Source organism: Hymenobacter sp. 5317J-9 (assembly GCF_022921075.1).
Lineage (GTDB): Bacteria > Bacteroidota > Bacteroidia > Cytophagales > Hymenobacteraceae > Hymenobacter.
The window spans coordinates 115,343-172,174 of record NZ_CP095050.1; the positions used below are offsets into that span (position 1 = coordinate 115,343).

The window sequence follows — 56,832 nt, forward strand, 5'->3', positions numbered from 1 at the left end:
TGTTTGGGGCGTGCGGTTGCTGGGGCCTTCGCCCAGGCCCAGCGGCCCGGGCAGCACCACGCCGCCAATGCCCGCCGCCGCGCCCAGCATCAGGCCACGGCGCAGGGCATGCTTGCCGCTGCCCACCAAGGTGTAGTATAGGCCATTGCTGAGGATATCGCCGGCCATGGTGAGGTCGAAAAGGGTATCGCGGTCGGGCTGGGGCGCGTCGGCTTTGCGCAGCAGCTTGCGCAAGCCGCGCATGCCCAGCACGTCCATGCGCGGGGCGTCTTCGGGGCGCAGGCGGCGCACGGTTTCGTGCAGGGCGGTGAGGGCGAGGGCGCCGGCAAAGCCAGCGGCGAGGGAGGGCAGGAGTTTCATAAGCAGCGGGAAGGGGAGTTGCGTTTCAAACGCGGCGGGCGTAGCGGGGTTTCTAAATTTTTCTGGGGCGGCGGTTGCACGGCTTCCGGCGCGCTGCCTATCTTTGCACTCCCTTCCAAAACCGTTGGTCGGGCACAAGCCGATTTAGCTCAGTTGGTAGAGCAGCTCATTCGTAATGAGCAGGTCGTTGGTTCGAGTCCAATAATCGGCTCCCTTTGCAAGCCCGAGAAACCGCTTTTCTTCTATAGAAAGCAGTTTCTCGGGCTTTTTGCTTCCCGTGCTATGCGTTTTCCAACTGCCACGTTGAAAGTGGTGTACTGGCTGCGGCCGGTCACATTGTTGCACCAAATCGGGGCCTGCCTTGGGGGCGCAGGTAGCGTGGCCGCAAGCGGAGCAGCCACAAACAGCGCACAAGAACCCTCTTTGCAGCAGCGGCAGGCGGCGTGCGGCAGCACAAATAAGAGCTGCCCCTATTGCTCCTGCGTCACTTTATTGAACGAGGCCACCACGCCGGCCACTTCGCCCAGAAACTCGGGGTTGGCTTCGATGTGGTTGCCCACCACCACCACGTCGGCCCCGGCGGCCAAGGCGGCGTACACTTTCTCGCCGGTGTTCAGGCCGCCACCCACGATGATGGGCGCGCTCACGGTTTCGCGCACGGCCGCAATCATGGCGGCCGATACCGGGTTTTGGGCGCCGCTTCCCCCGTCGAGGTACATCAATTTCAGGCCTAGCTGCTCGCCGGCCAGGGCCGTGCAGGCGGCTATGCCGGGCTTGTCGTGCGGCAGCGGCGTGGTGCCGCTCATGTACGAGGCAGTGGTTTGCCGGCCCGAGTCGACTAGCATGTAGCCGGTGGGCAGCAGCTGCAAGCCGCTGGCGCGCAGGCGCGGCGCGGCCACCACGTGCTGGCCAATGAGAAAATCGGGGTTGCGGCCCGAAATCAGCGAGAGCAGCAGCACGCCATCGGCCGGGCCGTCGAGGTGCAGACTGTGGCTGGGAAAGAGCAGCACGGGCACGGTGGAGTGCTCCTTAATCAACGCAATGAGGGCAGCCTGGTGCTCACTCAGCACCAGACTGCCCCCCACGAAAAAGTAATCGACCGGATGCACCGCGCTCAAGCGCAGCAGGTGCAACAGGCTGCTTTCGTCTAAGTTATCGGGGTCGAGCAGCACGGCCAGCGCCTTGCGGCCGTGCTGCTGACGGGTCCGCAACGCATCATAAAGACTGGGAGTGGGTGGACGCATCCGGGGAATCTAGGGAGACAGACGAGGCGGCGGGGGCGAACCCCGTTTCGGCGGGCGCGTAGCCCGCGGAAGTCGCAAGGTCGGAACTAGCGTCCGAATTTTTGGCGGACGGCAAAAACTCGCTCACCTTTTTCGACACCAAAGCCAGGGCCACGGCGGCCACTTGGCCCACCAATACCTTACCGGTGTCGGACTTCAGGAACGATTGCAGCACGTCGGCCACGAAACGTGTGCGGCCGTTGTTGGGCGCGGGAGCCAAGGCCTCGTCATCATCAAAGGCGTGCGAAGCGGGCAGGCGGCGGCTGTCGTCGTAGGGCAGGTCCTGGAAAGGGTCGTCCTCAAATTCTTCGGTGTCGCGGAACGAGTCCTGCTGGCCACTGGCGTTGGCATCGGTGGCCGACGGCTTGCCGCCAAAGCCCAGGTCGTCGGCCTCGTGGCTCTGCTCAGACTCGTCCTGCTCCACAAAAGCCCGCGCCGAGTCAGCGGCCGACTTGCGGTAGAACTTGCTTTGGTAGCGCTTGCCGTTGCCGGCGGTGTAGTAGCCGGGGCCTGTTTCGTCGGCGTAGTCGGGCTGGTCGCTGTCGCGGTCAAACTCGTGGGTATCGAAGCCGTAGCCGTGGCCTTCGGCGCCGTTGAACTCGTATTTGCCCTCCGCTTCTACGTAAGGATTGTGCTTCTTTTTCTTCTTGCCGCCAAAGGCCTTCGTGATGAGCCAGATGCCACCGGCCAGGCCTACGCCCACGGCGGCCACTTTGCCCACCTTCACCGACTGCTCCTTGATGTGCTCCACGTCGCCGCGCAGGGCGCGCTCGTACTCCAGCTTTTTGCGTTCGAGAAATTCTTTTTCCTCTTCAAACAGGGGATTTTGCAGGTCACTCATAGCAGGCTAGGCTTGGCGTTTGTCAGATTTGTAAATGGTGTCTTTCATCGCCTTGTTGGCAATGCCCTGGAAGGCCGCTTTGTCGACGCCCACCAGCACGAGCACCAGCAGCACCAGATAGAAGCCGGCCACCACCCCGAAGCCCCAGAACGGGCTGTCGAGGGCGTCGTTGAGGGCCAGCCCGGCAAATACGCTCAGAAAAATGAGAAAAAAGATGCCCAGCACGGCCAGCGTGGCGCCGTGAATGGTGCCCACCAGGGCCGTGGAAACCTTCTGCTGAATCTCGAGGCGAACCAGGTCGATGCGCGTGTCGAGGTAGCCGGTCAGGTTGCCAATCAGGCTGTCGTTGCGAGGGGTTTTGGAGGTGTCGTCGTCGGAGACCATACGGCGCGAAAATGGAGTGGCAAGAAAGGGAAAAGGGCAAAAAAGCTCAGCCATTCTATATAAACAGACCGGCAGATTGCGTCGGTTCTACGGAAAATTTCGGCGCGTGGCTGACTTTTGTACCGTCGTTTGTGTTTGCTGCCGTAGCGTGAGTCAGAATCATTATCAAGTTCTTGGAGTAGCCCCCACCGCCGCGGCCGCCGACATCAAGCGGGCCTACCGGCAGCTGGTGGTGCGCTACCACCCCGACAAGCACGGCGGCGACGTTCGGTACGAAGACCAGTTCAAGGCCGTTGCCGTGGCCTACGGCGTGCTGGGCGACCCCGGCCGCCGCGCCACCTACGACTTCCAGCTGGCGCAGGCCGCCCGCCGCGCCGACGAAGAGCGGCGCCGGCAGCAGTACCGCCCCGCCTCGCAGCACGTGTACGGCGTGCCCATGCCGCCGCCGGCGCCGCTGCGTACCCGCCCGCCCGCCGGCAGCCGCGAGCGGCACTATCAGCGCATTCCGCGCCAGCAGCCGCGCTTCAATGCCCGCGACTGGGGCCTCACGCTGCTGTTCATTCTGGGCCTGGTGCTGTTTTCGCTGGCCGTGAAAGTGACGATGGACCGCATTTCGGCCAACCGCAACTACGACGACGGCCTGCGGGCCTACGCCAACGGCAACTTCGCCGCGGCCCACGCCTTTTTTGAAGAAACCCTGCACTTCCGGCCCGACTACGCCCCCGCCCTACGCCGCCGCGGCGAGCTGGAGTTGCTGCTCAACCACAACCCCCAGGCCGCCCGCGCCGATTTCCAGGCGGCCTTGCTACAACACCCGCCGCGCCGCGTGGCCGCCGACGTGCTCTACCGCCTGGGCCGCTGCGAAACCGCCCTGGGCCGCCCCGCCGCCGCCGAGCTCAGCTTCAACCGCGCCCTCGCGCTCGACTCGACCTTGAGCGCGGCCTACCTGGCCCGGGGCAAGGCCCGCCTGCTTGACCTCAACCAGCCCGAAAAGGCCGTGGCCGACCTCACCCAGGGACTGGCGCAGCGCCAGCGCACGGGGGCCGGGCCGCCGTGGCAGTTTGTGCAGGTGCGCGGCGTGGCGCTTGCGGCCCTGGGCCGCTACGCCGCCGCCCGCGCCGACTATTTCCATGTGCTGCAGGCACGGCCCACCGATGGACGCACGCATTTTTTGCTGGGCCGCCTGGCCGCCCACACCGGCGACTCCACCGCCGCCTGCGAGTTTTACCGCCGCGCCGTGCGCCTGGGCTACGAATACGCCCGCACCGCCGAGGCCGAGTGTCGCTAAGCAACTGACTGCACCGGCACTACATCAAACGCAAAAACCGCCCCTGGCACAGAGCCAGGGGCGGTTTTTGCGTTTGTTTAAAGCTCAGAAAGACGACGGAAGCTGTTGCAGGCAGCAGCACGTAAGGCCCGGGGGAGTGCTGCCGCCACCCCGCACCTGGCTATACGCCGAAGTGCTGGCCTTATTGCCCGAATTGCGCTTGCGCACCGTAGTACGCGCCACTCATCGTGAGAGCAAGATACTACACCTCACCGCTTTTGCGTGGCCCGGCGGCCGAAATTTTGAGACGCCGGGGCCGCAGCGCGAACGAACCGGCGGGTGCCTCATGCAAAAAAACCGCCGCGGGCCTCGGCCCACGACGGTTTTTCAAGTCTGCTGGTTCCGAAGAACTAGTTGGGCATCAGCACGGTGTTCACCACGTGAATCACGCCGTTGCTTTGCAGCACGTCGGCGATGGTCACGGTCGACACGCCGCCTTTTTCGTCCTTCAGCTCAATGGTTTTGCCTTTCATCATGGCGGTCAGGGTGCCGCCCTGCACGGTTTTGAGGGTCGCCTTGCCTTTGCCGGCTTTAATGGCCTTCATCAGGTCGGCGGCGGTCATGCGGCCGGCCACCACGTGGTAGGTCAGGATTTTGGTGAGGGTCGCCTTGTTCTCAGGCTTCACCAGGGTTTCCACGGTGCCGGCGGGCAGCTTGTTGAAAGCTTCGTTGGTGGGCGCAAACACGGTGAAAGGACCGGCGCTTTGCAGGGTTTCTACCAAGCCGGCGGCTTTCACGGCGGCCACCAGGGTGGTGTGGTCTTTCGAGTTAACGGCGTTTTCCACGATGTTCTTCGTGGGGTACATGGGCGCACCGCCCACCATCACCGTTTTGGTGGCCTGGGCCGAAACCGTAGTGGTAGCACCAATACTAAACAGGGCAACGAAAGCGAGCGAAAACAAAGTCTTTTTCATCGGAATAAAGAAATGATGAGTTATTGAAGATTATGACCCACCTACGCCGCCGGTTGGGCCAGCGGATTGCCCCGACTGTATTTTTTCTTGAAACCCGCCCTTGCGCCGGCTCGCCGATGAAGCCATCGGCGGAATGGTTGCTGGCGGCCGGGCGGCCGTACCGTGCTGACGACAACCGGCCTGACGGCGCTGCCGTCAAACCGGCACGTTCTTCAACAAAACATTTGTCCAGCTTGCTACTTCCTGCTGCATGAGAATCGTTACCCTGCTGCTGTTGCTGCTTGTTTCCCTGCGCAGCCTTGCCCAAAACCCCAGTACCGTGGCCGGCACCGTGCGCGACCGCGCTACCCAGGAGGCCCTGCCCGGCGTGAGCATCACCCTGGAAGGCACCGAATTTGGCACCACCACCGACGCCGAGGGCCGCTACCGCCTCACGGGCGTGCCGGCCGGTGCCTACAACCTGCGCGCCACCTTCGTGGGCTACGACCCGCTGGTGCGCTCCAACATCGCCCTGAGCTCGGGCAACGTGAACACCCTCAACCTGGAGCTCAACACCGTGCCCCAGGCCCTGGGCGAGGTGACCGTGACGGCCAACCGCGCCATTCGGGTGGCCACGGCCGAAACGCCGCTGAGCGTGCAGCGCCTCACCACGGAGGAAATCAAGAGCAACCCGGGCGGCAACTTCGACATTTCGCGCGTGGTGCAGAGCCTGCCCGGCGTGGGCGGCGGGGGCAGCGGCGGCACGGCGGGCTTCCGCAACGACATCATCATCCGGGGCGGCGCGCCCAACGAAAACGTGTACTACCTCGACGGCATCGAAGTGCCGGTCATCAACCACTTTCCCACGCAGGGCAGCGCCGGCGGCCCGGCCGGCATTCTCAACGTGAGCTTCATTGAGGACGTGACCTTGAGCAGCTCGGCCTTTCAGGCGCGCTACGACAATGCGCTGAGCTCGGTGCTGCAGTTTCGGCAGCGCGACGGCAACTCCGAACGCATTCAGGGCAACCTGCGCACCTCGGGCACCGAGGTGGCGGCCACGCTGGAAGGCCCGCTCACGAAGAACACCACGTTTCTGGCTTCGGCCCGGCGCTCGTATCTGCAGCTGTTATTCAAGCTGATTGACCTGCCTATCCGGCCCGATTTCTACGACTTTCAGTTTAAAACCACCACCAAGATTTCGGAGAAAACCACGCTGACGAGCCTGGGGCTGGGCGCCATCGACCACTTCGAGATTGTGCCGCCCAAGAAAAGCACGCCTTCCAAAGAGTACGTGCTGCGCTCCAACCCCACCATCGACCAGTGGAATTACACCGTGGGCCTGAACCTGCGCCACCTCGTGCCCAACGGCTTCGTGAACGTGGCCCTGAGCCGCACCCAGCTCTGGAACGACGCCAACGCCTTCGAATACGGCTACGAGGGCGACGAAAGCCGCCGCAAGCTGGGCGCCCGCAGCGGCGAAATCGAAAACAAGCTGCGCGCCGACGTGAACAAGCGCGTGGGTCGCTGGCAATACAGCTACGGCGGCGTGGTGCAGGTGCAGAACTACTCCAACAACCTCACCCAACGCCTGCGCTCCGAAGTGCGCGACGCCAGCGGCCAACTCATCAGCCCGGCCGTGACGGTGCGCTTCAACACCGACCTGGACTTTGTGCGCTACGGAGCTTTTGTGCAGGCCACGCGCACCTACGGTGCCGAAAGCCGCCTCACGGTGTCGGCCGGCATTCGCACCGACGGCACCACCGCCCTCACCGAAGGCTACCGGCTCGACCGCACCCTCTCGCCCCGGGCTTCGCTGAGCTACGCCCTGCTGCCCACGCTCAATCTGAACGCCTCGCTGGGCCGCTATTTCAAGATTCCGCCCAGCACCATCCTCGGCTACCGCGCGCCCAACGGCGCCCGCGTGAACTCCGACAGCCGCTACATCCGCTCCGACCACGCCGTGGCCGGGCTGGAATGGCTGCCCGGCAAGGCCACGCGCTTCACACTGGAGGGCTTTTACAAGAAATACGACCACTACCCCGTGTCCGTCCGCAACGGCATCAGCCTGGCCAATCTGGGCGGCGACTTCAACGCCATCGGCAACGAAGCCGTGACGAGCACCGGCCAAGGCCGCGCCTACGGCATCGAAGCGTTTTTCCAGCAAAAGCTCAGCGGCAAGCTGTTCGCCATCGTGTCGGCCACGGGCTTCCGCTCCGAGTTTTCGGGGGTTGATGGCCTGTACAAGCCCACGGCCTGGGACACCCGTTTCCTGGGCTCGGCGCTGCTGGGCTACCAGCTGGGCCGCGGTTGGGAGCTGGGCGCCAAGTACCGCGTGGGCGGCGGCGCCCCCTACACGCCCTACGACGAAGCCGCCAGCCGCGCCAGCTACCAGGCCGTGGGCACCGGCATTCTCGACTACAGCCAGCTCAACACCCGCCGCTTGGGCGGCTTTCAGCAGCTCGACCTGCGCCTCGACAAAAAAGTAAGCCTGCGCCGCCTGAGCTTCGATTTCTACATCGATGTGCAGAATGCCCTGCTGGCCAAGCCCGTCTCCGTGCCCACCTACACCTTCGACCGCCTGCCCGACAACTCCGGCTACGTCACCACCGACGGCCAGCCCTTGCGCCCCGACGGCAGCAACGCCGTACCCATCCTGCTGCCCGACAGCGACGCGCTGGTGGTGCCCACCATTGGCTTCATTGTGGAGTTTTAATGCGGCTTAAAAAAAGCCTGAGAACGACGAGGATGTTTTCTGTTTGCAGAAGAAACGCACAGTTCGCTTCTCATACCGGCGGCTATGTGCAAAGCGGCGCGTCAAGCCCACTACCTTTCATTTTCGCTTCCGGCGATTAAGCTGCGGGCTTTTATTCTCACACTTTGCCACTTGCCATGTCTGCCCAGCACATCATCCGCCACTTACACTTATTGCCCCATCCCGAAGGCGGCTATTACCGGGAAACCTATCGGGCGATGTCTACCCTCGCCACGCCTGAGGAGCAAACCCGCAACATAAGCACCGCCATCTACTACCTGCTCGAAAACCAGGACAAGTCTCATTTTCACCGCATCAAATCGGATGAGCTGTGGTTCTTTCATCAGGGCCAGCCGCTCGAAATCATTGTGCTGACGGACGGCCAGCCCGCCCGCATCGTGCTCGGCAGCGATTTTGCTGCTGGTGCGGTGCCCCAAGCCGTCATTCCCGCCAATACGTGGTTTGCGGCCCACCTGCCGCAGGGCGTAGGCTATGCCTTGGTGAGCTGCACCGTGGCCCCCGACTTCGATTTTCTAGACTTCGAGCTGGCCGACCGCACGGCGCTAACCCGCGAGTTTCCTCATCTGGCCGATGTGGTGACGCAGTTCACTTAAACACAAAAAAAGCCCGTTCCTGAATCAGGAACGGGCTCTCTTGTGGCAACAGTTGGAATCGAACCAACGACACCAGCATTTTCAGTGCTGTGCTCTACCAACTGAGCTATGTTGCCGTTTCCCCGCTGCTCCGAAAAGCGCTTTGGGGACCGCAAAGGTACGAAACCAAAACAATGACGCAAGGGAATGAGTAAAAAAAGTGTGGGGGCCTGAACAAGCATTCAAAAAGTATTCGGCATGCCGAGTATATTGCGGCCGCAAACGTTCCCGCCTCCTTACCTTTACCGCATGTTGCAATCTATTCTCTTCCTATTGCTGCTGGTGGCCGCGTTCGGCCTGTTTGCCTGGCAGGTGCGAAAAATCTGGGCCAACATCCACGTCGGGCGCGAGCGCGACATGAGCGGGCACCCCGCCGAGCGGTTCCGCAAAATGATGCTGGTGGCCTTCGGGCAGCAGAAAATGTTCAAACGCCTCACCCCCGCCCTGCTGCACCTAGTGGTGTACGTGGGCTTCCTGGTGATTAACATTGAGGTGATTGAAATCGTCATCGACGGCCTGTTCGGCAACATTTTCGGCTTCCACCGCTCCCTCAAGTTCCTCGGCCCGGTCTACGACGTGCTGATGGCTACCAACGAAATCCTGGCCGCGCTGGTGATTATTGCCGTGGCCGCTTTCTGGTGGCGCCGCAACCGCAGCCAGCCGGTGAAGCGCTTCACCGGCGTGGAGCTGCGCGCCTGGCCCAAACTCGACGCCAACGTCATTCTCTACATCGAAGTCATCCTGATGGTGGCCCTGTTCTTTATGAACACCGCCGACCTCAAAATGCACCAGATGTTGGGCGAGGAAATGCCGGGCACCTTCCCCATCAGCAACCTGCTGGTGGGCTTGCTCCCCACCGATGCCAGCACGCTGCACGTGCTGGAGCGCATTGGCTGGTGGGCGCACATTACGGGCATCTTCCTGTTTCTCAACTACCTGCCCAGCTCCAAGCACTTTCACATCATCATCTCGTTCCCGAACGTGTGGTACTCGCGGCTGGTGCCGCAGGGCCAGTTTTCGAACGTGGAAAGCATCACCCACGAGGTGAAGGCCATGATGGACCCCAGCTACGTGGTGCCGCCCGCCCCCACCGCGCCCGATGGCTCGGCCCTGGTGCCCACGAGCTTCGGCGCCAAGGATGTGGAAGACCTGCCCTGGACCAACCTGATGAACGCCTACTCCTGCACGGAGTGCGGCCGCTGCACCTCGGTGTGCCCCGCCAACCTGACGGGCAAGCTGCTGTCGCCGCGCAAAATCATCATGGACACGCGCGACCGGATGGAGGAGAAATACGAGTCGCCGCTCATTTTCCGCCCCAACCAGTACGGCCCCGAAGCCAAGCACGAGCCCGTGACCGACCTGATGGAGGCCACCCTGCTGCGCGGCAAAGTGACGCCCGAGGAGCTGTGGGCCTGCACCACCTGCAATGCCTGCGTGGAAAGCTGCCCCGTGAACATCAACCCGCTGGAAAGCATTATCGAGATGCGCCGCTTCCTGGTGCTGGAAGAGTCAGCCGCGCCAAACTCGCTCAACGTGATGTTCTCCAACATCGAAAACAACGGTGCGCCGTGGGCTTTCTCGCCGTCGGACCGGTTCAACTGGGCCGATGACTTGTTTGCGGCAGAGAAATAAGAACGTCATGCAGAGCGCAGCGAAGCATCTTGCCCGCGCAACGCAATCCAACCGATTGAATTAGTTACAGCACGCGAGATGCTTCGCTGCGCTCTGCATGACGTTCGCACGGACGTTCCAACTATCCCGTTATGACTCCCGAAGCTCCTTCCAAAAAGCAAATCACCGTTCCCGTCATGGCCGATTTGGCGGCCCGCAACGAGTCGCCCGAAATCCTGTTTTGGGTGGGCTGCGCCGGCGCGTTCGATGACCGGTACAAGCGCGTGACCCGCGCCTTCGTGCGCATCCTCGACCACGTGGGCGTGAAATACGCCGTGCTGGGCCTGGAAGAAAGCTGCACCGGCGACCCCGCCAAGCGCGCCGGCAACGAGTTCCTGTTTCAGATGCAGGCCATGCAGAACATCACGACGATGAACGGATACGGCATCAAAAAAATCGTGACGGCCTGCCCCCACTGCTTCAACACCATTAAGAACGAATACCCGGCGCTGGGCGGCGACTACGAGGTCATTCACCACAGCACCTATCTGCAGCAGCTCATCAACGAGGGCAAGGTGGGTGTGACAGGCGGCGAAAGCTTCAAGGGCCGCCGCATCACCTTCCACGACAGCTGCTACCTGGGCCGCGCCAACAATATTTACGAAGCCCCGCGCGAGGTGCTGGCCGCCCTCGACGCCGACCTGGTGGAGATGAAGCGCAGCCGCGCCAACGGCCTGTGCTGCGGCGCCGGCGGCGCCCAGATGTGGAAAGAGCCCGAGCCCGGCAAAAAAGACATCAACATCGAACGCACGGAGGAAGCCTTGGCCACCCTGAGCGGCGCCGCCGCGGCCCTGCAGAACCTGGGCGGCGTGGAAACCGAAACCGATGCCCCCAGCCAGCACAGCCTGCAGGGCAGCATCATCGCCGTGGGCTGCCCGTTCTGCATGACGATGATGAGCGACGGCGTGAAGAATAAAGAGCAGGAAAACGCCGTGCAGGTGTTCGACCTAGCCGAGCTCGTGGCTTCCGCCGAAGGCATCAACGCCTAACCTCAGCGGTGGCTTTAACTGGCTGAAGTGGCCGGACTATAGGCCGCAGGCTGCTAAATTTGGCCAACTTTGCGCCGCCGCTCCTTCACCGGGGCGGCGGCGCAATTTTTATGCGGCATTTTTGTCGGGCCGAAGGGCTGGTGCCGCCTACCGCGGGCTGGCCTTCGGCCCGACTTGCCGATTCCTTCCCTCACCCCACGGCCCAACCACCTCATGTACGTTTCGTTCGACCAGCTTGCGCCCACGGCGCGGATATGGATTTACCAGGCCAGCCGGCCGCTGGCGGGGCCGGAAACGGTGGCCCTGTTGCCCAACCTGGCTCGTTTCTCGGAAGAATGGACCAGCCACGGCCGCAGCCTGCTGGCTTCGGCCGAAGTGCTGCACCAGCATTTTCTGGTCATCGGGCTCGACGAAGAAGTGGCCGGCGCCAGCGGGTGCTCCATCGATGCGTCGGTGCGCTTCGTGGCGCAGCTTGAGCAGCAGCTGGGCGTGCAGCTGCTGGACAAATCCCGGCTGGCATTTATGCAGGATGGCGAAATTTATTTAGTAAAGCACAACGAGATAAAGGCTGCGGTGGCGGGCGGCACGATAGGACCCGACACGTTTTATTTCGACAACACGGTGGCCACAAAGGGCGAGTTGGACGCTAGCTGGCCCCGTCCGGCGGGCCAAACCTGGCTGGCGCGCTACTTCGCTTAGGAAGAAAAAAATCAGCGTCTTGCGCGAATCCTACCTAAACGTAGTATTATTGCTAACCCAAAAATGCCTAGTCGGGAAAATTTTCCGGCTCCTTCTCCCTCACCACCCCTCCACCACACCACCTATGAGGAAACTAGTATTAATCTGCGCTGCGGCTGGTTCTACGGCATTGCTTAACAGCTGTGCCAGCAGCGGCGCCATGAGTAAGGGCGACAAGCAGTTTGCCCGCGGACAGTACGAGCTGGCGATTCCGCTGTACCAGGCCGATGTGGCCAAAGGCAAAAATGCGGCCATCTCGAATTTCCGCATCGGCGAAGCCTACCGCCTGTCGAACCGGGTGGAGTTGGCCGAGCCCTTCTACAAAGCAGCCCTCGACGGTGGGGTGAAAAACGCCGACGCCGGCTTCCGCTATGCCGAAGCCCTGCGCGCCAACGGCAAATACGATGAGGCCGCGGCCCAGTTCAGCAGCTACGCCAGCAGCGGCGGCAACCGCACGCTGGCCGCCCGCGCCGAAACCGAAGCCAAGAACGTGACCGCCAGCAAAGCCGTGGCCGGTGTAAAAAACAAGTACGATGTGATGCCGGTGGACGCGCTGAACTCGGCAGGTTCCGACTTTGGCGGCACGATGATGGGCCCGGGTGGTGACTTCGTGTTCACCTCGGGCCGCGACGGCAAGAAGTACCTCGGCAACGGCGAGAACTTCCAGGACCTCTACGCCATCAAGTTTGACAACGCTGCAGCCATGAGCGGCGGTACCGTGCGCAAGCTGGAAGGCCCCTTCAACTCCGAGAACAAGCACGAGGCCAGCGCCACCTTCACGCCCGACGGCAAGACGATGGTGTTTGCCCGCTCGAACGACGGCAGCAAAAAAGGCTACCTGAGCGTCGACCTCTGGATTTCCTACAACAAAGCCGGCACCTGGAGCGAGCCCGTGCTCGCCAACATCAACGACCGCACGGCCGACGACTTCTCGCCGGCGTTCGCGCCCGACGGCACCACGCTGTACTTTGCTTCGAGCCGCAAGGGCGGCCAGGGCGGCAACGACCTCTACAAAGCCACCCTCGGCCCGAACGGCCGCTTCTCGCCGGCCGAAAACCTGGGCGAAAGCATCAACACCGCCGGCAACGACAACTTCCCCGGCGTGGCCCCCGACGGCACGCTGTACTTCGCGTCGGACGGACGCCCCGGCCTGGGCAAGCTCGACTTGTTCATGGTGAAAGGCGGCCAGGCCGTGAACCTCGGCGCCGACGTGAACAGCACCGGCGACGACTTCGCCCCGGTGCCGATGGCCAATGACATGGGCCTGTTCAGCTCGAACCGCGCCGGTGGCAAGGGTTCGGACGATGAGTACATGTTCAAGAAGAAGCCGCTCAAGCTGGTGACCTTCTACGCCGACGGCACCGTGCTGGAGCGCGACGACAAAGCCAACACCACCCTGCCCGTGGCCGGCGCTACCGTGACCGTGACCGGCCCCAACGGCCAGCCCCAGACCCTGACCAGCGACGCCGCCGGCAAATTCAGCCTGAAGCTGGACTCGGTGAGCAACTACACCTTCCGCGCCGAGCGCGCCGGTGACTTCACCGCCCGCACTTCGCTGAGCACCGTGGGCCGCAAGCCCAGCCAGGATGCCCTGCCCAACCTCACAAACGACGTTCAGCTGCCCGTCACCCTGACGCTGAACAAAATCATTCTGGCCAAAGCCATCGAGGTTAAGGACATTTTCTACGATTACAACAAGTACAACATCCGTCCGGATGCCGCCATCCGCCTCGACACCCTGGTGCAGACGCTGGTGGACAACCCCAAAATCAGCATCGAGCTGAGCTCGCACACCGACTCGCGCGGCAAAGACGCTTACAACATGAAGCTGTCGCAGCAGCGTGCTGATGCGGCTGTGGCCTACATCGTGAGCAAGGGTATTGCCAAGTCGCGCATTACGGCCAAAGGCTACGGCGAAACCCGCCCGGTAGTGCCGAATGCCAAGACCGAAGCCGAGTACCAGCGCAATCGCCGCACCGAATTCAAGGTGACGCGAATAGCGAAGTAAGCTCCGCTTTTTCCTACTGAAAACCCACAAAAAAGCCCCCGCAGCCTTGGTTGCGGGGGCTTTTTTGTGGGTTTTCAGTAGGAAAAAGCGAGTATTAAGAGATGAGACAAGCTAACAATTCTCATTTCTCAATACTCGCTTCTCCTTACTGAATCAACATGGCACACCTTTTGAAAATAGCGAAAGTACCCGCCGATTTCACAGCGGACTCTTTTCTGCAAACGCCATGAAAAAGCTCCTACTCCTCGCCATTGCCAGCTTCTTTTCGGCGGTGGCTCCTGCCCTGGCCTATCCGCCCGCGCCGGCCAACGTCAACTTTGCCTCGGAGCGCGGCGTGCCGTTCGACCTGGTGCTGGACGGCCGCCTGGTGACGCGCGGCGGCGCCCGGCAGGTGCACGTCGACCGCCTGGCCCCCGGCCAGCACTGGGCCGACTTCACGCTGCCCGCCGGCTACGGCCGCGTGGTGCGCTTCCGCAGCCGCGTGTGGCTGCAGCCCGGCCTCGAAACCTCGTTTGTGCTGATAGCCCGGCCCGGCCGCCCCCTCGACCTGCGGCAGGTGGGCGCGGTGGCGCTGTACGGCCCCGGCTACGGCGGCCACGGCTACCGCAACGACGGCTACTACGGCCCCGGCTACAGCGGCGCCAATGGGGCCTACAACAGCCCCACGCCCTACGACCCCAACGGCTACGGCAATGGCAATAACTACCCCAGCGGCGGCAGCAGCTATCCGAACGGCTACGACCCCAATGGCGGCTACAACAATGGCCCGAACGGCCCGAGCAACGGCGGCGGAGGCTACTACCCCGGCAGCGCCAGCAGCAGCTACCGTGTGCTGCCCTCGCAGGACGTCGACGCCATCATGCAGTCGGTGAAGCAGCGGCCGTTTGAGGCCAGCAAGCTGAGCACGGCCAAGGAAGCGCTGGCCCAAAGCAGCATTCAGGCCGACGATTTGAAGCGCCTGCTGCGCAGCTTCGAGTTTGAAGCCTCGCGGGTGGAGTTTGCCAAGTACGCTTATTCGCACGTGGCTGACCAGCAAAACTTCTACCGTGTATATGACGCCTTCGACTTCGATGCCAGCGTGCAGGAAGTGCAGCAGGCCATTGGCACGGTGCCGCAGCGCTAGGTGCCTCTTCCGAATCAGCAGTAAAAAAAAAGGCCGCTGTGGTAACCACAGCGGCCTTTTTGCGTGAGTTGCGGGCGGTTTAGCGCAGGCGGTCCATGCTGCGCACGAGCTGCTCGTCGCGGCGGATGAAGCGGTTGGCCAGCAGGTTGAGCAGCAGCGCCAGCGTGGGCAGGTAGAACCCGGCCAGGAACTGCCCTTCGAGCTTGAGGTTGAGGAGCTGCTCGCCTTTGTTGGAGAAATAGAACATGGCACCCAGCGTGGCCACGATGAGCAGCAGGTTGAGCGAACCCAGCAGCAGCTGCTTGGCGCGGCTCTTAAACTGAAAAATCTCGTAGCCGGCCAGGGCGGCCGAAGCGGCGGCCAGCGCGCCAATCAGCCACACGGGGCCGGTGGCGGGCAGCTGCAGGCCCTGGGCCTGGAAGCCAAAGGCCGTGAGCGTGAGCTCCTGATGGGTGAGGCCGTCGACTTTGTGCCACAGCGGCAACGCCAACACGCTGAGCATGGCCAGGGCCAGCAACAGTAAAAACACGCTTTGGATTCTTTGTATCATCTTTGTTGTAGTAAAGAAAAAGGTCCGGGCGAGTGCCGGGGCCGCAAATTTAGTCCCATCCGGCGCTTGCGCCGCTATTGTTACCTGTAATGCCAACTGCTTATGTCGTGGACGCGGTGCGTACCCCGATTGGAAAATTTGCCGGCGCTCTGAGCAGCGTCCGCCCCGATGATTTGGCCGCCCACGTGCTCCGGGAGCTCATGCGCCGCAATCCTTCCGTTGATAAGAATGCCGTGGAGGACGTCATCATCGGCGCCGCCAACCAGGCCGGCGAAGACAACCGCAACGTGGCCCGCATGGCCGCGCTGCTGGCCGGCCTGCCCATCACGGTGCCCGGCAACACCGTGAACCGCCTCTGCGCCTCGGGCCTGCAAAGCATCATGGACGCGGCCCGCGCCATCAAGTGCGGCGAGGGCGACGTGTACCTGGCGGGCGGGGCCGAGAGCATGACCCGCGCCCCGTTTGTGATGGCCAAGTCGGAATCGGCCTTCGGGCGCGAGCTCACGGCCCACGACACCACCCTGGGCTGGCGCTTCATCAACCCCAAGCTGAGCAAGCTGCACTACCCCTTCGCCATGGGCCAGACGGCCGAGAACGTGGCCCAGCAGTTCGGCATCACCCGCGAAGAGCAGGACGCCTTTGCCTTCGAGAGCCAGCGCAAGTATGCGCGGGCCCTGGAAAAAGGCCGCTTCCGCAAGGAGATTGTGCCGGTGTTTATTCCGCAGCCCAAGGGCGACACGGCGCTATTTGACGTGGACGAGCAGCCGCGCTTTTCCTCGCTGGAAAAGCTGGCCACCCTCAAGCCCGCCTTCCAGCCCGAGGGCGGCACCGTGACGGCCGGCAACTCGGCCGGCATCAACGACGGCGCGGCGGCGGTGCTGCTGGTGAGCGAAGACGCCCTGCAGCGCTACAGCCTCAAGCCCCTGGCGCGGGTGGTGGCCTCGGCCGTGGCGGGCGTCGACCCGGCGGTGATGGGCCTGGGCCCCATTCCGGCCACCCAGAAGGTGCTGGAGCGCGCCGGCCTCACGCTGGCCGACATCGACCTGATTGAGCTCAACGAGGCCTTCGCGGCCCAGAGCATTGCCTGCATCCGCGAACTGGGCCTGGACCCCGCCAAGGTGAACGTGAACGGCGGCAGCATTGCCATGGGCCACCCGCTGGGCAGCTCCGGCGCCCGCATCACGGCCACGCTGCTGCACGAGATGCACCGCCGCGGCGAAGGCATGCGCTACGGCCTGGCCACCATGTGCGTGGGCGTGGGCCAGGGGGCGGCCGTGATTTACGAGAAGATGTAAACCAGCTGTTGAGCTTGACGCAGAATGGGGAATGAGAAGGATTGTCTGACCGGACAATCCTTCTCATTCCCCATTCTGCATTCCTCTTTGTTACTTAACTCCATGCGCTACTTCCTGCACCTTGCTTACGACGGCACCCACTACCGCGGCTGGCAGATTCAGCCCGGCCAGCCCACCGTGCAGGCCGAGCTCGACCGCTGCCTGACCCAGATACTGCGCCGCCCCACCTACTGCCTGGGCAGTGGCCGCACCGATACCGGCGTGCACGCCAGCCACCAGGTAGCCCATTTCGACGCCGAGCTGCCGGACACCATGCCGCTTGACGTGCTGCTGTACCGCCTGCGCCGCGCCCTGCCACCCGACATCGGCGCGCTGCGCCTGCACCCCGTGCCCGCCGACGCGCACGCCCGTTTCTCGGCTGAGGAGCGCAACTACGAGTACTTCGTGGTGACGCGCCCCGACCCGTTCCGGCGCGACCAGGCGCTGTACGTGGACCGGCCGCTGAATATTGAAGCCATGAACGAGGCCGCCGGCTACCTGGTGGGCCAGTTCGATTTTACGTCCTTCTCGAAAGTGAAGGGCGGCGAAAACCACTACGTGTGCTACTGCACCGCCGCGGCCTGGCATCCCGCGCCGGGGGGCTGGGTGTTCCGCATTCGGGCCAACCGCTTTGTGCGGGGCATGGTGCGGCTAGTGGTGGGCACCCTGCTCGACGTGGGCCGGGGCAAGATGACGCCGCGCGAGTTCCAGCAGCTGCTCTGGGCGCAGCGGCGCGTCGACGCCAGTGGGGCGGCGCCGGCGCGGGGCCTGTTCCTGAGCCGGGTGGAGTACGAGGACGGAATTGTGCCGGAGGCTGAATAGTTCGGTAAAAGGCAATACTTTAGGAGTAATTTGCAGGAGACTGCCAAGAATGCGGGCGCCATTTCCGCGCGGCTCGCAGGTCTACTGCTCCTTTCTTTCAGTTTGCCTATGCGCTCAACATTTACCCTGTTGTTGCTTCTGGTGCTTTTCTTCCGGCCGGCCTGGGCCCAGGAAGCAGCGCCCACCGTGGAATTTACCGAGAACAAAGGCCAGTGGGATGCGCGGGCGGCCTACGCGGCGCCCGTGGCCACGGGCGCCCGGCTTTTTGTGGAGCCGGACGGTCTTGCCTACGCCCTCACGAGTGGGCTGCCCAACCACGCCCCGGCCAAGCCTGGCCCCAAGCAGACCTCTTCGCCCAGCGCATTGCTCCGCAGCCACGGCCTGCGGGTGGAATTTGTGCAGCCGCTAGCAGGCGCCAAGCTGCTGGCCGAAAACCCGGCGGCTGGCCGCCAGCACTACCTGCGCGGCAACGACCCCAGGCGCTGGGCCGCCGAGGTGCGCACCTTCCGCCAGCTGCGCTACCGCGAACTGTGGCCCGGCACCGACCTGGTGCTGCACGAAAGCGCCGCTCATCAGCTGGAATACGACCTGCTGCTGGCACCCGGCGCCGCACCCGCGCGGGCCCGCCTGCGCTACCGCGGCGCCGACGCAATGCGCCTCGACGCAGTTACCGGCAACTTACTGGTGCAAACCTCAGCCGGCCCGCTCACCGAGCTGTGCCCCCGGGCCTGGCAAACCGATGCCGCCGGCCAGCGCCAGCCCGTGGCGTGCGCTTTTGAGCTGCGCGGTAATGAGGTCGGCTTCCGGATGGGGGCCTACGACCGGCGGCGGCCCTTGGTCATCGACCCGGTGGTGCAGTTTGCCAGCTACACGGGCTCGACGGTGGAGAACTGGGGCTTTGCGGCCACCCACGACGCGGCGGGTAACCTCTACACGGCCGGCTTGGTGTTCGAGCCCGGCTACCCGGTGACCACCGGCGCCTACCAGACGAGTTTTGGCGGCAGCGTCGATATCGCCATCATGAAATTCAACACCGCCACCTCCGGGCCGGGGGCCCGGGCCTGGGCGACGCACCTGGGCGGCAACAACCTGGAATTTCCGCACAGCCTGGCGGTGAACGGACGAGGCGAGCTGCTGATGCTGGGCACTACGTCTTCCACCAATTACCCCACCACCGGCAAGGCCGCCGGCACGGCGTTTCGGGGCGGCACCCGCATTGCGCCCTACGGCAGCAGCTCGGCCTTTGTGCTGCCCAACGGGTCTGACCTAATCATCAGCCGACTGAGCGCCGACGGTGGCCGGCTGCGGGCCAGCACGTACCTGGGCGGCACGGGCAATGACGGCCTGCTCGACCCGCAAACGCCGGCGCCCAACCTGCGCTACAACTACGGCGACGCTTTCCGGGGCGACCTGGCCGTGGATGCGCAGGGCAACGTGTTTGTGGCCAGCACCACGGCCTCGGCCGACTTTCCGGGGCTGGCCGCCGGCGCCACGTTTCGCGGGGGCCTCACCGATGGCCTGGTCACCAGCCTCGATTCCAGCCTGAGCCAGGTGCGCTGGACCACGCTGCTGGGCGGCTCGGGCGCCGACGCGGCTTACTCTATGCAGCGCGAAGACAGCGGCGGCCTGCTGGTGGCCGGCGGCACCACCAGCCCCAACTTTGGGGGCACGGCGAATGGCTACCGGCCCAGCTTTGGGGGCGTGGTGGATGGCTTCGTGGCGCGCCTGTCGGGAATGGGAAGCCTCATCCAGAGCACTTACCTGGGCAGTACGGCCCAGGACCAGGCCTACTTCGTGCGGCGCACGGCGGGCGGGCAGGTGTACGTGTTGGGCCAGACGCTCACCAACAACTGGCCGGGCCTGAGCAACGGGGTGTATAAAAATCCGCGGGGCCACCAGTTCATTCAGCAGCTGGCGCCCGACCTGCGCACGGCGGGGTTTGCCACGGTGTTTGGCAGCGGCCGGGCCGTGCCCGACATTTCGCCCACGGCGTTTGAGGTGGACTGCTACGGCCGCCTGTTTGTGGCGGGCTGGGGCGGCGGGCTCGACCCCAACAACGGCTCCACCGTGGGCCTCGACGTGACACCCAACGCCCTGCAACCCGCCACCGACGGCATGGATTTCTACCTGATGCAGCTCTCCGACGGGGCACGGGTGCTCGAATACGCCACGTTTTTCGGCACTTCGGCCGATGACCACGTCGACGGCGGGCTGTCGCGCTTCGACGCGCAGGGCTCCCTCTACCAGGCCGTGTGCGCCTGCAACCAGGGCACCGGCGCCGGCCTGCCCATTCCGGCCGGCGCGCACACCTACTCGCCCACCAACGGCTCGGCCCATTGCAACAACGCGGCCTTCCGATTCGACCTGACGGCCGGCACCACCCCGGCCGGGCCCGACTCCCTCACGGTATGCGCCCGGTCCGGGGCCGTGCCGCTGGGCGGCTCCCCGGCGGGGGGCATCTGGACGGGTGCGGGCGTAACGGGCTCGGTGGCAACGGGCTACCGGTTTACGCCCGACACGGCCCGGCTGGGCACGTTCGTGCTGACGTACACGAGTCCGCTCACAGGCGCGTGCGCAGGCACGGGCACCAATACCCGGCGCATCACCGTGCTACCGCAGGCGCTGGCCCGGATGGTGACGCGCGACACCACCGTGTGCCTGCAGCCACAAGGCCCGCCCCCGCCCCTGATTCGGCTGGTGGCCAGGCCGGCGGGCGGCACCTTTGTGGGCGTGGGCGTCACGAGCAGCCCCCCGTTTGCGTTCGACCCCGTGGCGGCGGGGCCCGGCCAGCACCAGGTACGCTACGTGCTGCCGGGCACGGCCTCGGGCGGGCGCTGCCCGTCGGTGGCGTCGGTCACGTTCACCGTATTTGGGCTGCGCCATGTCGACCTGGGCCCGCCGGTGGTGCTGTGCGCCAACGACCCGCCTTACGCGCTGGGCGGCCTGCCGCCCGGCGGCAGCTGGATGGGCGACGGCGTGAGCGTGAACAACCTTGGCGTCTACGTATTCACCCCCAGCCCGGCCCTGATAGGCACGCACGCCTTGGTGTATGTGTTCAGCGGCACGCAGTTCTGCGGGCCCATCCGCGACACGCTGTACGTGCGGGTGAAGCCGGTGAGCGGCACGGTGCAGGTGCCGGCCGACACGGCGCTGTGCACCACGGCGGCGACGTTCCGGCTGCGCGGCGGCACGCCCGCGGGCGGCACCTGGAGCGGGCCGGGCGTGACGGGCTCGCCGGCCACGGGCTTCTTTTTTACGCCCAGCCCTGCCCTCACCGGCACCCACGCGCTGGTATACACGGGCGCGGTGCTCGATACCGCCAGCTGTCCGTCTAGGGCCACCCGCAACGTGACGCTGCAGGCGGGTGTGGTGCAATTGAGCATTGTTAACACCGCCATGTGCCCCACCGCCGGGCCTCAGGTGCTGAGCGCCAGCCCTCCCGGCGGCACGTGGAGCGGGCCGGGCGTAACGGGCTCGCCAGCCAGCGGCTACAGCTTCACGCCGAGCGTGGCCCTGGTGGGCCTCCAAACGCTGGTGTATACCACTACTGCCACCAACCCCGCGCAATGCCCGGCTTCAGGCAGGCTGCAGGTGCACGTGCTGCCTTTTCCGCTGGCTGTGCTCGACTCGCTGGCGCCAATGAGCTTCTGTGCCGCGTCGCCACCTCACGGCGTAGTACTCACGGCGCAGCCGCCTGGCGGCACGTTCGGCGGCCCGGGCGTGGTGGGCAACCGCTTCAACCCGGCGCTGGCCGGACCAGGGCGCCACGTGCTCACCTACACGCTACCGTTTCTAACCTGCACCCAAGTAGTCACCACCGTGGCCGAGGTGACCCTGCTGGCCCCCATCCGCCTGCCCGCCGACACGGTACTGTGCCTCGCCCCTGCGCCGTTTCGGCTGCGGGCCACGCCCGCCGGCGGCACCTGGACGGGCCCGAACGTGACGGCGGCCGGACTCTTCACGCCGCCGCTCACGCCGGGCACTAGCCTGCTTACTTACAGTCTACCCGATGGCTGCGGCACGGCCCCTTATCGCGTCACGGTGCCGGCGCAGCCCACGTTTGCGGCCCGGTGGTCGGCCTCCGATTGCTCGGGCAGTGCCCTGGCGCCGCGCCTGGTGCGCTTCGAAGCCACGGGGCCCGCGGCAGCGCAGGTGCAATGGGACTTTGGCGACGGCAGCGCCGTAGGCAGCGGCGCGGTGGTGGAGCACACCTACGCAGCCGGTCACTACCAGCCGCAGGCCTCGCTGGCGGGCGGCAGCGGGCCGGGGCCATGCCCACGTCAGATGGCCCTACCGGGCTTGGAAGTGCTGCCGGCCGTGCTGCCCAACGTCATCACACCCAACGGCGACGGGCAGAATGATGCGTTTGCGCCCCGCATCGGTGACTGCCTGGGGCGGCTGCAGGTCTTTTCCCGCTGGGGCCAGCCCGTGTTCGACAGCCCCACCTACCACAACGAGTGGGACGGCGCGGGCCTGCCGGCTGGCATCTACTACTACCTGCTTGGCACGGCCAACGGCAACAGCCGGGTGAAAGGCTGGGTGGAAATTGTGCGGTAGGCCGGGGCCAGCCTTCATTCAAGGAGGGGTGCTACGAATGCTTGGGGTAACTCTTTCCGGTCGGCCGCGGTTTACTCCCGACCTTTGCCCTACTTATGGACCCCACCACTTCCGCCACCAAAACCGGCCAGGTCTTCGACTGGGCCGTGCTGCGCCGCCTGCTCGGCTACGTACGTCCCTACCGGCGCGTATTTATTGGCCTCATCGTGCTCACCGTGGCCACAGCCGTGCTGGGCACGCTGCGGCCCTTTCTCATTCAGCGCATGGTCGATGTCAGCATCGAGCAGGGCGATATGAAAGGGCTGAACTTCATGTTCCTCTTGCTGCTGGTGCTGCTGGTGGCCCACGCCGGCGTGAGCTATTTGCAGACGTACTACGGCGGCTGGCTGGGCCAGTACATTGTGCGCGACATCCGCACCGACCTCTACCGCCACCTGCTCAGCCTCAAGCTGAAGTTCTTCGACCAGACGCCCATCGGCGTGCTCGTGACGCGCAACATCTCCGACGTCGAAACGCTGTCCGACGTGTTTAGCGAGGGCCTGGCGGCCATGGTGGGCGACATTCTGCAGCTGCTCTTCATCATGGCCTTCATGTTCTGGATAGACTGGCGTCTCACGCTCATTAGCCTGTCGGTGATTCCGCCGCTGCTGTTCAGCACCTACGTGTTCAAGGAAAAAATCAAGGGTTCGTTTCAGGACGTGCGCACGGCCGTGGCCAAGCTCAACAGCTTCGTGCAGGAGCACCTCACGGGCATGAACGTGGTCCAGATTTTCAACAACGAGGAGCGCGAGTACCGCAAGTTCGCGGCCATCAACAAGGAGCACACCGAGGCCAACATCCGCTCGGTGCTCTACTACAGCATCTATTTCCCGGTGGCCGAGGTGTTGGGCGCCATCGGCGTGGGCCTGCTGGTGTGGTACGCGGCCCAGGGCCAAATTGAAGGCAGCATCTCGAAGGGTGCGCTCATCGCCTTCATCATGTACAACGCGCTGTTCTTCCGCCCCATCCGCCAGATTGCCGACCGGTTCAACACCCTGCAATTGGGCCTGGTGAGCACCGAGCGCCTGCTAAAACTTCTAGATAATCAGGACCTGATAGCCCCCACCGGCACCTTCGCTCCGGCCGAGTTGAAAGGCGACGTGGAGTTCAAGCACGTCAAGTTCGCCTACAACGAGCCCGACTGGGTGCTGAAAGACATCAGCTTCCACGTGAAGCCGGGCCAGACCATCGCCTTCGTGGGCGCCACCGGCGCGGGCAAAACCAGCATCATCAACCTGCTGAGCCGGTTTTACGACATCCAGGAAGGCAGCATCTGCATCGATGGCCGCGACCTGCGCGAGTACGACCTCAGCCTGCTGCGCCGCCAAATCGGTATCGTGCTGCAGGATGTGTTCCTGTTCGCTGGTAGCATCCGCGACAACATCACGCTGGGCAACAAAACCATCACCGACGAGCAAATCTGGGAGGCGGCCGACCTCGTGGGCGCCCGCCGCTTCATCGAGCGCCTGCCCGAAGGCCTCAGCTACCCCGTGATGGAGCGCGGCGCCACGCTTTCGGTGGGTCAGCGTCAGCTCATCAGCTTCGTGCGGGCCATGGTGTACCAGCCCCACATCATCGTGCTCGACGAAGCCACGTCGTCCGTCGATTCCGAAACCGAGGAGCTCATTCAGCAAGCCATCGAAAAGCTGATGCAGGGCCGTACCTCGCTCGTCATCGCCCACCGCCTCAGCACCATCCAGAAAGCCGACAAAATCATTGTACTCGACAAGGGCGAAATCAAGGAAACCGGCACCCACGAGGAGCTGCTGCGCATCGAGGGCGGGTATTATGCTCAGCTCTACCGCATGCAATACGTGGTGGCCAATGAGTAAATGGGCAAATCAGTAACTGAGTAAGGCGGTTTGAACTTGACTTCTCTCCCTTTGCTCACCTGCTCACTTTACGCAGTTACTCAACCACTTCCTTACCTATGCGCTACCTCTTCCTCGCCGTTATTCTGCTCACCCTGGCCGCTGCGGGCTTCTACGCCTACCTCGGCGGCACCCACTCCCCCAAAGTGGCCCTCGAAACCACGGCCGCGCCGCTGTACCTGGCCGGCCAGCCCTACCACGGCGTGGTGACGGGCGACGCCTTCGGCCGCCTGTTCCGCCAGGCCAAAGACGCCCAGGCCCGCCTGCACGGCGACCTGGCCAACCTTTACCTCAACGACCCCGAAACGGCGCGCGACACCGTGCGGGCCTTCATCGGCCTGGCCCTGGCCGACACCACCCAATCCCTGCCCGCTGGCTTCCGCTACCGCGTGGTGCCCGCCGGGCAGCGCGTGGTGGCCGCCCGCCTGCAAGGCGTGAGCTACCTGCTGGCCCCCAACAAGCTCTACCCAGCCGCCCTCGAAGCCGTGAAAGCCCAGAAGCTCACCCAGCGCGGCGACTTCTACTTGGAGCGTTTTGGCGCCAACGACGCCTCCGAGGTATGGGTGGGCGTGAAGTAGCAGGCCGCCTCGCTTGTTGACCACGCCGAGATTTTTAGCTAACAAAAAAGCCCCTGACCGACATGGCCAGGGGCTTTCGCTTGCAGAAGCAGCATTATTTCTGACATGGCCTAACGGCCGAAGTAGTACGTGCCGCCAAACTGCAGCTGGTTGAGGCCAAAGTTGGCGCCGAAGGTGCTGAGGGTGTTTTCGTAGCTCGACGGCTTGGTGACGTTGCTATTGGGGTATTCGGGTTGGTCGAAGCTGAGGTGCGAGAAGCCGAGCGAGCCAATGGACGCGCTGATGCCCAGCTTCGGAATGGGAAAGAATACGATGCCGGGGGTCAGGTCGGCATAATAACCGTTGCCTACGTAACTGACGGCCACCGGAGCGCCGCTGCCACCGTTGTCGTAGGCGTTGTTCTTGGTGTGCTGGTAGCCGGCGCCCAGCGTGCCCACCAGGCCAAACTGCTCGCCAAACATCTTGTAGTATTGCCCGAAAGCCCCTACCCGCGTGTTGGTATTCGGCGACAAGTCGGGCAAGTTGATGGGCTGCGGCGACGTCGAAGAAGTGTTTTTGTAGGTGGTGCTGGCCGCGTTGTAGGCCACGCTCAGCCCCAGGGCCAGGTTGTCGGCCACAAAGTAGCCGCCTGCCAGCGCCAGGTTGAACTGGCTGGTTGTGCTTTCGCTGGAGTAACTATAGTTACCACCACCGCTCCGTTGGTTGTAGGTCGCACTCTGCTTGTTGGCGGTCCGGCTGTAGCCAATGTTGCCACCTAGCGAGATGGTGCCGGCCGCAATGCTCTGGCCCTTTGCTGCTTGCACGCCGACGAGCGCCAGCGTGAGAAGTCCAATTTTTTTCATGTAAAAAAGGTAGAAAACTGGTGAAGCCGTAAAGGTAGCGGTGCCATTTCTCTTGGTAGCCGGGCCGTTGCGCACCCTCCGTATTAAGACGGGGCCGTACGTACGTATCGCCTGAAATAGTACTGAAATTCATGGCATTACTCCGCCAAACAGAAACCCTGCCCTACCCAGGCAGTACAGCCAGTAGGTCTTGCCTCGCTTTGAATGAGAGCCTAGGAAGTGTTAACAGTCGCGTAGCCACAGGACGGTTGCAGCGAGGTGAATAAAGGCCAAAAAATGCGCATCGAGTTTGTCATACCGGGTGGCCACGCGGCGAAACTGCTTGAGGCGGCTGAAAAGGCGCTCAATGGGGTGACGTTGGGCGTAACGCGCCGCGTCGTAGCCCCGCGGGTAGCGGCGCTTGCACCGGGGCGGAATCACGGCACAGGTGCCGCGGGCAGCCAGGGTGGCCACGAGCGGGTCGGAATCGTAGCCCCGGTCGGCCACGAGGTAGGCCGGGGCCAGCCCGTCGAGCAGCGGCAGCGCTTGCGGGGCGTCGTGGCGCTGGCCGGCTGTCAGGCTGCCGCGCACGAACCGGCCCCCAGCGTCGGCCACCGCGTGCAGCTTGGTGGTCAATCCGCCGCGGCTACGCCCCAGGGCTTGCGGCCCGTTTTTTTGCGTGCCCCGCTCGCGTGTTGGTGCACCCGCACGGTGGTCGAGTCGACCAGCAGCGTGTGCAGCGCGTCGTCCTCTTGCACGGCGGCCAGCACCCGGGCCCACACGCCCGAGGCGGTCCAGCGCTGGAAGCGCGTGTATGTTGTGTGCCAGTTGCCCCACGCGGCCGGCAAGGCACGCCAGCGGCAGCCGTTGCGCAACAACCACAGCACCGCTTCTACAAAACGGCGGTTGTCCTGGCCCCGGCCACCTTTCGTGCCTTCCCGACCCGGCAGCAGCGGCGCGATGCGGGCCCACTGCGCGTCTGTGAGCAAATAATCCATACCCCAAATTAATACCTACTGTTAACACTTCCTAATCTCCAGGCAAAGCCAGCAATTCACATCCTTTCCACACTTAACCCTTTTCGCTATGTTAGCAATGGATTTCAGAGGCCCTAAAAGGGTGCGTGCCGTTCAAAAGCCCATGCCCACCATCTTGCATCCCGAGGATGCCATTGTGAAGGTGCTGCGCACGTGCATCTGCGGGTCCGACCTGCACCTCTACAACGGCAACGTGCCCGATACCCGCGTCGGCATGACGTTTGGGCACGAATTCGTCGGGGAAATCGTCGAGGTTGGTTCTGAAGTAACCAACGTGAAAGTGGGCGACCGGGTGCTGGTGCCCTTCAACATTGCCTGCGGCCGCTGCATTTTCTGCAAGCAGGGCATGTTCGGCAACTGCCACGAATCGAACTCCGAGGCCACGGCCGTGGGCGGCTTCCTAGGCTACACACCGGGGGCGGCCACAACGGCGGCCAGGCCGAGTACGCGCGGGTGCCCTACGCCAACTTCGGCCCCACGGTCATTCCGGCGGGCATGAGCCTCGACGACGCCGTGCTGCTCACCGACATCACCCCGACCGGCTACCAGGCCGCCGAAATGGCCGGCATTCAGCCCGGCGACACCGTTGTTGTTTTCGGCGCCGGCCCGGTGGGCATCATGGCGGCGCGCTGCTGCTGGCTGTTTGGCGCAGGCCGCGTCATCATCATCGACAAGGAAGACTACCGGCTTGAGTTCGCCCAGAATTTTGCCAAGTGCGAAGCCTACAACTTCGAAAGCGACATGGACGACCCGGTGATGTTCATCAAGAAGCAAACCGACTGGATTGGGGCCGACGCCTGCATCGACGCCGTAGGGGCCGAAGCGGCCGGCAACGCCATGCAAACTATTACCGGGCGCAAAGCCCTGCTGCAGGCCGGCTCGGCTACAGCGCTGCACTGGGCCATCAACTCGGTGCGCAAAGGCGGAGTGATATCCATTGTGGGCGTATACGGCCCCACCGACAACTTGGTGCCCATTGGCAACATGATGAACAAAGGCATCACCATGCGCGGCAACCAAGCCTCGGTGAAGCGCCACCTGCCCCGCCTGATTGACCACGTGATGAACGGCATCCTCAAGCCCAGCGAGCTGATTACGCACCGCATTCCGCTGGAAGACGTGGCCGACGGCTACCGCATGTTCTCAGCCAAGCTCGACAACATTATCAAGCCGGTCCTCATCCCCCCACTGCTAACGCCTAACGCCGCCCATCATGAAAAAGACCGCAGAAGACTTCGCCCACATCCCCGGCTGGGGCATCGACGCCGACCCCGACAACGAACCCACCTACCCCAACCGCCACCGCACCGGCGAAGAGCACGACGGCCGCTCCTGGGTGCGGCCCACCCAACAGGTGCCCGACCGGGAAGTGCTGCATTCCATTGAGCGGCCCGACTACACGGCCGTGGTGGGCAACTCGGTGCCGCCCTCCGGCTTGAGCGGCATGATTCGGCGCTTCGCCTTCAAGTACAGCGAAAACGAATACTTGCACTGGTTGCCCTTGCTCATGGCCGACAAAGTGAACGTGGTGGAAGGCATCATCGACGACATTGCCCACGGCACGGTGCCCAATATCTGGGCCGAAAAAGGCTACAACGCCCGGTGGAAACACGACCGCAGCGGCATGCTGGTCAAAATTGCCACCTTCGCCGCCGTGGTAGGCGGGGGCATCTTCCTGCTCACCCGCAAAGGCGATAAGCCGCAACGGCGCGAATTGGGCAAGCGCTACGCCTCGGCCAGCCGCTAGCACTGAGTTAAATTTGCGAAAAAAGAACGTCCTGCTTCGCTTACGTGCCACAGGACGTTCTTTTTCGTAATCCCTTTGAACTGCCATAATGGAAAAGGCCCGCTGAACGAGAGTTCAGCGGGCCTTTTCAGTTTGTTTTCGAGTCGGGGTGGCAGGATTCGAACCTACGGCCTCGTCGTCCCGAACGACGCGCGCTACCGGGCTGCGCTACACCCCGAAAGCAGGCCGATGGGGCGACCTGTTTTCTGTTTTCCAATTTGCGGCCGAAAAAAGCCCCCGAACCCGAAAGTTCGGAGGCTTGTTGAGCGGCTGCTCTTCCGTCGGAGTGGCAGGATTCGAACCTACGACCTCCAGCACCCCATGCTGGCGCGATACCAGGCTACGCTACACCCCGATTGGTATTGGAGCGACAAAGGTAAGGCAATTTTTGAGAGTGGCGCAAGCCAGACGCAAATAAAGTTTCGTAAATCATGCATCGGGGGCTCTGGCCAAGGACGGCCAAAAGCACCCTCTAGGCAAAGCGGCCTCAGAATTGCTTAGCTTTACCGTAGCCATTTTACTACATCCTGCTCTTATCCTACTTATGAAAAAGTTATTACTATTTGTGCTCGCCAGCACGCTGGGTTTGGTGGCCGCCCGTGCGCAAGCCCCCGCCACTGCTCCCGCTCCTGCCGCCAAAGAAGAAGCTATTTTGCCCAACGGTGCAGTGGCTGCGCCTGCTACGGCAGCGGCCCCGGTGGCCACCGCTGCGCCGGGCCTCATTGCCCCTGCTCCCGAAACCCCCGCTGCCAACCCCAACGCCATCAAGGTGAAGGCGGAGTCGGCGGCCGGCAAGCTCACCGTTAGAACCGACAACCCCGGCCCCACCCGCGTGGAAGTGACCGACGCCGGCGGCCGCCCCGTCATCACGCACACCATGCTAAACGGCCAGATTCCGGCCGTGCTCAACGTGGGCCAGCTGCCGGCCGGCGCCTACATCGTGCACTGCACGGCTTACGAGAAAACCGGCATGCGCCGCGTCATGATAGGCCAGTAGCGGCCACTCGGCGCATTAGCCTAAAGGCTCCAGCAGGTCCCACTTGTTGCCGTACAGGTCTTCAAACACGGCCACGTGCCCGTACACTTCGCTGCGCGGGGCTTCCAGGAAATGGAGGCCCCGCGCTTGCATGATGGGGTAGTCGCGCCAGAAGTCGTCGGTGTGCAGAAAGAGCCAGACCCGGCCGGCGCCCTGCTGCCCCACGGCCAGCTTTTCGGCGTCGGTTTTGGCCTCGGCCAGCAGCAGGCCGCAGCCCGCAGGGCCGGGTGGCGTCACCACCACCCAACGCTTGCCGTCGCCCATGTCCAGGTCGGAGTCCAGTCTGAAGCCCAGCACCTGCGTGTAGAAAGTAATGGCTTCGTCGTAGTTACGGACGATGAGGGTGACGTGAGCGAGGCGTTGGTTCATTGATTGTAGCGCGGACTTTTGTTCTGCGAGCGAATGCGCTTTATATCGCGGACCAAAAGTCCGCGCTACATCAGGCTTCCTCGGTCTGCAGCTGGCGCTCGTAGAGGGCGCGGTAGAGGCCGTCGGTTTCGGCCATCAGGGCGTCGTGGGTGCCGTGCTGCACGATGAGGCCATCATCGAGCACCAGAATTTCGTCGGCCAGCTTCACCGAGCTCACGCGGTGCGAGATGATGAGGCTGGTGCGCGCCGCCATGATGCGCTGCAGGCTGCCCAGAATGGCATTTTCAGTCTTGGTATCCACGGCCGACAGCGAGTCGTCCAGAATCAGAATTTTGGGCTCTTTCACGAGGGCGCGGGCCATGCTCACGCGCTGCTTCTGGCCGCCCGAGAGGGTAATGCCCCGCTCGCCCACTTTGGTGTCGAAACCTTCAGGGAAGGCCAGGATGTTTTCATACACGTCGGCGTCGCGGGCTGCTTGCAGCATGCGCGCTTCGTCGGGCTCATCAAGACCAAAGTTGATGTTGTTGCGGATGGTGTCGGAGAACAGAAACACGTCCTGCGGCACGTAGCCAATCTGGCCGCGCAGGGCGCGCAGCGAATAATCGCGCACGTCCACGCCATCTATTTTTATGTCGCCAGCCGAGACGTCGTATAAGCGGCACAGCAGCGCAGCCACTGTGCTTTTGCCCGAGCCCGTGTTGCCGATGACGGCCAGCGTCTGGCCCGGCTTCACGCGGAAGCTCACGTTTTTCAGGGCCTGAATGCCGGTGTCGGGATAGGTGAACGACACGTTCTCGAACACAATGTCGCCGGCCAGCTCGCGCTCCACGTTCTGGCGCGAAACGATGTCGGTTTTCTGGTCCAGAAACTCGTTGATGCGGGCCTGTGAGGCCTCCGCCCGCTGCACCAGCGACGACGTCCAGCCCAGCGCCGTGACCGGCCAGGTCAACAGGTTCACGTAAATCAGAAACTCGGCAATGGTGCCCGTGGTGATGGTGCCGCGGATGACTTCCTGCCCGCCTACCCACACGGTGATGAGCGTGCTTAGGCCGATGAGAAACAGGATGAGCGGGAAAAACAGCGAGTTCACGAAGTTCAGGCTCAGCGACTTCTCCTTATACTCGTTGCTGGCGTTTACAAATTGTTCGTGCGAGTCGGCCTGGCGCACGAAGGACTTGAGCACCCGAATGCCCGAGAAAGCTTCCTGCACGAAAGTGGTCATGCCCGACAGGGCTTTCTGAATCTCGTCGGACTTGCGCTCAATCAGGTTGTTGACGTAGAAAATGCTGACCGACAGAATGGGCAGCGGCAGCAGTGTATAGAGCGTCAGCTTCACGTTCACCATGAGCATGAGCGGCACGATGAGCAGGAACAGCAGCACCAACTGCAGAAAGTACATGATGGCCGGCCCGAGGTACATGCGCACGCGGCTCACGTCTTCGGAGATGCGCGACATCAGGTCGCCGGTACTGTGGCGGCGGTAGAAGCTGAGCGGCAGCGACTGGTAGTGCTGGTAAATCTGGTTCTTCTGGTCGTTTTCGATGTGCCGCGACATGACGATGAGCGTCTGGCGCATGAAGAACAGGAAGATGCCGCGCCCCAGCGCCAGCGCAATAATGAGCACGCCGTAGAATAGCACGTTGCGTCCAAATAGCTGGTACACGCCGCTCTGGGCCTGGGTGCCGGCGTAGAGGTGGTAGAGGTCGATGCCCTCGTTCACCAAATCGAATGCGTAGCGCACCAGCTGGGCCGGGAAAATGGCCAGCAGCGTGCTCAGCGCCACGAATAACACCCCGGCGAGGAAATGCCATTTGTAGCGGTAAATGAAGGGGTTGACTGCGGAAAGGGCGCGCACGGGCTGGGTGGGAAAGGGGCCGGTTCGGGAAAATTGGGGTACTTTTGCGGCCTGAAAGAGAATCTGGAACGTCATGCAGCGCTGCGCGCTGCATGACGTTCCAGATTCTCCGTATACGAGCTAACAAAGTTACGCCGCACTGTTCCCAACCCATCCCACAATTCCCACCAACCCCTTTTCATTCATCCCCATGATTGAAACCCAAACCCTGGCCCCCGAGGCCATCTTCGGCCAGATTGCCGAGCACCAGCACGAGCAGGTCGTGTTTTGCCACGACCACGAGACGGGCCTGAAGGCCATTATCGGCATCCACAACACCGTGCTGGGCCCGGCCCTGGGCGGCACCCGCATGTGGCACTACGCTTCCGACATGGAAGCCCTGAACGACGTGCTACGCCTTTCGCGCGGCATGACCTACAAGGCCGCCATTTCGGGCCTGAACCTGGGCGGCGGCAAGGCCGTCATCATCGGCGACGCCAAGACGCTGAAGACCGAAGCCCTGCTGCGCAAGTTTGGCCGCTTCGTGAAGAACCTGAACGGCAAGTACATCACCGCCGAGGACGTGAACATGACCACCAAGGACATGGAGTACATCCGCATGGAAACCAAGCACGTAGCGGGCCTGCCCGAGAGCATGGGCGGCTCGGGCGACCCCTCGCCCGTGACGGCCTTCGGCACCTACATGGGCATGAAAGCCGCCGCCAAAAAAGCGTTTGGCTCCGAGAGCCTGGCCGGCAAGCGCATTGGCGTGCAGGGCGTGGGCCACGTGGGCACCTACCTGCTGGAGCACCTGCAGAAAGAGGGCGCCAAACTCATTGTGACCGACTATTACGAAGACCGCGCTCTGGAAGCCGCCGCTCGCTTCGGCGCCACCGCCGTGGGCCTGGACGACATCTACGACCAGGACATGGACATCTACTCGCCCTGCGCGCTGGGTGCCACGCTCAACGACGACACCATTCCGCGCCTGAAGTGCCAGGTGGTGGCCGGCTGCGCCAACAACCAGCTCAAGGTGGAGAACCAGCACGGCCCGGAGCTCGTGCGCCGCGGCATTGTGTATGCCCCGACTTCCTCATCAACGCCGGCGGCCTCATCAACGTGTACTCCGAAGTGGTGGGCACCAGCCGCCAGGGTGCCCTCACCCAAACCGAAAAAATTTACGATTTCACCCTCCAGGTATTGGCGAAAGCCGAAGAAGAGCACTCGCACCCGCAGGCCGCGGCCATCAAGCAGGCCAAGGAGCGCATTGCCAGCGTGGGCAAGGTGAAGTCGACCTACTAGCTGTTAGCTGCTGGTTGTCAGTTGTTAGCTCAGGCTAGCAATTGACAACCGACAACTAACAACTGACAACCAGCAACTAACAACTAACACATGCTAAACCGCCGCCTCCTCCGTATCAAAGTCATGCAGTCGCTCTACTCCTACCACCAGGCGGTGGGGGCAGACTTAATGCTGGCTCAGGACCGCATTGCGGCTGCTTTCGAACCCGACCTGACCGCCAAGGAAGCCCCCGACCGCCGCAAGCTGGAAGGCCAGCGCAAGCTGGGCGAGGCCCAGCTGCGCGAATGGTACCGCACGGGCGTGCTGCCCGAGAAAACGGACGACAAAGCCGTGGACAAGGCGGTGACCGATGCCATCAACTCCTTCCAGAACCAGGTGAAGAAGGACGCCGAGCTGTATGCCGGCCAGCTGCTGGTGGGCGCCGAAAGCATTCACGACCAGTACCTGCACCTGCTCAACCTGCCGGCCGCGCTGCTTGGCGTGATTGAAGAGGAGCAAAGCCGCGAGGAGCGCCGCCGCCTGGGCCCGCGCGAAGACGCCCTGGACGCCAACCGCCTGCACCAGAACAAGGCCATTGCCAAGCTGATGGCCAACGAGCAGCTGCAGGCTACTACCATTCGGCGCAAGCTGCAGTGGGAAGGCGCCGAGGAAACGGAGGCCCTGCGCGCCGCCTGGGAGGAGATGAAAGCCGACGAAACGGTGCGGACCTACCTGGCCGGCAAGGACGTAGCCCAGCCCGAGATGGACTACGACACGGATATGGAAATCCTGCGACATCTCTACAAGGACTTCGTGTTCAAGAGCGAAGCTTTGCCACGCCAGCTTGAAGCGGCCGACCTGAACTGGGAAGAAAACCGCCCCATCGTGCGCAACCTGGTGCTGAAAACGCTCAAAATGCTGCCTTACGGCGCCGACGAGAAGCAGGAGCTGATGAACCTCTCGGCCAACTGGGCCGACGACCGCGAGTTTGCCGAAACGCTCTATAAGCAGACGCTCATCGAGGACGACAAGATGGAGAAGCTCATCGCCGGCTCGGTGCAGAACTGGGACGTGGAGCGCGTGGCCCTGCTCGACAAAATCATCCTGAAAATGGCCCTCACCGAGATGCAGCTCTTCCGCGGCATCCCGGTGAAGGTCACCATCAACGAGTACATCGAAATCAGCAAGCTTTACAGCACGCCTAAGAGCAAGCAGTTCGTGAACGGCATTCTGGACAAGCTGGCCACGGATTTGGCCGCCAGCGGCGACATTCGCAAGTCGGGCCGCGGCCTGCTCGACAACCAGTAGCCCGGAAACCGGGGCGGGCTCCGGCCCGCACCACTGTTCTACATTTGCACCCACGGCCGGGTTTCTGCGTACTCAGCCCGAACTCATTTCCCACCTCCCAATCATTCCGACGACCATGGCCAGCAAAACCACCACCGGCATCTTGTGCTTCGCGGGCGGCGCCCTCACCGGCGCGGCCCTTGGCTTGCTCTACGCCCCCGAACCCGGCAGCGAAACCCGCTCTTGGCTCAGCTACCAGCTCGAAAAATACCGCTCCGTGCTCGCCGACCTCACCGACAGCCTGGTAACCAGCCGCGAAGGCGTGGGCCAGTCTTCGGCCAAAAGCGAAGGCCAGCGCGTGATTTCCGACGCCAAATCCAAAGCCGAACAGCTGCTGGGCGACGTCGACCAGCTCATCAACCAAATCAACTCCCGCAAGGGCGCCTAATTACAATGGGTGAATGGGTGAATGAGTGAATGGGTGAATGATGCACGTCAAAGTCATCAACACCCATTCACTCATTCACCCATTCACCCATTCACCCATTGAAAACATGCATATTGTAACCCTTATTCCCGGCGACGGCATAGGCCCCGAAATCACGAAAGCCGTAACCGATATTTTTGCCGCGGCGCAGGTGCCGGTGCAGTGGGAAGAGCAGAACGCCGGCCAGACCACGTTTGACCAGTCGGGCGAACTGATTCCGAACGCGCTGCTTAAATCACTGGAAAAGAATAAGGTGGCCCTCAAAGGCCCGATTACCACGCCGGTGGGCAAGGGCTTCCGTAGCATCAACGTGACGCTGCGCCAGAAGTACGACCTCTACCAGAACGTGCGCCCCAGCAAAACCACGCCGGGCATCAAAACCCGCTACGAAGGCATCGACCTGGTGCTGTTCCGCGAAAACACCGAAGGCTTGTACTCGGGCCTCGAGATGTGGGACGAGCGCCTCGGCATTGCCGACGCCGTGGCCCGCGTCACGGTAGAAGGTTCGCGCAAAATCTGCCGCGCCGCCTTTGCTTACGCCGCCAAGCACGGCCGCAAAAAGGTGACGCTGGCCCACAAGGCCAACATCATCAAGATGGCCGGCACGCTGATGCTCAATGCCTGCAAGGAAGCCAGCCTGGAGTTTCCGGGCATTGTGTTCGAGGATAAAATCATCGACAACATGTGCATGCAGCTCGTGGGCAAGCCCGAGCAGTTCGACGTAATTGTGACCACCAACTTGTTCGGCGACCTGCTGTCAGACCTCTGCGCCGGCCTCGTGGGCGGCCTGGGCGTGGTGGCCGGCGCCAACATCGGCGACAACATGGCCATTTTTGAGGCCGTGCACGGCTCGGCTCCCGACATCGCCGGCCAGGGCAAAGCCAACCCCACCGCCCTGCTCCGCTCGGCCCTGATGATGCTGCACCATATTGGCGAGCATGCCAAGGCCGACCAGATTGAAAAGGCCCTCGAAGCCACGCTGCAGCACCCGGAACAATGCACCGGCGACTTGGGCGGCCGCGCCAGCACCAGCGAGTTTGCCCAGCACATCATCGAGAAGCTGTAATTAGTCTTCTTATTGACTGTAAACCGTTTGTCATCCTGAGTATTCTGCTAATCAAGCAGAACGCTCAGGATGATAGGCGTTAATTACTTATACAGAATGAAATACCCGATTTTTCTGGCTGCAGCCCTGCTACTCGGTGCCTGCAACCGCGACAAAAACGAGGTGGGCACTGAAGGCATGAACGCCGCCGCCACCGAAGCCTCCGACGCCGCCGCCAACCCCACCGTGGACAACCCCAACGTGGTGAGCGAAAACGAAGCGCCCAACCCCAACGCCCCGGTGATGAAATTCACCGAGGCCGAATTCGACTTCGGCGACATCAAGCCCGATACCAAGGTGCACCACACCTTCACGTTCACCAACACCGGCAAGTCGCCTTTGCTGATTGAGGACGCCACCGCCTCCTGCGGCTGCACCACGCCCAGCTGGACCAAAGAACCCGTGGCGCCCGGCGCCCAAGGCACCATGGAAGTGCAGTTCGACAGCCGCGGCAAGCAGGGCATCATCAGCAAGCAGGTAGCAGTGCGGGCCAACACCCAGCCCAGCATCACCACCATCCTCATCAAAGGCAACGTGCTGACGGCCGATGCCAACAAGCCCCTTTAAATCATCTCTTTCACGCTTATCGCCACGCCATGTTGTTGACGTTATTTTTACAGGCCGCCGGAGGGATGGATTTGACCCAACTGATTTTTCCCGTCGCCATCGGTCTGGTGGTGTATTTCTTCATGATTCGGCCACAGCAGAAGCGCACGGCCGAGGCCAAAGCATTCCGGCAGTCGCTGGCCAAGGGCTCGCGCATTGTCACCATTGGCGGCTTGCACGGGTTGGTAGTCGACGTGACTGAAGAAACCGTGGTGGTGGAAGTGGACCGCGGCACCAAGCTGCGCTTCGACCGCTCGGCCATTGCCCGTGAAGTGGGCAGCAAAACGAGCACCCCGGCCAGCGCTGACGCCCCCGCTGCCAGCTAGCCATGGACGGGCCGCTGAACCGGGCGGGCCGGCTGGTGCGCTGGTTCGTGCGGCCCTTTGCGGGCCAGGAACCCAGTTTCTACCGGGCCGTGACGGCGTGCCTGCTAGCGGCCGGCCTGTTCTGGCAGATGAATGCCCTGAACAAAACATACACCACCCGCGTGAATTGCCCGCTGGCTTGGCACTACGACTCGGCCCGCTACGTGCCCCTGCGGCCGCTGCCCACGGCGCTGCCGGTCACGGTCACGGGCCAGGGCTGGCGCCTGTTGCGTGCCAACATGGGCTGGGGCACCCGCCCCGCCGACCTGCGCCCCGTGCCGCTGCCCGGTACCCGCTACCTGCCGCCCGCCGCCTGGCGCCGCGGCCTACAAAACGCGCTGGAAGGCGTGCAAATAAACGAGTGGGCCGGCGATACCCTGCGGCTGACGTTTGACCGCTATGCCACGCGGCGCCTGCTCCTAGTCCCCGATTCGGGGCTAACCCAGGCCGTGCGCTTCGCGCCCGCCACCGTCAGCTTTCGCGGCCCGGCCAGCGTGGTCAACTCGCTGCCCAGCCCCTACCCCGTGGCCCTGCCCGACGGTTCGGGCACTACCGAAAACGTTGAAGTAGAGTTAGCTGCGCCGGCGCAGGTGCGGCCGTCCGTTTCCACTGTACGCATCAGCCGCTTGGTCAGCACCGGGCCGGCCGGGTCAGGCCGGCGTCGCGCAACCAAACACCTTAGCCACTAATCCATGCTGCGCATTGGCATCACCGGCGGCATTGGCTCGGGCAAGAGCATTGCCAGCCGCTTATTTCAGGCCCTAGGCGTGCCCACCTACGACGCCGACTCGCGCGCCCGCTGGCTGATGGAGAATGGTACCGAGCTGCGCCAGCAACTCACTGCCGCCTTCGGCCCCGACACCTACGACGCCACCGGCCGGCTCAACCGGCCGCTGCTGGCCGGCACCGTGTTCAGCAACCCTACGCTGCTGGCGCAGCTCAACGCGTTGGTGCACCCGCAGGTAGGCCTCGATTTTGAGGCCTGGGCCCAGGCCCAGGAGGCCGCCGGCCACCCCTACGTGCTCAAGGAAGCCGCCCTACTTTTCGAGGCCGGTTCTTACAAACAACTCGACCGCATCATCACGGTGTATGCGCCGCTGGCCGTGCGCGAGGCGCGGGTGCTGCGCCGCGACCCGCACCGCTCCCTGGCCGACGTGCAGGCCATCATGGCCAAGCAGCTCAGCGAGGAGGAAAAGATGCACCGCGCCGACTACGTGCTGACCAACGACGACGTGCAGCCCCTGCTGCCGCAGGTGCTGGCCCTGCACGCCGCCTTCAGCACGCCGCAGGGCACATAAAAAAGGCTGCCTCTTGCGAAACAGCCTCCTTCGGATAAAGCTAGCTCAGGCTACAACCGGCCCGAATAATCTTCCAGGGTATCAATTACTTTCAGCAACTGCGGCACTGCCAGCGAGTAATAAATCTTGGTGCCCACCTTGCTCGACTTCAGCACGCCCCGGTCTTTGAGGGTGATGAGGTGTTGCGAAGCAATGGCCTGGGGTAGGTCGAGGGCCTGGTAGATATCGGTAACGGACATCTGGCTGTCTTTGCCTTTGGTTTTGCCCAGCAGGTCAACAATGGCCAAACGTTTGGGATGCGAGAGAACCTTGAGCATAGCCGCGGCACGGTCCAACTGTTGCGCTTCAACACGCGAATGCAATGGTTTCATGAAGTCGATAAAAAGTGAAAGGAAAATGGAAGCGTAGAATAAGTGCAATACAGCGGTACTACTCAGGTAGTTCCTAAAGACTATGCAAAATAGGAAGAAATCGATTTATTTTCCTCTCCTATACTGCAGTATTTAGAGATTTTATTTCTCGAATGAATGCAATTCCATTTGGAAGCTTGGCTCCGGGCCGCCGCGTACCTTTACGGCCCTGTTTACAAAGACGCTTTTTTGCATTCAACCGATGCTTGACCTCCTCACAAAATTTGAAAATAAACGCCCCGAAATCGTATTCGAGTGGCAAGACGCCGAAACCGAAGCCGAAGGCTGGGTAGTCATCAACTCCCTGCGCGGGGGCGCGGCCGGCGGCGGCACCCGCATGCGCAAGGGCCTCGACAAGCGGGAGGTGGAAAGCCTGGCAAAAACGATGGAGGTCAAGTTCACGGTGTCGGGGCCGGCAATCGGCGGGGCGAAATCGGGCATCAACTTCGACCCGCAGGACCCGCGCAAGCGCGGGGTGTTGGAAAGATGGTACCGCGCCGTCATTCCGCTATTGAAAAACTACTACGGCACCGGTGGTGACCTTAACGTGGATGAGATACATGAGGTTATACCGATAACTGAAGAATACGGCCTGTGGCACCCGCAGGAGGGCGTGGTGAACGGCCACTACCGCGCCACCGAGCCCCAGAAAATTCAGAAGCTGGGCCAGCTCCGCCAAGGCGTGGTGAAGGTGGTGGAAGACGCCACGTTTTCGCCCGACCTGGCCCGCAAATACACCGTGGCCGACCTCATCACCGGCTACGGCGTGGCCGAGGCCGTGCGCCACTACTACCGCCTCTGGCCCGGCACCGAGTTGCGCGGGCAGCGCGCCATCATTCAGGGCTGGGGCAACGTGGGCGCGGCGGCGGCCTACTACCTGGCCGGCCAGGGCGTGCGCATCGTGGGCATCATCGACCGGGCCGGCGGCCTGCTGAGCACCGAGGGGCTGGGCCTGGAAGAAATCCGCGCCTTGCTGCTGGCCCGCAAAGGCAATGCCCTGACGGCTGAGAACCTACTCTCGTTTGCCGAAATCAACGAGCGGGTGTGGTCGGTGGGGGCCGATATTTTCATTCCCGCCGCGTCGTCGCGCCTCGTCACGCAGGCGCAGGTGGAGCAGTTGCTGGCCGGGGGCCTCAAGGTGATAAGCTGCGGCGCCAACGTGCCCTTCGCCGACCCGGAAATTTTCTTCGGGCCCACCGGCGTGTTTGCCGACGAGCGCGCGGCCGTCATCCCCGATTTCATTGCCAACTGCGGCATGGCCCGCGTGTTTGCCTACCTCATGGAAACCGGCGCCGAAATCACCGACCAAGCCATTTTTGCCGATACCTCGCGCATCATCGGGGCCGCGCTGGAGCGCACCCACGCCGAGAACGCACAAGCCACCGGCATCGCGCAGCGCTCGTTCGAGATGGCCCTGCGGCAGCTCGTGTAAGACCGTATTTTGAAGAAGAACAACCCAATAGGTCGGGCTTGCTCAGGCTTGGCACAAACGGCTGCAATCGTTTGTAGCGCGCCACAGGCTTTAGCAAGCCCGACATACTGCTCTTCTTCAAGCGCTAAAACGCCGGCAAGCGTGATTATTTGCTAACAAATCGATATCTTTGACGCCCTACTTTTGAGTCGCCCCGTTCCGGGGCGATTTTGTTTTGGTAGGTATTTCCACTTGCAATTATGTCTACACTGAAAAAACCCAAAACCAGCAAAACCAAAGCCGCCGACGAAATGCTGAACGCCGGCAGCGGCAAAACCATCAAGCAGCCCAACGTCAACGACGACAAGCTGACGTCCATCACGGAGATGCGCCAGAGCACGCACGGCGAAACCGCCATGGCCTTGGAAGACGAGCAGCGCCTGCGCAAAGCCTTCGTGGACAAGGACTGGAACGAAATCAAAATCGCCGACAGCTGGCAGATTTTCAAGGTGATGGCCGAGTTCGTGGAGGGCTTCGAGAAGATGTCCAAAATCGGCCCCTGCGTGAGCATCTTCGGCTCGGCCCGCACCAAGCCCGACAACCCGTACTACAAGCAGGCCGAGGAAATTGCGGCCAAGCTGGTGCGCCACGGCTACGGCGTCATCACGGGCGGCGGCCCCGGCATCATGGAAGCCGGCAACAAGGGCGCCCGCTCCGAGGGCGGCAAGTCGGTGGGCCTTAACATTGAGCTGCCCTTCGAGCAAACCCACAACATCTACATCGACCAGGACAAGTGCATCGATTTCGACTACTTCTTTGTGCGCAAGGTGATGTTTGTGAAGTACGCGCAGGCCTTCGTGGGCATGCCCGGCGGCTTCGGCACGCTGGATGAGCTGTTTGAGGCCATGACGCTGATTCAGACCAAGAAAATCAGCCGCTTCCCCATCGTGCTGGTGGGTTCGGCTTACTGGAACGGCCTGTTCCAGTGGGTGAAGGACGTGATGCTGCACGAAGAGCACAACATCTCGGCCGAAGACCTGAACCTGGTGCAGATTGTGGACGACGCCAGCGAAGCCGTGAAAATCATCGACGACTTCTACCACAAGTACCTGCTGTCGCCGAACTTCTAAACCAGCCCGGCAACCCGGTGGTTACCCAAAGCCGCTTCCGCTCGGAAGCGGCTTTTTTGTGGGTAGCTTTCGCCCTCGTTGCTGCGTTTCATATGTCCGTCTCTGCCGCCTCTTTCGATTACGATTATCTCATTGTGGGCGGCGGGGCAGCGGGCCTGAGCCTGGCTTACCACATAGCCCAAGAGCCGCGCCTGGCCCGCAAAAAAGTGCTACTCATCGAGCCCGAAGCCAAGGACCGGAACGACCGTACTTGGTCCTTCTGGGCCGATGCGCCAACGCTGTTTGATGGCATTGTGGCACACGAGTGGCGGCAAATTGCCTTCCGCAGCCCCGGCTTCGAGCGGGTATTGGACCTGGGCCGCTACCGCTACAAAACCATCAACGGGCTGGATTACTACCGCTTCGTGCGCCGGGCCCTGGCCGATAATCCGCAGTTCACTACAGTGCAGGGCATCGTAAATGGGCTTGAAGAAACGGCTGGCGGTGTGCGGGTTCGCAGCAATGCTGGAGACTTCACCGCGCGCTTTGCCTTCGACAGCCGCCCGCCGGACCTGGCCCGGCTGCGGCAGCCCGCGAAACACCGGTACCTGTTGCAGCACTTCGTGGGCTGGGAAATCGAAACCGACCACGAGGTGTTCAACCCCGACGTGGTGGAGTTTATGGACTTTCGCGGCGAGCAGCACCGCGAGGCCCGCTTCATCTATGTGCTGCCTTTTTCGGCGCGCAAAGCCTTGGTTGAGTACACGTTGTTTTCGGAAACGCCTTTGCCGAAGGAGGAATACGAGGCCGCTATTCGCGAATACCTGAGCACGACGCTGCAGCTGTCCGACTACCGCATCACGGCCGAAGAAGTGGGCGCCATTCCGATGACCGACCACCCGCTGCCGGCCCGTACCGGCCAACACATCCTCAACCTGGGCACCCGCGGCGGCCGGGCTAAGCCCAGCACCGGCTACGCGTTCAAGCGCATTCAGCAGCACTCGGCGCGGCTGGTGGCCGCACTGGCCGCCACCAGCCTGCCGCCCGCCGACCCCACCGGTGACCAGTGGCAATTCCACCTGTTCGACACGCTGCTGCTGGATATCATGCGCCGACGCGGCGAAACCACGCGCGACATTTTTCGGCAACTGTTCGAGCGCAACCCCGTGGAGCGCATCTTCCGATTCCTGGACGAAACGACGTCGTGGGCCGACAATTTTCGCATCATGAACTCAGTATCGCCGTGGCCCTTCATGCGGTCCATCGCGCAAGTGCTGCGGGGTCGGCCGGGCCGGCGGCAGTAACGAAATTCAGCGTTGCGGCGGCTGCTCTAGGCAGGCGCGGGCCGCCTGCACGGTGGCAGCCGAAATGGACCGGAGCTGCGGCTCCGCTTCTGACAGATTGAGCAGAAAGCCGGACAACTCGGGTAAATTATCCAGGTCGTGGGTGCTGCAAAGCACGGTTTTGCGCTGCACCGTGGCCCACTCATGCACTAAGCTGAATACCTGGCGGCGGTAATACACGTCAAGCTGCTGGGTGGGCTCATCGAGCAAATACACATCCGCGTCCTGCAGGCTGAGCTGGGCCAGCCATACCAGTTGCTGCTCCCCGCCCGAGAGTTGGGTGAAGTCGCGCGCGGCTAGGTGCGCCATGCCCACTCGGGCCAGCGCGGCATCGGCCAGCGCATAATCGGCCGTGGAATAAGCGCTTAGCAGGCCGTGGTGGCGGTAGCGGCCCATCACCACCAGCTCACGCACGCCGATGGAGAAATCGACACTGCCGCGTTGGGGAAGATACCCCAACAAGCCCGCAGCTGCAGCGCGCCGCAATTCGCGCACCTCCTGCCCCAGTAGCTGTACGCTGCCCTGGTAAGCCAATTGGCCCATGAGCACCCGGAACAGCGTGGTTTTGCCGCTGCCGTTGTGGCCCACCACGGCCACGAACGCGGGCTCGGGCAGCCACAAAAAAAGGTTGCGGACCAGTACCCTTCCGGGGTAGCCCGCAACCAGATTTTCAATCTTGATTTGCTGATTTACTGATTTGTTGATTTGCTGATTGACAGAAGCCAACGACTGCTCGGTAGAATTCATACACCCCCACCAAGCACATCAACACATCACAGAATCAGCAAATTAATATTCGTCCTCGTTGAACATGAAGTCCTCCTTGGTGGGGTAGTCGGGCCACACTTCCTCGATGTTTTCGTAGGGCTGGCCGTCGTCTTCCAGGGCCTGGAGGTTTTCCACCACTTCCATGGGCGCACCCGAGCGGATGGAGAAGTCAATCAGTTCGTCTTTGGTGGCGGGCCAGGGGGCATCTTCCAGGTAAGAAGCCAGTTCGAGTGTCCAATACATAGGGAGGCGGATAAAAAAAGGTGGGCGAAGGTAACTATTTCCGGGCAAGATACAAGCCCGAAACGGCGGCATTGCGGCAGTCTTTTCGGCAACGCAAAATGCGGCCCAAAGTTTTAGCCGGCGGCCTGGGCTTGCTGGCTAAATAGGGCAATCAGGTCGTTTTTCGTGCGGATTTTGCGCTCAAACGACCGGATTTTGGTTTGCAGCATTTGCCGGAACGAGTCGTTGGCGGCGCTGGGACTCAGCTTGTCGAGGTTATCGCGCAGCGTGGCCAGCTCGGCCTGGTCGTCTTTGAGCAGCTCGCGCAGGGTGCTGGCGCGGTAGCGGGCGCGCTCGGCCGGGGCCGTGGGCACGGCCTCGGTGGCGGCACGCTTGCGTAAGTGGTACTCCAGGGCGCTGAGCTCGAAAATCTTATCGCAGGCCACCATGAAGCGCTGCCAGATGCGGTCCGACTCTTCGCCGCGCACGGTGCCCACCTGCTTCCATTCGGCCTGCAGGGCTTTGGCCTGATGAATGGCTTCCTGGGGCGGCACGGCCATGAGGGCTTCGGCGCGCTCGGCGAGGGCACGCTTGCGGGCCAGCAGCTGCTCGGGCGTGGCGGCGGCGCCGGTGCCGGCGGCCTGCTGCGCCGCAATGTGCGCTTTGAGGCGCTCGAAGAAGTGGTTGTTGGCCGCCCGGAAGCGCGTCCAGAGCTCGGAGGCCTGTTTTTTGGGCAAGCTGCCGTTCACTTCGCGCCAAGCCTGCTGCAACTGCTTGAGCTGACGCGAGGTGGTTTCGAACTGGTCGGAATTCTTAAGGTTTTCGGCCTGCTGAATCAGGTCGCGGTAGCGGTTTTGCACGCGCGCCACCATGGCCTTTTTATCGGATTGGAAGGCCTTGCGACGGTCGAAAAACTCCTGAATGGCGGCCTGAAACCGCGTTTCCAGCTCGTCAGTCATGGCCTTGTCGACGGGGCCGGTTTTGAGCCAACCCTGGCGCAGGTCCTTCACCTTTTCGCTGGCCGACACCCACTCCACGCTGTCGCGCAGGGCCTCGGCCTCCTGGATGAAGCCGAGCTTGGTGGCCAGGTTTTTCTCGCGGTTTTGAGCCACTGTTACGGCGATGGCTTCTTCGGCCTCGGTGAGGCGGCGGTGCAGGTTAGCAAAGTCGCCCAGGCCGTCGTAGGTCAGCAGCTGCTCCTTCAGGTGCAGGGCCTTCATCAGGAAGGAGCCTTTGTTGTCGCTGGCCTCCATTTTCACGAGCAGCGAATCTACTTTTGCCCGCAGGGATTCAAAGCGTTGGGCAAAATACAGGAGGGCGGCTTCGTCGGTTTCCTTGACCAGGCCTATCTGGCGGGCGGGCTGGGCAAGCACGGGGCGCAGCCACACGCCGCCGGCTTCCACGTAGCCGTAGCGCTGGGCTTCGGCCAGCAAGTGGTCGGTTGGTTCCATACTAATGTGTAAGCTCGTGGGTAGGAGTGCGGAATGCGGGGCAGAGCGGTGAAAACGGGTGAAGTGGCTGAAAAATGGATTGGGAAGGGAATACAAGTTTACGGTAAAAAGGTGATGTAATGATGTAGCCGCGGGGAAACGTGCCCAAAACCGGGTCTGACGCTCGGGAACCACCGACGCACGGCCTCGAAAACCCGACGACCGGCGCATGGCCCACTAGCCGCGGTTGCCGTTCTTTGCGCTTGCAATTCGTCCATCAGCCCTTCCCGACTCCCCATGAGCGACCAGACCATCATCTTCAGCATGGCCGGCGTGAGTAAGATTTACCCGCCCCAGAAGCAAGTTCTCAAAAACATCTACCTCTCGTTTTTCTACGGTGCCAAGATTGGCGTGCTGGGTTTGAACGGCTCGGGCAAGTCGAGCCTGTTGAAAATCATTGCCGGCGTCGACAAGCAGTTTCAGGGCGAAGTCGTGTTTTCGCCCGGTTACTCGGTGGGCTACCTGGAGCAGGAACCCCAACTCGACCCCACCAAAACCGTGCGCGAGGTGGTGGAAGAAGGCGTGGCCGAAACCGTGGCCCTGCTGAAGGAATTCGATGAAATCAACGAGGCCTTTGGGGCCGAGGACGCCGACTTCGACAAACTGCTGGACCGCCAGGGCAAGGTGCAGGAGCGGCTGGACCAGCTCGACGCTTGGAACCTGGACTCGAAGTTGGAGCGCGCCATGGATGCCCTGCGCACGCCGCCCGAAGAAGCCATTATTGGCAATCTCTCGGGCGGGGAGAAGCGCCGCGTGGCGCTGTGCCGCCTGCTGCTGCAGGAACCGGATGTATTGCTGCTGGACGAGCCCACCAACCACCTCGACGCCGAAAGCGTGTACTGGCTGGAGCAGCACCTGCAGCAGTACAAAGGAACCGTGATTGCCGTGACCCACGACCGGTACTTCCTCGACAACGTGGCCGGCTGGATTCTGGAGCTGGACCGCGGCTCGGGCATTCCGTGGAAGGGCAACTACTCGTCGTGGCTGGAGCAAAAAACCGCCCGCCTGGCCCAGGAAGAAAATCAGGAAAGCAAGCGCGCCAAAACCCTGCAGCGCGAGCTGGACTGGGTGCGCATGTCGCCCAAAGCCCGCCAGAGCAAAGGCAAGGCCCGCCTGGCCAACTACGACAAGCTGGCCAGCGAAGAAGCCAAGGACAAGGAGCAAAAGCTGGAGCTGTTCATCCCGGACGGCCCGCGTCTGGGCGCGCAGGTTATCGAAGCCGAGGGAATCACCAAGGCCTTTGGCGACAAGCTGCTGTTCCAGAACCTGAGCTTCTCGCTGCCGCAGGGAGGCATCGTGGGCATCATCGGGCCGAACGGCGCGGGCAAAACCACGCTCTTCCGCCTCATCACCGAGCAGATGCAGCCCGACGCGGGCACCTTCCTAGTGGGCCCCACGGTGCAAACGGCCTACATCGACCAGCAGCACGACACGCTGGACCCCGCCAAGAGCGTATTTGACGCCATCACGGGCGGCACCGAAACCATGCTGCTGGCCGGCCGGCCGGTGAACTCCCGCGCCTACGTGAGCAAGTTCAACTTCGGTGGCGGCGACCAAGAGAAGAAGGTGGCCATGCTCTCCGGCGGCGAAAAAAACCGCGTGCACCTGGCCATGACGCTCAAGCAGGGCGCCAACCTGCTGCTGCTCGACGAGCCCACCAACGACCTGGACGTGAACGCCATCCGGGCCCTGGAAGACGCGCTGGAAAACTTTGCCGGCTGCGCCGTCATCATCAGCCACGACCGGTGGTTCCTCGACCGGCTGGCCACGCACATCCTCGCCTTCGAGGGCGACTCGGAAGTGGTGTGGTTTGAAGGCAACTTCACGGACTACGAAGAAGCCAAGCGCAAGCGCCTGGGCGACGTGGAGCCGAAGCGCGTGCGGTACAAGAAGTTGGGGTAGTTAGTATTCCTACATTAGCAACAGCATTGTCAAAACGGCCCGCCGGAATTGCTTCCGGCGGGCCGTTCCGATTAATTGAATACAGGCTTTCCAATGTGGCTAACACATGTTTTAGCGCGACGCAGCACCGCTGGCGGCGCCGGAACCTAAGGCAGCGAACAACTTGGCGGCAGCCCTTAAGTCGAGACTAACCCCTACATACCAATCAGACTGGGTTTCGGTACGCGTAGGAACTGTACTTACGCCGGCTGGCAACACGGACCCAATACCTAGTCCCGAACTGGGGTCTACCACCGTAACGCGGCCAACATGACAACCGGCTGTTAGGTAGAATAAGCTGCCGAAGACGTCGTAGGTAGCCCCCACGTAGGCATTTTTGAGGGTATTTTCGACCGATAACCCGAAAGTGGGGTAGAGGCGCTGGTACAACGGAACGCCCGTTCTCCGCTTTTCGACGTCGCGGCGCCCCCAGATGTAATGAGTATAAGAGAAAACGTAGTGCAATTGGGGGGCTTGTTCGGTCACCGTGATGACGTTGTCGGCGCCTTTGGCTACAGTGCCAAACGAGCGGTCCGTTAGCCAAGAGCAAACCGGACCAAAAGAAAGCGCGCCCTGGTAGAGCGGGTGAACGCCGAAATCAAAGTCGCTGAGCGGAGTGCTGACGCCGTTGGTGCCCAACCGCGACAATTGCACCTGCCCCCTGCCCGGCGCGAAATCAGCCAATTCAACCCTAGCCAACCCGCAGTCGGACACTTTGGCCGCCTTCCTGATAAAGGCATCGGTGTTCGTGCCTTCGCCGACCACCCGGTACACGCCCACATCCCGGAAAGCGGACTTGCGTTGCACCAACAGCTTATCTAATTCGGTCCGCGGCCCGCGCACTACTATCACAATTTTATCATCCTCGTCTATCACGTCGCCCGGGCGATACAACACATTGCCGGTGTGTGACACAATAAAGGTAGCCGTGTTGTTCGCGTCATCGTACAGCGCTTTTGCGAAAGCCACTTTCTCCGCATCGGTAGCCGGGTCGCCGGCGGCCACGTCGCAGTCCGCTCCTCCTGTTTCGGGAGGAGCAACGTTTATTTCTACGGATGCTTTTGCATCCGTTGGTGTTCCGTTATCGAAAAATAGTAAAGTGGCCTGACGGGCAGGCATTGGGTCTATGGTGGCTCCGCTCAACTCAAACCGCGCCGTAGCGCCAGTGGCACCGCTCGCTGGAGCCAACTGAACCACCATGGGGGAGCCACCTCCCGCCGGTGCACTGCCTTTTAATTGCGCCGTGAGTTTATCGCAATTCAGCCCCTCGCAGGTTACTTCCAGCACCTGCTTGTCGGTGTTGCCTATTTTGTTACGCGCCGGGTCAAAGCCTGCGTTGTTCAGGAACTTGTAGCTATCCCCCGTTTTCTTAATGGTTGTTTTCCATACCACCTGCGCCTTTACCGGGCTTGCGCCAACCAAAAGAGGGGCCAAGCACAGGAAAATCTTGTACGTTTTTTTCATAGTAAAAGCCAGAATTAATGAGTTGGTATCTGACACGCAAGCCGGTCGAGGACTAAGCTGATGGGCGTAAAAACCTGCAAATCGGAACCGTCGCTGCCCCCACTAAAAGCCCCAGAACCAAGTTTTGCCGGTCAAGTATGACTGCCCCCGAATCGCCTGGGCTGGCCTGAATGCGCACCACAATTGCATCAATTAGGTCTTCCTGGGGCAGGTAGTTGTGCAGCGACTGTATCATTCCGAGCTGGTACCCCGACACAGCCCCGTACATCCACACGGGCATGCCCCGGTCACTGTCTACTACGGGTCGCCAACCATTAACCCGGCCGATTTCCGGGATGTAGTCAATCATGGTATCCGGGTCGGCTACTTCGATGGCGGCAGCATCGGTTTCGTGCATGGTTCCGCGCAGAAACCGGCCCACCAGTACCGAAGTACTGGTTTGGGGCCATGGCGCAAACAGCTCTAGTCCCGGAGGGGTGTCATCCCCCACCACATGTTGAGCCGTTAGGGCAACCATGCTGGCCGAGGCGTTGTCTTGGGCCAATACGCCCAACGTGCCTCGGCTATTGCCTTGCCCTAGGCTGCTGCCGCCACTGGTGTTGCGTCGAAACTTGCCAAACTCCACTACGTCAACGCCCACCGCGTCACCATTTGCAGCGCGCAATGTGGTGGGTATCGCCAGCCGGCTGCCCAGTTCCGCATCCATGAGTTTGCGTTCCACATATACCGTGATTGTTTTTTCCGCCTGCCAAATACCGGACTTTACCCGGTGTCCCAAGCCAATACCTATCACGCCCGGCCAGTTCGTCAACGTTTCCTGATGCTCGACCAGAACACGGTCCAGACGCGCCCATTCTCGGTTCTGCAGCCTTTTTTTCGGATGGCCTGTAGTGCGCCGGGCCAGTTGCATTCGCCCGGCTTCACTCAATTGCCGCGCATAGTCCACGGCTTGTGCTGCTTCAAGTGCCGAACCGATTTGTGCACGCACTGCTTGGGTACCTGCTTCAATAAAGGTTTGAGCTAATGCCGTCAACTCCGTTGGCGCCAGTTTTTTACGCAAGCTTTTCGCCAACCTTTCAATCATGCGATCTATTGAAGGAGTTTCCATCATTAACCAGTTGGTTTTCAGTTTGCAGATTTAGTAAAGCACTGCCACTAATCCGGCCCGCAGCGGCAATTAGCGCACGGCCCCGCTCCAGCAAAAGAGCCCGCCGGGGCTGAGCTCGTACCAGTCGTCGTTGCCGCTCACGGCTTCGCCCACCACGCGGCCCTGCACCGCCAGCACCGCCCCGGCCGGCACCTGCCGGGCCACCGGCGCGCGTCGAAACGGTTCGCCCTGCCGGATGTTGACCAGGCCCTGGGCGGCTACGCTGCTGGGCAGCGGCGGCAAGCCGGGCAGCGTCCCGCCAATGCTCTGAAAGATGGCCGTGACGTCGGCCAACAGCTGCGGAAACGTGCGGCGGCTATGCGACAAGCCCGCCACCGGGTCGAACTTTCGGCCGGGGTCGAGAAAGCAATGGCCGGTGATGTCGCGCCGCGGGTCGAGCTGAAAATGGACGCAGAGGTAGGCCAGCAGCCACACGTAGCGCCGGTAGGCTTCGTCGGCATTGATGGCCCCGCCGTAGCAATACTCCACCCCAATGGCCGCATCGTTGGAGTTACAGCCGTAGAGGATGTTGTCTTCGCGCCGGTCGTACAGCACATGCCAGGCTTTTTCGGGCGGGGCCGTGAGGGCCGGCACGCACTCCAGAATCTGGTGGTCGTCGACGAATAAATGGGCCGAAGCGGGTGGCTTAATCAGGTAGGTGTCGCGGTAGTAGCGCACATTGCCGGCAGCCGTCGAGCCCGGATTACCGGTGTCGTGGGCCACCAGAAAGCGCGCCCGCAACGGGTCGGGGCCGGGAGCCGTGAGGGCGAAGCCACGACGGCGGGTGCCTAAGGGCAGGTAAGCGGGCAAAATGTCAAATTCGCGGTCGGGGTACTGTTTCATAACTCATCGTAAAAAATGGAGCAGCAACAGGTTTAGCCCATGGCCAGGCTGGCATCGGGGGCGCCGCCTAGGGTGCCGACGGGGGGTTGGGCTTCGTTGTCGTCGCCCTCGTCGTCGCGGCGGGTGGGGGTGCCATCGGGTAGCACCGTCGGCGCGGGTGCGGCAGGCGCCGGGGAAGCGCCCGGGGCCAGGCCGCCGTTAGCAGACGTGCCAGAGGAGCTGGCGCTGGCAGGAGTCACGTTCACGATGGTGGTGGCTCCGCCCGAACCCGCCAACGTGCGCTGCACCACCGGTCCCGCACCCACCGGTGCCCCCGGAACGCCGGCCACCTCTTTGGCCGCAGCTGCGTCGGGCGACGCAGGTTTGCTTTCCTGGTATTTGCCAAACAAAAACCCGGTCGTGCTGATGGAAATCAACCCCAGCAGGCCCTCGTCCAGGGGGGGTATGTTCCACAGCCGCCACACGTGCCGCACGAAGTACAGCCCCACCAGTAAGTTGAACAGCAGGAATTGGATGCGCGCGATGCTAAAGCGGTTTTGCTCGGCCAGGATGTCGCGCCAAAAGCCCTTGCTCACGTCGTTCACGCTGGGCCCTTCGGCGCTGGCGTTCACCTGGTCGCTGGTGATGCCGCGGCTGAACAGGTTGCCGCCCAGGCTGATGCCCAGCAGCCCCAGCAGGCTCACGGGAATGGCCGCCAGCTCACCGGTCACGAGGTAGCACAACAGGTAAGCACTGAGAATGAGGAACGTCCAGAACACCAACTGCACTTTGCTGAGGCTGAACGGCACCGATTCGTATTGCTTGCCAATCATGTCGGTACGGTCCATATCCTGGTCGTTCAGGTTGCCGCGGAGGATGTCGCTTCGCACCAGGTTGCTGTGCCAGCACAGGTAAAGCAACACGGCCAGCAGCGCACCCACCAGAAAAAGGCCCAGGTTGAGTTCGTTGCGGCGCACCAGCTCCAGGTAGATGTTGTGGTCCTGCGGAAAGGCTTCGCCCAATTGACCGTTTTCGAACCCGATGCCAATGTGGGCCTTGTGGTCCAGCTTGCTCCGCACCCGGTAAAAAAGCTGCCAGATGGGCTCAGTACTAGGGTTGCGGAGCAATAAGAAGCGTACCCTGGCCGTATCGGCGCGGTTGAGCAGGTCCACGGCTTCCGGCGCCATTGGAAAGCCTACACCGTCGATAAACAGCCGCAGCTCGGTGGGTTTGCGCTTGTATGTATCCAGGGCTTTGGCCAGGCCGCGCACGCGCAGCACCACGTGGTCGCCCAGCTGCAGGCTGTCGCGGCGCTTGCTGGAAAGATTGTAAACGTCCGTTATCTGTACCGGGGAGGTGGTAGCGTCGGCGCCCGCCGTCTTCGCGGCCGCCGCTGCCCCAGGGGCCGCCATGCCGGCTTTGGCTTGCTTGGCAGAGTCGGCCGCCGACATTTGAGCCGCGGCTTCCCGCATTCCCGAAACGAACAGCAAAAGGATGCAGAGCAAGAAACGAGGAGCGCGCATAACCAGAGCGTTAAGAATCAGACGATGAGGAAGCTGCTTTCGCGAAAAAGCATTTCCACCGAAGCATCAAGGGCGGCCAGGGCATATTGCCAAACCATCTTTTTGATACCCGTAAAACTCGCCTTTCTACAGCGCCTTATGCATCAGTGCCATCACTGAAGTTTCACGCCACCCAGCCCTCCCGCACGGCCCTTGCCGCCAGCCCCACCAGCGTGCGGGTGCCGGCCTTCTGCAGCAGGTTGCGCCGGTGGGTTTCCACCGTGCGCACGTTGATAAACAGCCGGTTGGCAATTTCTTCGTTGCAGCAATCGGCCACCACCAAGCGTAGCACCTCCATCTCGCGGCGGCTGAACCGCCCGGTAATGGCGTAGGCCGGCACCATGCGCGCTGCGGGCGCGGCGTTGCCAGGCAGTGCCGCCAGCCACGGCGAAATGGCGGCCGCCAGTGCGTGCGGCGGCACATGGCTGGGCACAAACAAACAGGCATCGGAGTCGGCGTGCAAGGGCGCCTCGTGGGCCAAGGTGCGCGCATCGGCCAGCACCAGCAGGCGTTGCGAAGGGCGGGCCTGGCGCAGGCGGTTGAGGACGCGGGGCAGATTCAGCAGACCCGGCAATGCGCCTTCCAGCACCAGCAGGCTATAGAAATGATGGGTGGCCAGTTCTTCTGCCTGGGAGGCATCGGCAGTGAGGGTAATGGCCAACTCGGGGCATTGCTCGCGCAACACGGCTAACAAGCCTTGCCGAAACAGTGTGGGAGCGGCCGCAACCAAGGCCGTTGGGGTAGAAACAGGCATGATGCTGGCAGAAAAGAAGGTTTCCGCCCCGGTGCTACTGCGCAAGGCAGCGTGGGCCCGAGCAGCAACAGGAAGGGCGCCGCAAAGTATAAATTATAATTGAATTATCAATAATATAAATTCTATATGCTTTGCTTTATCCGTATAACCTCGGCTGTGACTGAGCTTGCTGACCGTTAACCAACAAGCGCGAAAAAGCCGCTGCTCCAGTTAAGGAACAACGGCTTTCCGACATTAGCTAAGCGGCGGCTTAATTGCGCCGACTACCGCTCATAAAAATGCTGACGTAGTACAGCAGCGTGGCCAGCGAGCTAATGGCGGCCACCACGTAGGTCATGGCCGCCCACCAAAGGGCGTCCTTGGCCATGGCGTGCTCCTGCACCGTCACCACGCCGCGCTGGTCCATCCAGGCCAAGGCCCGGCGCGAAGCGTCAAACTCGACGGGCAGCGTCACGAACGAAAACAGCGTGGTGAGCGAAAACAGCGCAATGCCCACGCCCAGCGGAATCACCGAACGGTTAATCATGAACACGCCGGCGAGCAAAATCCACGGCATCCAGGTTGACACCGCGCTTAGGGCCGGCACCATGGCCGAGCGGAATTGCAGCATGGAATAGGCCGTGGCGTGCTGCACGGCGTGGCCGCATTCGTGGGCCGCAATGGCGGCCGCGGCGGCGCTGCGCTCGGCGTACACGCCCTCGCTCAGGTTCACGGTTTTGTCGGTGGGGTTGTAGTGGTCGGTGAGGCGGCCTTCGGTGCTGATGATGCGCACGTCGGTGATGCCGTGGTCGGCCAGCATCAGCTCGGCAATTTGCGCGCCCGTCAAATTGGCACGCAGGCCCACCTGGGCGTATTGCTTGAACTTGCTGCGGAGGCGCCACTGGATGCCCCAACTAACCAGCATCAGCAGAATCAACAGGAAATACATGGCGAAAAAGAAAAGTGGTGAAACAAGCTAGGTGGACTGCAAAATGCGCTCCACGATGCGAGAGGTGCTGTAGCCCTGCACTAATGGCACGGTCAGCACCTGCCCGCCCCGGTTCAACACCAGCTCGTGCCCCACAATTCCGTCGATGGCGTAGTCGTCGCCCTTCACCAGCACGTCGGGCTGCACCAGCTCAATGAGGGCCAGCGGCGTGGGCTCGCCAAACAGCACCACTGCATCCACAAAGGCCAGTGAGGCCAGAATACGGGCCCGCGCGTGCTCGTCCTGAATGGGCCGGCCGGGCTTGAGGGCGCCCACCGAGGCGTCGGTGTTCAGGCCCACCACCAGGGCGTCACCGAGGTGCCGGGCCTGCTCCAGGTAGTCCACGTGGCCCAAGTGCAGCAGGTCGAAGCAGCCGTTGGTGAACACCACTTTGCGGCCTGCCGCGCGCCAGGCCGCCACTGTAGCCGGTAGCTGTTCACGCGTCTGGATTTTGTCTTTGGTCCACATGCCGTAAATGAGTGAGTTAGTAAATGAGTAAATGGGCGAATGTCGAAGCGGCGTAATATGATTTACGCACTTACTCAATTTACCAGCTTACTCGCTCGTAAGCGGCTCGTCGGCAATGGCCTCGGCCTCGGTGAGCAGGCGTCCCTTGTCGGCGGCGGCCACGGCCACGAAGCTGATGCCGCCCATGAGCACCACCAGCAACGTTTGGGCCCCGTGCACCACCAGCGCATACGCAATGCCGGCCTCCTTGCTGATGCCGTACACAATCAGCACGCCCTGCACCAGCACGTGGAAGGGCCCGATGCCGCCGGCCACCGGCGCCGCCATGCCAAATGCCCCAAACGTGAGCACGGCCAGGCCAGCGCGCATGTCGAGGTTGTAGGTTTCCGGAAAGCAGAAAAACGCCAGGTAATCCATGAGGTAGTACACGCTCCAGGTGAAGAGCGTGTGGAAAATGAACAGCCACTTGTTTTCCAGCTTCAGCACGCTAAACACGCCGGCCAGCAGCCCTTTCACAAACAGCACCGCCTTGTTGAAAAACGCGTTCTGGCGCAGCCGTTCTAGGTTGCGAAACAGCGCGAAGCCGGCCACCAGCAGCAGAATGCCGCCCACAAAAGCCGCAATGATGAGCGGCAGCGGGTTGCGGGCCAGGGTCTCGTAGCGCCCGCCCAGGATTTCCACCGTCACAAACCGCCAGAACGTCTGGAAATCCAGCAGCAGCAAGGTGCTGAGCAGGCCCAGCAGCACCAGCACGTCAATCACCCGCTCGGTCACCACCGTGCCGATGGCCACTTGCACCGGCACGCCGCTCGTGCGCCGCAGCACCGAGCAGCGGATGACCTCGCCCATGCGCGGCAGCACCAGGTTGGCCAGGTAGCCCACCATCATGGCGTGGTACACGGGCCAGTAGCCCGCCGGCGTCTGCGAGGCCTTGAGCTGCATCTGCCAGCGGTAGGCCCGGCTGAAGTAGCCCAACGTGGAAAGCGTAAGCGTAATGGCCAGCCAGAAATAGTTGGCCGTGGCGATGTAGTGCCCGATGCGCGACAAGTCCTGCCCCCGCACGGCGTACCACATCAGCGCGCCCGAAATGCTCAGCAGCAGGACGTATTTGAGAATGTTTAAGAGCTTTTTCAATAGAAGACCGGAATAGCTGCGGGCGCAAACGAGGAACAAAAACCGCCGCAAAGGTAAAACGCCCTTGCGCGCGGCACGGCCGCACCTCTCCTACTCCACCACCACGTTGTCAATCAGGCGCACGCCGCCCAGGTGCGCGGCCAGGCACAGCACCACGGCCCGGCCGGCGGTGTACTCGGCCAGCGGCTGCAGGGTTTGGGCGTCGGCCACTTCCACGTACTCGGGCGTGAACAATGGTTCTTGGGCCAAAGTCGCCTCGGCAGTGGCGCGCACCTGGGCGGGCGGCACGCCCTGGCGTACCTGGGCCGCGGCGGCTTCCAGCACTTGGTGCAGCAGCGGCGCGGCGGCGCGGGCCGGCGCATCGAGCCGGCGGTTGCGCGACGACATGGCCAGGCCATCGGCCTCGCGAATGGTCGGGCAGGTCACAATTTCGAGGTCGAACGACAGGTCGGCCACCAGCTGGCGAACGACGGCCACCTGCTGCCAGTCCTTCTGGCCGAAGTAGGCGCGGTGCGGGCGGGCCATGTGAAATAATTTGCTCACCACGGTGGCCACGCCGTTGAAATGGCCGGGGCGGTGGGCCCCTTCCATCACCCGCTCCAGGTCGCCGAAATCGAAGCGCAGCACGGCCGGCTGGGGGTACATCTCCTCCACCGTGGGCACAAACAGGGCGGTGCAGCCGGCGGGCTCCAACAGGGCCGCGTCGGCCTCGGGCACGCGGGGGTACAGGCGGAAGTCTTCGGCGTTGTTGAACTGCGTGGGGTTGACAAACAGGCTGACCACCACCACGTCGCAATCGGTGCGGGCGGCTTGTACCAGCTGCAGGTGGCCGTCGTGCAGGGCCCCCATGGTGGGAACCAAGCCGACCCGTTGGCCGGTTTGGCGAGCGTGTTCGGTGTAGGCGTGCAACCCGGCGGCCGTCGTAAGTATCTGCATAGAGAAGGAAGGCTATTGGCAAGGCCCTCGGTATGATTTATGTTGATTTTCCGCCCAAAATTGTTTAATTTTGTGCACCCATAGCATGGCCTTGTCCCATTCTCTTCAATAATCCATTATGTCGAAGCTACGAATCCTCTACGCGGCCACCGAAATTGACCCCTTCCTGCAGACCACGAAAGTGGCTGAAATGCTCCGGCGCCTACCCGCCAGCATGCAAGAGATGGGCTGCGAGATTCGGATTTTCGTGCCCCGTTTCGGCATTATCAACGAGCGCAAAAACCGGCTGCACGAAGTGGTGCGCCTCTCGGGCATCAACATCGCCGTGGGCGACGACGAGAAGCCGCTGGTTATCAAGGTAGCCTCCATCCCGACGGCCAAGCTGCAGGTGTATTTCATCGACAACGAGGACTATTTCCACCGCAAGTCGGCCCTGGTCGACAAGAATGACAAGTTTTACGCCGACAACGACGAGCGCGCCATTTTCTTCTGCAAAGGTGTGCTCGAGACGGTGAAGAAACTAGGCTGGTCGCCCAACATTGTGCACTGCTCGGACTGGATGACCGGTCTGATTCCGCTCTACCTGAAGACGACCTACAAGAAAGACCCGGTGTTCAAGGACGCCAAGTCGGTGTTCTCGATTTACAACAACGAGTTCGACGACAAATTTGAGGGCAACATTCTGGAGAAAGCGAAGATGCTCGACATCGACGACCAGATGCTGGCCTCGCTGAAGTCGGCTGATTTCAGCGGCTTCATCAAAATGGGCATGGAGTATGCCGACACCGTGGTGCGGTCC

At 62.4% G+C, this 56,832-nt stretch carries 50 protein-coding genes, 4 tRNA genes and 2 pseudogenes (2 of these 56 only partly in view); 30 read left to right on the top strand and 26 right to left on the bottom strand.

All coding sequences use genetic code 11. The features are described from left to right. Positions 1-360, bottom strand: the 5' portion of a protein-coding gene (locus tag MUN81_RS00450) for a hypothetical protein (protein WP_245114451.1). The gene continues 78 nt to the left of window position 1, outside the view; only the first 360 of its 438 coding nucleotides appear in the window; the start codon lies at positions 358-360; the stop codon falls past the left edge of the window. Between the two features lie 138 nt (positions 361-498). Between MUN81_RS00450 and MUN81_RS00455 the strand changes: the two genes are divergently transcribed. After that, a tRNA-Thr gene (locus MUN81_RS00455) sits at positions 499-571 on the top strand. A 259-nt stretch (positions 572-830) separates the two neighbouring features. On the opposite strand, the gene MUN81_RS00460 is transcribed toward MUN81_RS00455, so the two are convergent. Genes MUN81_RS00460 through MUN81_RS00470 form a run of 3 tightly spaced genes read right to left on the bottom strand, consistent with a single transcriptional unit; the run spans position 831 to position 2,868 of the window. Further along, complete coding sequence (locus tag MUN81_RS00460) at positions 831-1,604, bottom strand: geranylgeranylglyceryl/heptaprenylglyceryl phosphate synthase (RefSeq protein ID WP_245114452.1); 774 nt, start codon at positions 1,602-1,604, stop codon at positions 831-833. Further along, on the bottom strand, positions 1,576-2,484 hold the full coding sequence (locus MUN81_RS00465; protein WP_245114453.1) for a hypothetical protein: 909 nt from the start codon (positions 2,482-2,484) through the stop codon (positions 1,576-1,578). The genes MUN81_RS00460 and MUN81_RS00465 overlap by 29 nt, the downstream gene beginning before the upstream one ends. Positions 2,485-2,490: 6 nt before the next feature. Then, positions 2,491-2,868: a phage holin family protein gene (locus MUN81_RS00470; protein WP_245114454.1), complete on the bottom strand. Its 378-nt coding sequence runs from the start codon at positions 2,866-2,868 to the stop codon at positions 2,491-2,493. A 148-nt stretch (positions 2,869-3,016) separates the two neighbouring features. Between MUN81_RS00470 and MUN81_RS00475 the strand changes: the two genes are divergently transcribed. After that, a complete protein-coding gene (locus MUN81_RS00475; protein WP_245114455.1) occupies positions 3,017-4,156 on the top strand; it encodes a DnaJ domain-containing protein in 1,140 nt (379 codons plus the stop codon). A gap of 389 nt (positions 4,157-4,545) precedes the next feature. On the opposite strand, the gene MUN81_RS00480 is transcribed toward MUN81_RS00475, so the two are convergent. Further along, positions 4,546-5,109 (bottom strand): fasciclin domain-containing protein, encoded by a 564-nt coding sequence (locus MUN81_RS00480; protein ID WP_245114456.1) that lies wholly within the window; start codon positions 5,107-5,109, stop codon positions 4,546-4,548. A gap of 250 nt (positions 5,110-5,359) precedes the next feature. Here MUN81_RS00480 and MUN81_RS00485 point away from each other — a divergent pair, with 250 nt between their 5' ends. Together MUN81_RS00485 and MUN81_RS00490 are read left to right on the top strand one after the other, a co-directional pair. Further along, positions 5,360-7,801: a TonB-dependent receptor gene (locus tag MUN81_RS00485; protein WP_245114457.1), complete on the top strand. Its 2,442-nt coding sequence runs from the start codon at positions 5,360-5,362 to the stop codon at positions 7,799-7,801. A 176-nt stretch (positions 7,802-7,977) separates the two neighbouring features. After that, positions 7,978-8,454 carry a cupin domain-containing protein gene (locus MUN81_RS00490; RefSeq protein WP_245114458.1) on the top strand — a complete coding sequence of 159 codons (477 nt, stop codon included), beginning with the start codon at positions 7,978-7,980 and terminating at the stop codon, positions 8,452-8,454. Positions 8,455-8,497: 43 nt separating this feature from the next. Here MUN81_RS00490 and MUN81_RS00495 read toward each other — a convergent pair. Further along, positions 8,498-8,570 (bottom strand) — tRNA-Phe (locus MUN81_RS00495). A gap of 172 nt (positions 8,571-8,742) precedes the next feature. Here MUN81_RS00495 and MUN81_RS00500 point away from each other — a divergent pair. From MUN81_RS00500 to MUN81_RS00520, 5 genes are all read left to right on the top strand, one after another. Beyond that, the gene (locus MUN81_RS00500; protein WP_245114459.1) at positions 8,743-10,125 is read left to right on the top strand and encodes a 4Fe-4S dicluster domain-containing protein; all 1,383 of its coding nucleotides are present in this window, start codon (positions 8,743-8,745) and stop codon (positions 10,123-10,125) included. A 176-nt stretch (positions 10,126-10,301) separates the two neighbouring features. After that, positions 10,302-11,153 (top strand): (Fe-S)-binding protein, encoded by an 852-nt coding sequence (locus MUN81_RS00505; RefSeq protein ID WP_245117436.1) that lies wholly within the window; start codon positions 10,302-10,304, stop codon positions 11,151-11,153. A 213-nt stretch (positions 11,154-11,366) separates the two neighbouring features. After that, a complete protein-coding gene (locus tag MUN81_RS00510) occupies positions 11,367-11,852 on the top strand; it encodes a hypothetical protein (RefSeq protein ID WP_245114460.1) in 486 nt (161 codons plus the stop codon). Positions 11,853-11,976: 124 nt separating this feature from the next. Beyond that, on the top strand, positions 11,977-13,899 hold the full coding sequence (locus MUN81_RS00515; protein ID WP_245114461.1) for an OmpA family protein: 1,923 nt from the start codon (positions 11,977-11,979) through the stop codon (positions 13,897-13,899). A 226-nt stretch (positions 13,900-14,125) separates the two neighbouring features. After that, on the top strand, positions 14,126-15,022 hold the full coding sequence (locus MUN81_RS00520) for a DUF4476 domain-containing protein (RefSeq protein ID WP_245114462.1): 897 nt from the start codon (positions 14,126-14,128) through the stop codon (positions 15,020-15,022). A 79-nt stretch (positions 15,023-15,101) separates the two neighbouring features. On the opposite strand, the gene MUN81_RS00525 is transcribed toward MUN81_RS00520, so the two are convergent. After that, positions 15,102-15,572 carry a DUF4293 family protein gene (locus MUN81_RS00525; RefSeq protein ID WP_245114463.1) on the bottom strand — a complete coding sequence of 157 codons (471 nt, stop codon included), beginning with the start codon at positions 15,570-15,572 and terminating at the stop codon, positions 15,102-15,104. An 89-nt stretch (positions 15,573-15,661) separates the two neighbouring features. Here MUN81_RS00525 and MUN81_RS00530 point away from each other — a divergent pair, with 89 nt between their 5' ends. From MUN81_RS00530 to MUN81_RS00550, 5 genes are all read left to right on the top strand, one after another. Further along, a complete protein-coding gene (locus MUN81_RS00530; RefSeq protein WP_245114464.1) occupies positions 15,662-16,867 on the top strand; it encodes an acetyl-CoA C-acyltransferase in 1,206 nt (401 codons plus the stop codon). 102 nt (positions 16,868-16,969) lie between these two features. After that, positions 16,970-17,728 carry a tRNA pseudouridine(38-40) synthase TruA gene (gene truA, locus MUN81_RS00535; RefSeq protein WP_245114465.1) on the top strand — a complete coding sequence of 253 codons (759 nt, stop codon included), beginning with the start codon at positions 16,970-16,972 and terminating at the stop codon, positions 17,726-17,728. A 108-nt stretch (positions 17,729-17,836) separates the two neighbouring features. Further along, positions 17,837-22,285, top strand: a complete 4,449-nt coding sequence (locus MUN81_RS00540; protein WP_245114466.1) for a gliding motility-associated C-terminal domain-containing protein — start codon at positions 17,837-17,839, stop codon at positions 22,283-22,285. A gap of 95 nt (positions 22,286-22,380) precedes the next feature. Continuing rightward, positions 22,381-24,156, top strand: coding sequence for an ABC transporter ATP-binding protein (locus tag MUN81_RS00545; RefSeq protein WP_245114467.1), 1,776 nt, complete (start codon positions 22,381-22,383; stop codon positions 24,154-24,156). A 98-nt stretch (positions 24,157-24,254) separates the two neighbouring features. Next, complete coding sequence (locus MUN81_RS00550; protein WP_245114468.1) at positions 24,255-24,773, top strand: hypothetical protein; 519 nt, start codon at positions 24,255-24,257, stop codon at positions 24,771-24,773. Positions 24,774-24,883: 110 nt separating this feature from the next. Here MUN81_RS00550 and MUN81_RS00555 read toward each other — a convergent pair whose 3' ends face one another. Further along, entirely contained in the window at positions 24,884-25,615 is a 732-nt protein-coding gene (locus MUN81_RS00555; RefSeq protein WP_245114469.1) for a hypothetical protein, read from the bottom strand. A gap of 222 nt (positions 25,616-25,837) precedes the next feature. Beyond that, positions 25,838-26,592 (bottom strand): IS5 family transposase gene (locus MUN81_RS00560; RefSeq protein ID WP_245110381.1). Its coding sequence is split into 2 segments (ribosomal slippage): positions 25,838-26,262 and positions 26,262-26,592, totalling 756 coding nucleotides; the frame shifts between segments, so codons are not numbered across the junction. Between the two features lie 88 nt (positions 26,593-26,680). Here MUN81_RS00560 and MUN81_RS00565 point away from each other — a divergent pair. Together MUN81_RS00565 and MUN81_RS00570 are read left to right on the top strand one after the other, a co-directional pair. Continuing rightward, positions 26,681-27,819: pseudogene (locus MUN81_RS00565) on the top strand (zinc-dependent alcohol dehydrogenase); the annotation flags it as partial. A 25-nt stretch (positions 27,820-27,844) separates the two neighbouring features. Next, a complete protein-coding gene (locus MUN81_RS00570; RefSeq protein ID WP_245114470.1) occupies positions 27,845-28,378 on the top strand; it encodes a hypothetical protein in 534 nt (177 codons plus the stop codon). 143 nt (positions 28,379-28,521) lie between these two features. Here MUN81_RS00570 and MUN81_RS00575 read toward each other — a convergent pair. Next, positions 28,522-28,595, bottom strand: a tRNA-Pro gene (locus MUN81_RS00575). Between the two features lie 103 nt (positions 28,596-28,698). Beyond that, positions 28,699-28,772, bottom strand: a tRNA-Pro gene (locus tag MUN81_RS00580). A 189-nt stretch (positions 28,773-28,961) separates the two neighbouring features. Here MUN81_RS00580 and MUN81_RS00585 point away from each other — a divergent pair. Continuing rightward, positions 28,962-29,414 carry a T9SS type A sorting domain-containing protein gene (locus MUN81_RS00585; protein WP_245114471.1) on the top strand — a complete coding sequence of 151 codons (453 nt, stop codon included), beginning with the start codon at positions 28,962-28,964 and terminating at the stop codon, positions 29,412-29,414. Between the two features lie 15 nt (positions 29,415-29,429). Here the strand turns inward: MUN81_RS00585 and MUN81_RS00590 are convergent, their stop codons facing one another. Together MUN81_RS00590 and MUN81_RS00595 are read right to left on the bottom strand one after the other, a co-directional pair. Continuing rightward, complete coding sequence (locus MUN81_RS00590) at positions 29,430-29,822, bottom strand: VOC family protein (protein ID WP_245114472.1); 393 nt, start codon at positions 29,820-29,822, stop codon at positions 29,430-29,432. Positions 29,823-29,892: 70 nt separating this feature from the next. Then, positions 29,893-31,677, bottom strand: coding sequence for an ABC transporter ATP-binding protein (locus MUN81_RS00595; protein WP_245114473.1), 1,785 nt, complete (start codon positions 31,675-31,677; stop codon positions 29,893-29,895). A 190-nt stretch (positions 31,678-31,867) separates the two neighbouring features. On the opposite strand from MUN81_RS00595, the pseudogene MUN81_RS00600 reads away from it, so the two are divergent. The 8 genes and pseudogenes from MUN81_RS00600 to coaE all read left to right on the top strand — a co-directional run bounded on the left by MUN81_RS00600 (position 31,868) and on the right by coaE (position 38,085). Beyond that, positions 31,868-32,958, top strand: a pseudogene (locus tag MUN81_RS00600) (Glu/Leu/Phe/Val dehydrogenase dimerization domain-containing protein). Between the two features lie 90 nt (positions 32,959-33,048). Then, positions 33,049-34,245 (top strand): transcription antitermination factor NusB, encoded by a 1,197-nt coding sequence (gene nusB / locus MUN81_RS00605; RefSeq protein WP_245114474.1) that lies wholly within the window; start codon positions 33,049-33,051, stop codon positions 34,243-34,245. A 115-nt stretch (positions 34,246-34,360) separates the two neighbouring features. Further along, the gene (locus MUN81_RS00610; RefSeq protein WP_190926480.1) at positions 34,361-34,672 is read left to right on the top strand and encodes a YtxH domain-containing protein; all 312 of its coding nucleotides are present in this window, start codon (positions 34,361-34,363) and stop codon (positions 34,670-34,672) included. 106 nt (positions 34,673-34,778) lie between these two features. Next, positions 34,779-35,777 (top strand): isocitrate/isopropylmalate family dehydrogenase, encoded by a 999-nt coding sequence (locus MUN81_RS00615; RefSeq protein WP_245114475.1) that lies wholly within the window; start codon positions 34,779-34,781, stop codon positions 35,775-35,777. A 96-nt stretch (positions 35,778-35,873) separates the two neighbouring features. Then, entirely contained in the window at positions 35,874-36,383 is a 510-nt protein-coding gene (locus MUN81_RS00620) for a DUF1573 domain-containing protein (protein ID WP_245114476.1), read from the top strand. Positions 36,384-36,412: 29 nt separating this feature from the next. Next, a complete protein-coding gene (gene yajC / locus MUN81_RS00625) occupies positions 36,413-36,748 on the top strand; it encodes a preprotein translocase subunit YajC (RefSeq protein ID WP_348533155.1) in 336 nt (111 codons plus the stop codon). A 2-nt stretch (positions 36,749-36,750) separates the two neighbouring features. Further along, complete coding sequence (locus tag MUN81_RS00630) at positions 36,751-37,476, top strand: hypothetical protein (protein WP_245114477.1); 726 nt, start codon at positions 36,751-36,753, stop codon at positions 37,474-37,476. A gap of 3 nt (positions 37,477-37,479) precedes the next feature. Further along, complete coding sequence (gene coaE / locus MUN81_RS00635) at positions 37,480-38,085, top strand: dephospho-CoA kinase (RefSeq protein ID WP_245114478.1); 606 nt, start codon at positions 37,480-37,482, stop codon at positions 38,083-38,085. A 50-nt stretch (positions 38,086-38,135) separates the two neighbouring features. Here coaE and MUN81_RS00640 read toward each other — a convergent pair whose 3' ends face one another. Next, positions 38,136-38,456 (bottom strand): metalloregulator ArsR/SmtB family transcription factor, encoded by a 321-nt coding sequence (locus tag MUN81_RS00640; protein WP_190926467.1) that lies wholly within the window; start codon positions 38,454-38,456, stop codon positions 38,136-38,138. A gap of 241 nt (positions 38,457-38,697) precedes the next feature. Here MUN81_RS00640 and MUN81_RS00645 point away from each other — a divergent pair, with 241 nt between their 5' ends. The 3 genes from MUN81_RS00645 to MUN81_RS00655 all read left to right on the top strand — a co-directional run bounded on the left by MUN81_RS00645 (position 38,698) and on the right by MUN81_RS00655 (position 42,319). After that, positions 38,698-39,927, top strand: coding sequence for a Glu/Leu/Phe/Val dehydrogenase dimerization domain-containing protein (locus MUN81_RS00645; RefSeq protein WP_245114479.1), 1,230 nt, complete (start codon positions 38,698-38,700; stop codon positions 39,925-39,927). A 365-nt stretch (positions 39,928-40,292) separates the two neighbouring features. Next, the gene (locus MUN81_RS00650) at positions 40,293-41,036 is read left to right on the top strand and encodes a TIGR00730 family Rossman fold protein (protein ID WP_245117439.1); all 744 of its coding nucleotides are present in this window, start codon (positions 40,293-40,295) and stop codon (positions 41,034-41,036) included. Positions 41,037-41,128: 92 nt separating this feature from the next. Then, positions 41,129-42,319, top strand: coding sequence for a lycopene cyclase family protein (locus MUN81_RS00655; RefSeq protein ID WP_245114480.1), 1,191 nt, complete (start codon positions 41,129-41,131; stop codon positions 42,317-42,319). A gap of 6 nt (positions 42,320-42,325) precedes the next feature. Here the strand turns inward: MUN81_RS00655 and MUN81_RS00660 are convergent, their stop codons facing one another. The 3 genes from MUN81_RS00660 to MUN81_RS00670 form a co-directional block, all read right to left on the bottom strand. Next, positions 42,326-43,105 carry an ABC transporter ATP-binding protein gene (locus MUN81_RS00660; protein WP_245114481.1) on the bottom strand — a complete coding sequence of 260 codons (780 nt, stop codon included), beginning with the start codon at positions 43,103-43,105 and terminating at the stop codon, positions 42,326-42,328. Between the two features lie 42 nt (positions 43,106-43,147). Then, positions 43,148-43,369 (bottom strand): DUF2795 domain-containing protein, encoded by a 222-nt coding sequence (locus MUN81_RS00665; protein ID WP_035561220.1) that lies wholly within the window; start codon positions 43,367-43,369, stop codon positions 43,148-43,150. Between the two features lie 113 nt (positions 43,370-43,482). Beyond that, positions 43,483-44,799: a DUF349 domain-containing protein gene (locus MUN81_RS00670; protein ID WP_245114482.1), complete on the bottom strand. Its 1,317-nt coding sequence runs from the start codon at positions 44,797-44,799 to the stop codon at positions 43,483-43,485. Between the two features lie 276 nt (positions 44,800-45,075). On the opposite strand from MUN81_RS00670, the gene ettA reads away from it, so the two are divergent. Further along, entirely contained in the window at positions 45,076-46,740 is a 1,665-nt protein-coding gene (gene ettA / locus MUN81_RS00675) for an energy-dependent translational throttle protein EttA (RefSeq protein ID WP_245114483.1), read from the top strand. Between the two features lie 111 nt (positions 46,741-46,851). On the opposite strand, the gene MUN81_RS00680 is transcribed toward ettA, so the two are convergent. From MUN81_RS00680 to panC, 9 genes are all read right to left on the bottom strand, one after another. Next, entirely contained in the window at positions 46,852-48,279 is a 1,428-nt protein-coding gene (locus tag MUN81_RS00680; protein WP_245114484.1) for a hypothetical protein, read from the bottom strand. 16 nt (positions 48,280-48,295) lie between these two features. Continuing rightward, positions 48,296-49,327 (bottom strand): S1 family peptidase, encoded by a 1,032-nt coding sequence (locus MUN81_RS00685; protein WP_245114485.1) that lies wholly within the window; start codon positions 49,325-49,327, stop codon positions 48,296-48,298. Between the two features lie 93 nt (positions 49,328-49,420). Then, positions 49,421-50,233, bottom strand: coding sequence for a peptidoglycan recognition family protein (locus tag MUN81_RS00690; RefSeq protein WP_245114486.1), 813 nt, complete (start codon positions 50,231-50,233; stop codon positions 49,421-49,423). A gap of 32 nt (positions 50,234-50,265) precedes the next feature. Further along, positions 50,266-51,735 carry a hypothetical protein gene (locus tag MUN81_RS00695; protein WP_245114487.1) on the bottom strand — a complete coding sequence of 490 codons (1,470 nt, stop codon included), beginning with the start codon at positions 51,733-51,735 and terminating at the stop codon, positions 50,266-50,268. Between the two features lie 163 nt (positions 51,736-51,898). Beyond that, the gene (locus MUN81_RS00700; protein WP_245114488.1) at positions 51,899-52,528 is read right to left on the bottom strand and encodes a response regulator transcription factor; all 630 of its coding nucleotides are present in this window, start codon (positions 52,526-52,528) and stop codon (positions 51,899-51,901) included. Positions 52,529-52,778: 250 nt separating this feature from the next. After that, positions 52,779-53,456, bottom strand: a complete 678-nt coding sequence (locus tag MUN81_RS00705) for a zinc metallopeptidase (RefSeq protein ID WP_245114489.1) — start codon at positions 53,454-53,456, stop codon at positions 52,779-52,781. 27 nt (positions 53,457-53,483) lie between these two features. Next, on the bottom strand, positions 53,484-53,963 hold the full coding sequence (gene rfaE2, locus MUN81_RS00710) for a D-glycero-beta-D-manno-heptose 1-phosphate adenylyltransferase (RefSeq protein ID WP_245114490.1): 480 nt from the start codon (positions 53,961-53,963) through the stop codon (positions 53,484-53,486). Between the two features lie 87 nt (positions 53,964-54,050). Further along, the gene (locus tag MUN81_RS00715; RefSeq protein WP_245114491.1) at positions 54,051-55,097 is read right to left on the bottom strand and encodes a lysylphosphatidylglycerol synthase transmembrane domain-containing protein; all 1,047 of its coding nucleotides are present in this window, start codon (positions 55,095-55,097) and stop codon (positions 54,051-54,053) included. 90 nt (positions 55,098-55,187) lie between these two features. Further along, on the bottom strand, positions 55,188-56,033 hold the full coding sequence (gene panC, locus MUN81_RS00720; RefSeq protein WP_245114492.1) for a pantoate--beta-alanine ligase: 846 nt from the start codon (positions 56,031-56,033) through the stop codon (positions 55,188-55,190). Positions 56,034-56,151: 118 nt separating this feature from the next. On the opposite strand from panC, the gene MUN81_RS00725 reads away from it, so the two are divergent. Next, on the top strand, positions 56,152-56,832 hold the 5' portion of the coding sequence (locus MUN81_RS00725) for a glycogen/starch synthase (protein ID WP_190926432.1). 132 nt of this gene lie beyond the right edge of the window; the window shows 681 of its 813 coding nt (coding positions 1-681); its start codon is at positions 56,152-56,154; its stop codon lies beyond the right edge, outside the window.

Coding starts and splice junctions, on each gene's coding strand:
- MUN81_RS00460 (WP_245114452.1), bottom strand. CDS start 1,604: ATGCGTCCACCCACTCCCAGTCTTTATGATGCGTTGCGGACCCGTCAG.
- MUN81_RS00465 (WP_245114453.1), bottom strand. CDS start 2,484: ATGAGTGACCTGCAAAATCCCCTGTTTGAAGAGGAAAAAGAATTTCTC.
- MUN81_RS00470 (WP_245114454.1), bottom strand. CDS start 2,868: ATGGTCTCCGACGACGACACCTCCAAAACCCCTCGCAACGACAGCCTG.
- MUN81_RS00480 (WP_245114456.1), bottom strand. CDS start 5,109: ATGAAAAAGACTTTGTTTTCGCTCGCTTTCGTTGCCCTGTTTAGTATT.
- MUN81_RS00485 (WP_245114457.1), top strand. CDS start 5,360: ATGAGAATCGTTACCCTGCTGCTGTTGCTGCTTGTTTCCCTGCGCAGC.
- MUN81_RS00490 (WP_245114458.1), top strand. CDS start 7,978: ATGTCTGCCCAGCACATCATCCGCCACTTACACTTATTGCCCCATCCC.
- MUN81_RS00500 (WP_245114459.1), top strand. CDS start 8,743: ATGTTGCAATCTATTCTCTTCCTATTGCTGCTGGTGGCCGCGTTCGGC.
- MUN81_RS00505 (WP_245117436.1), top strand. CDS start 10,302: ATGGCCGATTTGGCGGCCCGCAACGAGTCGCCCGAAATCCTGTTTTGG.
- MUN81_RS00510 (WP_245114460.1), top strand. CDS start 11,367: ATGTACGTTTCGTTCGACCAGCTTGCGCCCACGGCGCGGATATGGATT.
- MUN81_RS00515 (WP_245114461.1), top strand. CDS start 11,977: ATGAGGAAACTAGTATTAATCTGCGCTGCGGCTGGTTCTACGGCATTG.
- MUN81_RS00520 (WP_245114462.1), top strand. CDS start 14,126: ATGAAAAAGCTCCTACTCCTCGCCATTGCCAGCTTCTTTTCGGCGGTG.
- MUN81_RS00525 (WP_245114463.1), bottom strand. CDS start 15,572: ATGATACAAAGAATCCAAAGCGTGTTTTTACTGTTGCTGGCCCTGGCC.
- MUN81_RS00530 (WP_245114464.1), top strand. CDS start 15,662: ATGCCAACTGCTTATGTCGTGGACGCGGTGCGTACCCCGATTGGAAAA.
- truA (WP_245114465.1), top strand. CDS start 16,970: ATGCGCTACTTCCTGCACCTTGCTTACGACGGCACCCACTACCGCGGC.
- MUN81_RS00540 (WP_245114466.1), top strand. CDS start 17,837: ATGCGCTCAACATTTACCCTGTTGTTGCTTCTGGTGCTTTTCTTCCGG.
- MUN81_RS00545 (WP_245114467.1), top strand. CDS start 22,381: ATGGACCCCACCACTTCCGCCACCAAAACCGGCCAGGTCTTCGACTGG.
- MUN81_RS00550 (WP_245114468.1), top strand. CDS start 24,255: ATGCGCTACCTCTTCCTCGCCGTTATTCTGCTCACCCTGGCCGCTGCG.
- MUN81_RS00555 (WP_245114469.1), bottom strand. CDS start 25,615: ATGAAAAAAATTGGACTTCTCACGCTGGCGCTCGTCGGCGTGCAAGCA.
- MUN81_RS00570 (WP_245114470.1), top strand. CDS start 27,845: ATGAAAAAGACCGCAGAAGACTTCGCCCACATCCCCGGCTGGGGCATC.
- MUN81_RS00585 (WP_245114471.1), top strand. CDS start 28,962: ATGAAAAAGTTATTACTATTTGTGCTCGCCAGCACGCTGGGTTTGGTG.
- MUN81_RS00590 (WP_245114472.1), bottom strand. CDS start 29,822: ATGAACCAACGCCTCGCTCACGTCACCCTCATCGTCCGTAACTACGAC.
- nusB (WP_245114474.1), top strand. CDS start 33,049: ATGCTAAACCGCCGCCTCCTCCGTATCAAAGTCATGCAGTCGCTCTAC.
- MUN81_RS00610 (WP_190926480.1), top strand. CDS start 34,361: ATGGCCAGCAAAACCACCACCGGCATCTTGTGCTTCGCGGGCGGCGCC.
- MUN81_RS00615 (WP_245114475.1), top strand. CDS start 34,779: ATGCATATTGTAACCCTTATTCCCGGCGACGGCATAGGCCCCGAAATC.
- MUN81_RS00620 (WP_245114476.1), top strand. CDS start 35,874: ATGAAATACCCGATTTTTCTGGCTGCAGCCCTGCTACTCGGTGCCTGC.
- yajC (WP_348533155.1), top strand. CDS start 36,413: ATGTTGTTGACGTTATTTTTACAGGCCGCCGGAGGGATGGATTTGACC.
- MUN81_RS00630 (WP_245114477.1), top strand. CDS start 36,751: ATGGACGGGCCGCTGAACCGGGCGGGCCGGCTGGTGCGCTGGTTCGTG.
- coaE (WP_245114478.1), top strand. CDS start 37,480: ATGCTGCGCATTGGCATCACCGGCGGCATTGGCTCGGGCAAGAGCATT.
- MUN81_RS00640 (WP_190926467.1), bottom strand. CDS start 38,456: ATGAAACCATTGCATTCGCGTGTTGAAGCGCAACAGTTGGACCGTGCC.
- MUN81_RS00645 (WP_245114479.1), top strand. CDS start 38,698: ATGCTTGACCTCCTCACAAAATTTGAAAATAAACGCCCCGAAATCGTA.
- MUN81_RS00650 (WP_245117439.1), top strand. CDS start 40,293: ATGCGCCAGAGCACGCACGGCGAAACCGCCATGGCCTTGGAAGACGAG.
- MUN81_RS00655 (WP_245114480.1), top strand. CDS start 41,129: ATGTCCGTCTCTGCCGCCTCTTTCGATTACGATTATCTCATTGTGGGC.
- MUN81_RS00660 (WP_245114481.1), bottom strand. CDS start 43,105: ATGAATTCTACCGAGCAGTCGTTGGCTTCTGTCAATCAGCAAATCAAC.
- MUN81_RS00665 (WP_035561220.1), bottom strand. CDS start 43,369: ATGTATTGGACACTCGAACTGGCTTCTTACCTGGAAGATGCCCCCTGG.
- MUN81_RS00670 (WP_245114482.1), bottom strand. CDS start 44,799: ATGGAACCAACCGACCACTTGCTGGCCGAAGCCCAGCGCTACGGCTAC.
- ettA (WP_245114483.1), top strand. CDS start 45,076: ATGAGCGACCAGACCATCATCTTCAGCATGGCCGGCGTGAGTAAGATT.
- MUN81_RS00685 (WP_245114485.1), bottom strand. CDS start 49,327: ATGATTGAAAGGTTGGCGAAAAGCTTGCGTAAAAAACTGGCGCCAACG.
- MUN81_RS00690 (WP_245114486.1), bottom strand. CDS start 50,233: ATGAAACAGTACCCCGACCGCGAATTTGACATTTTGCCCGCTTACCTG.
- MUN81_RS00695 (WP_245114487.1), bottom strand. CDS start 51,735: ATGCGCGCTCCTCGTTTCTTGCTCTGCATCCTTTTGCTGTTCGTTTCG.
- MUN81_RS00700 (WP_245114488.1), bottom strand. CDS start 52,528: ATGCCTGTTTCTACCCCAACGGCCTTGGTTGCGGCCGCTCCCACACTG.
- MUN81_RS00705 (WP_245114489.1), bottom strand. CDS start 53,456: ATGTATTTCCTGTTGATTCTGCTGATGCTGGTTAGTTGGGGCATCCAG.
- rfaE2 (WP_245114490.1), bottom strand. CDS start 53,963: ATGTGGACCAAAGACAAAATCCAGACGCGTGAACAGCTACCGGCTACA.
- panC (WP_245114492.1), bottom strand. CDS start 56,033: ATGCAGATACTTACGACGGCCGCCGGGTTGCACGCCTACACCGAACAC.